At 72.1% G+C, this 57,671-nt stretch carries 48 protein-coding genes, 2 pseudogenes and 1 riboswitch (2 of these 51 cut by a window edge); of the genes and pseudogenes, 35 read left to right on the top strand and 15 right to left on the bottom strand.

The features are described 5' to 3' along the window. Positions 1 to 756: the beginning of an anthranilate synthase family protein gene (locus tag A3IC_RS0125840; protein WP_020552963.1), read on the bottom strand. 1,107 nt of this gene lie to the left of the window's left edge; only the first 756 of its 1,863 coding nucleotides appear in the window; the start codon lies at positions 754 to 756; its stop codon lies off the left edge, out of view. A gap of 294 nt (positions 757 to 1,050) precedes the next feature. Here A3IC_RS0125840 and A3IC_RS0125835 point away from each other — a divergent pair, with 294 nt between their 5' ends. Both A3IC_RS0125835 and A3IC_RS0125830 read left to right on the top strand, forming a co-directional pair. After that, positions 1,051 to 2,385 carry a class II 3-deoxy-7-phosphoheptulonate synthase gene (locus A3IC_RS0125835; protein ID WP_020552962.1) on the top strand — a complete coding sequence of 445 codons (1,335 nt, stop codon included), beginning with the start codon at positions 1,051 to 1,053 and terminating at the stop codon, positions 2,383 to 2,385. Between the two features lie 76 nt (positions 2,386 to 2,461). Next, positions 2,462 to 3,487 (top strand): threonine aldolase family protein, encoded by a 1,026-nt coding sequence (locus A3IC_RS0125830; protein WP_020552961.1) that lies wholly within the window; start codon positions 2,462 to 2,464, stop codon positions 3,485 to 3,487. Positions 3,488 to 3,529: 42 nt separating this feature from the next. Here A3IC_RS0125830 and A3IC_RS56605 read toward each other — a convergent pair whose 3' ends face one another. Continuing rightward, a complete protein-coding gene (locus A3IC_RS56605; protein ID WP_020552960.1) occupies positions 3,530 to 3,844 on the bottom strand; it encodes a (2Fe-2S)-binding protein in 315 nt (104 codons plus the stop codon). Positions 3,845 to 4,015: 171 nt separating this feature from the next. Next, entirely contained in the window at positions 4,016 to 4,498 is a 483-nt protein-coding gene (bfr, locus tag A3IC_RS0125820; RefSeq protein WP_020552959.1) for a bacterioferritin, read from the bottom strand. A 269-nt stretch (positions 4,499 to 4,767) separates the two neighbouring features. On the opposite strand from bfr, the gene A3IC_RS0125815 reads away from it, so the two are divergent. Continuing rightward, the gene (locus A3IC_RS0125815) at positions 4,768 to 5,412 is read left to right on the top strand and encodes a sulfite oxidase-like oxidoreductase (protein WP_020552958.1); all 645 of its coding nucleotides are present in this window, start codon (positions 4,768 to 4,770) and stop codon (positions 5,410 to 5,412) included. Between the two features lie 127 nt (positions 5,413 to 5,539). Here A3IC_RS0125815 and pknB read toward each other — a convergent pair whose 3' ends face one another. The 4 genes from pknB to thiO all read right to left on the bottom strand — a co-directional run bounded on the left by pknB (position 5,540) and on the right by thiO (position 9,836). Further along, positions 5,540 to 7,576: a Stk1 family PASTA domain-containing Ser/Thr kinase gene (pknB, locus tag A3IC_RS56600; protein ID WP_020552957.1), complete on the bottom strand. Its 2,037-nt coding sequence runs from the start codon at positions 7,574 to 7,576 to the stop codon at positions 5,540 to 5,542. A gap of 82 nt (positions 7,577 to 7,658) precedes the next feature. Continuing rightward, on the bottom strand, positions 7,659 to 8,462 hold the full coding sequence (locus A3IC_RS0125805) for a thiazole synthase (RefSeq protein WP_020552956.1): 804 nt from the start codon (positions 8,460 to 8,462) through the stop codon (positions 7,659 to 7,661). 4 nt (positions 8,463 to 8,466) lie between these two features. Further along, entirely contained in the window at positions 8,467 to 8,676 is a 210-nt protein-coding gene (gene thiS, locus A3IC_RS0125800; protein WP_020552955.1) for a sulfur carrier protein ThiS, read from the bottom strand. Next, positions 8,673 to 9,836 carry a glycine oxidase ThiO gene (gene thiO, locus A3IC_RS0125795; RefSeq protein WP_020552954.1) on the bottom strand — a complete coding sequence of 388 codons (1,164 nt, stop codon included), beginning with the start codon at positions 9,834 to 9,836 and terminating at the stop codon, positions 8,673 to 8,675. Before thiO ends, thiS begins: the two co-directional genes overlap by 4 nt. A gap of 10 nt (positions 9,837 to 9,846) precedes the next feature. Next, positions 9,847 to 9,958, bottom strand: a riboswitch (TPP riboswitch). Between the two features lie 113 nt (positions 9,959 to 10,071). Between thiO and A3IC_RS0125790 the strand changes: the two genes are divergently transcribed. The 3 genes from A3IC_RS0125790 (at position 10,072) to thiE (ending at position 12,346) form a co-directional block, all read left to right on the top strand. Next, positions 10,072 to 11,256 carry an NAD(P)/FAD-dependent oxidoreductase gene (locus tag A3IC_RS0125790; RefSeq protein WP_020552953.1) on the top strand — a complete coding sequence of 395 codons (1,185 nt, stop codon included), beginning with the start codon at positions 10,072 to 10,074 and terminating at the stop codon, positions 11,254 to 11,256. Positions 11,257 to 11,325: 69 nt separating this feature from the next. Further along, complete coding sequence (locus A3IC_RS0125785; RefSeq protein ID WP_026218743.1) at positions 11,326 to 11,691, top strand: Rv2175c family DNA-binding protein; 366 nt, start codon at positions 11,326 to 11,328, stop codon at positions 11,689 to 11,691. Positions 11,692 to 11,701: 10 nt separating this feature from the next. After that, positions 11,702 to 12,346 carry a thiamine phosphate synthase gene (gene thiE, locus A3IC_RS0125780; RefSeq protein ID WP_020552951.1) on the top strand — a complete coding sequence of 215 codons (645 nt, stop codon included), beginning with the start codon at positions 11,702 to 11,704 and terminating at the stop codon, positions 12,344 to 12,346. Positions 12,347 to 12,804: 458 nt separating this feature from the next. Here thiE and A3IC_RS0125775 read toward each other — a convergent pair whose 3' ends face one another. Next, on the bottom strand, positions 12,805 to 13,896 hold the full coding sequence (locus A3IC_RS0125775) for a polyprenyl synthetase family protein (RefSeq protein ID WP_020552950.1): 1,092 nt from the start codon (positions 13,894 to 13,896) through the stop codon (positions 12,805 to 12,807). 144 nt (positions 13,897 to 14,040) lie between these two features. On the opposite strand from A3IC_RS0125775, the gene metF reads away from it, so the two are divergent. Continuing rightward, positions 14,041 to 14,982, top strand: a complete 942-nt coding sequence (gene metF, locus A3IC_RS0125770) for a methylenetetrahydrofolate reductase [NAD(P)H] (protein ID WP_020552949.1) — start codon at positions 14,041 to 14,043, stop codon at positions 14,980 to 14,982. A gap of 83 nt (positions 14,983 to 15,065) precedes the next feature. Next, a complete protein-coding gene (locus A3IC_RS0125765) occupies positions 15,066 to 15,359 on the top strand; it encodes a hypothetical protein (RefSeq protein ID WP_020552948.1) in 294 nt (97 codons plus the stop codon). A gap of 19 nt (positions 15,360 to 15,378) precedes the next feature. On the opposite strand, the gene A3IC_RS0125760 is transcribed toward A3IC_RS0125765, so the two are convergent. Both A3IC_RS0125760 and A3IC_RS0125755 read right to left on the bottom strand, forming a co-directional pair. Then, positions 15,379 to 16,866, bottom strand: coding sequence for a phytoene desaturase family protein (locus tag A3IC_RS0125760; RefSeq protein WP_026218741.1), 1,488 nt, complete (start codon positions 16,864 to 16,866; stop codon positions 15,379 to 15,381). A gap of 516 nt (positions 16,867 to 17,382) precedes the next feature. Continuing rightward, positions 17,383 to 18,249: a 1-aminocyclopropane-1-carboxylate deaminase/D-cysteine desulfhydrase gene (locus tag A3IC_RS0125755; RefSeq protein WP_020552946.1), complete on the bottom strand. Its 867-nt coding sequence runs from the start codon at positions 18,247 to 18,249 to the stop codon at positions 17,383 to 17,385. A 327-nt stretch (positions 18,250 to 18,576) separates the two neighbouring features. Between A3IC_RS0125755 and A3IC_RS0125750 the strand changes: the two genes are divergently transcribed. From A3IC_RS0125750 to A3IC_RS0125725, 6 genes and pseudogenes are all read left to right on the top strand, one after another. Next, the gene (locus A3IC_RS0125750) at positions 18,577 to 18,864 is read left to right on the top strand and encodes a DUF6504 family protein (RefSeq protein ID WP_020552945.1); all 288 of its coding nucleotides are present in this window, start codon (positions 18,577 to 18,579) and stop codon (positions 18,862 to 18,864) included. 12 nt (positions 18,865 to 18,876) lie between these two features. Beyond that, positions 18,877 to 19,386 carry an SAV_6107 family HEPN domain-containing protein gene (locus A3IC_RS0125745; protein ID WP_026218740.1) on the top strand — a complete coding sequence of 170 codons (510 nt, stop codon included), beginning with the start codon at positions 18,877 to 18,879 and terminating at the stop codon, positions 19,384 to 19,386. Positions 19,387 to 19,396: 10 nt separating this feature from the next. Next, positions 19,397 to 20,554, top strand: a pseudogene (locus A3IC_RS73655) (PHP domain-containing protein); the annotation flags it as partial. A gap of 215 nt (positions 20,555 to 20,769) precedes the next feature. Then, positions 20,770 to 21,534: a methyltransferase domain-containing protein gene (locus A3IC_RS0125735; protein ID WP_026218738.1), complete on the top strand. Its 765-nt coding sequence runs from the start codon at positions 20,770 to 20,772 to the stop codon at positions 21,532 to 21,534. 39 nt (positions 21,535 to 21,573) lie between these two features. Beyond that, positions 21,574 to 22,782, top strand: coding sequence for a DNA polymerase IV (gene dinB, locus A3IC_RS0125730; RefSeq protein WP_020552942.1), 1,209 nt, complete (start codon positions 21,574 to 21,576; stop codon positions 22,780 to 22,782). Positions 22,783 to 23,062: 280 nt separating this feature from the next. Further along, positions 23,063 to 23,455 (top strand): DUF3040 domain-containing protein, encoded by a 393-nt coding sequence (locus tag A3IC_RS0125725; protein WP_026218737.1) that lies wholly within the window; start codon positions 23,063 to 23,065, stop codon positions 23,453 to 23,455. 209 nt (positions 23,456 to 23,664) lie between these two features. Here the strand turns inward: A3IC_RS0125725 and A3IC_RS0125720 are convergent, their stop codons facing one another. The 4 genes from A3IC_RS0125720 to A3IC_RS56590 all read right to left on the bottom strand — a co-directional run bounded on the left by A3IC_RS0125720 (position 23,665) and on the right by A3IC_RS56590 (position 29,453). Continuing rightward, a complete protein-coding gene (locus tag A3IC_RS0125720; protein ID WP_020552940.1) occupies positions 23,665 to 26,100 on the bottom strand; it encodes a transglutaminase TgpA family protein in 2,436 nt (811 codons plus the stop codon). Then, positions 26,097 to 27,497: a DUF58 domain-containing protein gene (locus tag A3IC_RS56595; protein ID WP_020552939.1), complete on the bottom strand. Its 1,401-nt coding sequence runs from the start codon at positions 27,495 to 27,497 to the stop codon at positions 26,097 to 26,099. Before A3IC_RS56595 ends, A3IC_RS0125720 begins: the two co-directional genes overlap by 4 nt. A gap of 1 nt (position 27,498) precedes the next feature. Further along, positions 27,499 to 28,680, bottom strand: a complete 1,182-nt coding sequence (locus A3IC_RS0125710) for an AAA family ATPase (protein ID WP_020552938.1) — start codon at positions 28,678 to 28,680, stop codon at positions 27,499 to 27,501. 248 nt (positions 28,681 to 28,928) lie between these two features. Beyond that, positions 28,929 to 29,453: a beta-class carbonic anhydrase gene (locus tag A3IC_RS56590; RefSeq protein WP_020552937.1), complete on the bottom strand. Its 525-nt coding sequence runs from the start codon at positions 29,451 to 29,453 to the stop codon at positions 28,929 to 28,931. Between the two features lie 298 nt (positions 29,454 to 29,751). Here A3IC_RS56590 and mraZ point away from each other — a divergent pair, with 298 nt between their 5' ends. From mraZ to A3IC_RS62680, 17 genes are all read left to right on the top strand, one after another. Beyond that, a complete protein-coding gene (gene mraZ / locus A3IC_RS0125700) occupies positions 29,752 to 30,243 on the top strand; it encodes a division/cell wall cluster transcriptional repressor MraZ (protein WP_425387361.1) in 492 nt (163 codons plus the stop codon). A gap of 259 nt (positions 30,244 to 30,502) precedes the next feature. Further along, positions 30,503 to 31,456 (top strand): 16S rRNA (cytosine(1402)-N(4))-methyltransferase RsmH, encoded by a 954-nt coding sequence (gene rsmH, locus A3IC_RS0125695; protein ID WP_020552935.1) that lies wholly within the window; start codon positions 30,503 to 30,505, stop codon positions 31,454 to 31,456. Positions 31,457 to 31,484: 28 nt separating this feature from the next. Then, on the top strand, positions 31,485 to 31,919 hold the full coding sequence (gene ftsL / locus A3IC_RS56585; RefSeq protein ID WP_020552934.1) for a cell division protein FtsL: 435 nt from the start codon (positions 31,485 to 31,487) through the stop codon (positions 31,917 to 31,919). Between the two features lie 1,698 nt (positions 31,920 to 33,617). Further along, positions 33,618 to 35,381, top strand: a complete 1,764-nt coding sequence (locus tag A3IC_RS71355; protein WP_020552933.1) for a peptidoglycan D,D-transpeptidase FtsI family protein — start codon at positions 33,618 to 33,620, stop codon at positions 35,379 to 35,381. A 108-nt stretch (positions 35,382 to 35,489) separates the two neighbouring features. After that, positions 35,490 to 37,163, top strand: coding sequence for a UDP-N-acetylmuramoyl-L-alanyl-D-glutamate--2,6-diaminopimelate ligase (locus tag A3IC_RS0125680; protein ID WP_020552932.1), 1,674 nt, complete (start codon positions 35,490 to 35,492; stop codon positions 37,161 to 37,163). Further along, entirely contained in the window at positions 37,160 to 38,581 is a 1,422-nt protein-coding gene (locus tag A3IC_RS0125675; protein WP_020552931.1) for a UDP-N-acetylmuramoyl-tripeptide--D-alanyl-D-alanine ligase, read from the top strand. Before A3IC_RS0125680 ends, A3IC_RS0125675 begins: the two co-directional genes overlap by 4 nt. Further along, the gene (gene mraY / locus A3IC_RS0125670; RefSeq protein WP_020552930.1) at positions 38,578 to 39,636 is read left to right on the top strand and encodes a phospho-N-acetylmuramoyl-pentapeptide-transferase; all 1,059 of its coding nucleotides are present in this window, start codon (positions 38,578 to 38,580) and stop codon (positions 39,634 to 39,636) included. The genes A3IC_RS0125675 and mraY overlap by 4 nt, the downstream gene beginning before the upstream one ends. 6 nt (positions 39,637 to 39,642) lie before the next feature. Continuing rightward, on the top strand, positions 39,643 to 41,142 hold the full coding sequence (gene murD / locus A3IC_RS0125665) for a UDP-N-acetylmuramoyl-L-alanine--D-glutamate ligase (RefSeq protein ID WP_020552929.1): 1,500 nt from the start codon (positions 39,643 to 39,645) through the stop codon (positions 41,140 to 41,142). A gap of 11 nt (positions 41,143 to 41,153) precedes the next feature. Beyond that, complete coding sequence (ftsW, locus tag A3IC_RS0125660) at positions 41,154 to 42,473, top strand: putative lipid II flippase FtsW (protein ID WP_020552928.1); 1,320 nt, start codon at positions 41,154 to 41,156, stop codon at positions 42,471 to 42,473. A gap of 5 nt (positions 42,474 to 42,478) precedes the next feature. Continuing rightward, positions 42,479 to 43,573: an undecaprenyldiphospho-muramoylpentapeptide beta-N-acetylglucosaminyltransferase gene (gene murG, locus A3IC_RS0125655; protein ID WP_026218735.1), complete on the top strand. Its 1,095-nt coding sequence runs from the start codon at positions 42,479 to 42,481 to the stop codon at positions 43,571 to 43,573. A 21-nt stretch (positions 43,574 to 43,594) separates the two neighbouring features. Further along, positions 43,595 to 44,368 (top strand): cell division protein FtsQ/DivIB, encoded by a 774-nt coding sequence (locus tag A3IC_RS56580; protein WP_079026669.1) that lies wholly within the window; start codon positions 43,595 to 43,597, stop codon positions 44,366 to 44,368. 342 nt (positions 44,369 to 44,710) lie between these two features. Next, complete coding sequence (gene ftsZ, locus A3IC_RS56575; RefSeq protein WP_040877195.1) at positions 44,711 to 45,886, top strand: cell division protein FtsZ; 1,176 nt, start codon at positions 44,711 to 44,713, stop codon at positions 45,884 to 45,886. A gap of 65 nt (positions 45,887 to 45,951) precedes the next feature. Continuing rightward, positions 45,952 to 46,683: a peptidoglycan editing factor PgeF gene (gene pgeF, locus A3IC_RS0125640; protein WP_020552924.1), complete on the top strand. Its 732-nt coding sequence runs from the start codon at positions 45,952 to 45,954 to the stop codon at positions 46,681 to 46,683. Positions 46,684 to 46,726: 43 nt separating this feature from the next. Then, complete coding sequence (locus tag A3IC_RS0125635) at positions 46,727 to 47,452, top strand: YggS family pyridoxal phosphate-dependent enzyme (RefSeq protein WP_020552923.1); 726 nt, start codon at positions 46,727 to 46,729, stop codon at positions 47,450 to 47,452. A 73-nt stretch (positions 47,453 to 47,525) separates the two neighbouring features. Continuing rightward, complete coding sequence (locus A3IC_RS0125630) at positions 47,526 to 48,170, top strand: cell division protein SepF (RefSeq protein WP_026218733.1); 645 nt, start codon at positions 47,526 to 47,528, stop codon at positions 48,168 to 48,170. Between the two features lie 65 nt (positions 48,171 to 48,235). Continuing rightward, positions 48,236 to 48,520: a YggT family protein gene (locus A3IC_RS0125625; RefSeq protein WP_020552920.1), complete on the top strand. Its 285-nt coding sequence runs from the start codon at positions 48,236 to 48,238 to the stop codon at positions 48,518 to 48,520. 45 nt (positions 48,521 to 48,565) lie between these two features. Continuing rightward, a complete protein-coding gene (locus tag A3IC_RS62680; protein WP_052173791.1) occupies positions 48,566 to 49,813 on the top strand; it encodes a DivIVA domain-containing protein in 1,248 nt (415 codons plus the stop codon). 189 nt (positions 49,814 to 50,002) lie between these two features. Here the strand turns inward: A3IC_RS62680 and ileS are convergent, their stop codons facing one another. Next, complete coding sequence (gene ileS / locus A3IC_RS0125610; protein WP_020552917.1) at positions 50,003 to 53,152, bottom strand: isoleucine--tRNA ligase; 3,150 nt, start codon at positions 53,150 to 53,152, stop codon at positions 50,003 to 50,005. A gap of 625 nt (positions 53,153 to 53,777) precedes the next feature. On the opposite strand from ileS, the gene A3IC_RS0125605 reads away from it, so the two are divergent. The 4 genes and pseudogenes from A3IC_RS0125605 to A3IC_RS0125590 all read left to right on the top strand — a co-directional run. After that, complete coding sequence (locus tag A3IC_RS0125605; protein ID WP_245599464.1) at positions 53,778 to 54,245, top strand: TraR/DksA family transcriptional regulator; 468 nt, start codon at positions 53,778 to 53,780, stop codon at positions 54,243 to 54,245. Positions 54,246 to 54,288: 43 nt separating this feature from the next. Next, a pseudogene (gene lspA / locus A3IC_RS56565) lies at positions 54,289 to 54,894 on the top strand (signal peptidase II); the annotation flags it as partial. Between the two features lie 245 nt (positions 54,895 to 55,139). Further along, the gene (locus A3IC_RS0125595) at positions 55,140 to 56,084 is read left to right on the top strand and encodes an RluA family pseudouridine synthase (protein WP_026218732.1); all 945 of its coding nucleotides are present in this window, start codon (positions 55,140 to 55,142) and stop codon (positions 56,082 to 56,084) included. Between the two features lie 84 nt (positions 56,085 to 56,168). Further along, positions 56,169 to 57,671: the 5' portion of a Na+/H+ antiporter gene (locus A3IC_RS0125590; RefSeq protein ID WP_020552913.1), read on the top strand. Its footprint extends 87 nt past the window's final position; 1,503 of the gene's 1,590 nt are visible here — the first part of the coding sequence; the start codon lies at positions 56,169 to 56,171; the stop codon falls past the right edge of the window.

Below are 57,671 nucleotides of genomic sequence, written 5' to 3'. Positions count from 1 at the left end.
GCCGAGGTCGCACACCGCGCTCATCATCTTGAGCTCCTCGTCGACCACCATGAACAGCTCGTCGATCTCCTTGGGATCGCGCAGGAACGCCAGCAATCCCTCGCGCGAGGGCCCCTCGGCCGGATGCCGGTAGGTCCCGCTGATCGGGTTCATCACCACCTCGCCGCCCACCGAGCTGACGTGCCGCTCCGGGCTCGCGCCGACCAGGGTGAGATCGCCGGTGTGGATCAGATACGTCCAGTAGGCGCCGCTCTCCCGGGTCAGCAGCCGGCGCAGCAGGGTGCCGGCCGAGGCCGGCGTGTAGTCCTCGATGTGATCGCGGTAGTCGCGCCGGATGACGAAGTTGGCGCCCTCGCCGGTGCCGATCTCGTCCTGGATCACCCGCTTGACGATGGTGGCGTAGGTCTCGTCGTCCACGTCGAAGCCGCCGCCGCGCAGCGCGACCGGCACCCGCGGCAGCGCCGCCAGCACCTCGTCCAGGGGCAGACGCCGTTGTTCGGTGACCTTCAGGCAGCGCAGCGGGGTGCCGTCCTCGTGGCACTCGAAGCCGCGCTCACGGATCTGCGCGTACGGCACCAGGGCGAGTACTTCGTGCCCGGGGCCGCCCGCGGCCGGCAGCGGCAGGTCGGCCAGATCGCGCACGTCGACGATCTCGCCGGTGAGCAGCTCGACCTCGGGCGAGTGCTCGCGGCGGATCAGCGCGAAGGGCGGCGGGTCGGCGCGGAACAACGGGGACAGGGCGTCGGCGGTGCGCATGGGTGCTCCTCGGTCGGGAAGAGACGCCCTCCCGACCGGGCGATCCGCCGGTTGTCGCTCTCGTTCGGGGAGGAGGTCCGCCCGTCCGGGAAAAACAAAGGGCCGCCCTGCCGGGCGGCCGTCGGATCGTCAAGGTGATCGCGAAGTCAGTGGGCCGCCGCAGGGACGGGCCACCAGGAACTCCGATGGAAGCTGATCGCGATCACGGCCGCAGTCTATCCGGCGGCCGTGATCGGCGTCTCGCTCTCCGGGCGGTGGACCCAATCGGGTTGCCTCTCCGCTTAGTCTTGAACAGTGACCCTGAACGACATCGAATCCTGGCGTACCCTCCCGGCGGCCCAACAGCCCGAGTGGCCGGACAACGAGGCCCTGGGCTCCGCCCTCGCGGACCTCCGTTCCTATCCGCCGCTCGTCTTCGCCGGCGAGTGCGACCAGCTTCGTGGTCGGCTCGCATCGGTGGCGAAGGGCGAGGCGTTCCTGCTCCAGGGCGGCGACTGCGCGGAAACCTTCACCGGCAACACCGCCGACGCGATCAAGAACAAGCTCAAGACCCTTCTTCAGATGGCCGTCGTGCTGACCTACGCGGCCTCCGTGCCGGTGGTCAAGGTCGGTCGGATGGCCGGCCAGTACTCCAAGCCGCGCTCCAGCGGCATGGAGACCCGCGACGGGGTGACCCTGCCGTCCTACCGGGGCGACGCGGTCAACGAGCTGGCCTTCACCGAGGCCGCGCGCACGCCGGACCCCGAGCGGCTCAAGCGCATGTACCACTCGTCCTCCGCGACGCTGAACCTGGTCCGCGCGTTCACCACGGGCGGCTACGCGGACCTGCGCCAGGTGCACGCCTGGAACCAGGACTTCGTCGCACTGTCGCCCTCGGGCGAGCGCTACGAGCGGCTCGCGGCCGAGATCGACGGCGCGATGCGCTTCATGCACGCGTGCGGGACCGACCCCGAGGAATTCCGCACCGTGGAGTTCTACGCCAGCCACGAGGCGCTGATCCTGGACTACGAGGACGCGCTGACCCGGGTGGACTCGCGCACCGGCGACCTGTACGACGTGTCCGGCCACATGGTCTGGATCGGCGAGCGCACCCGGCAGCTGGACGGCGCGCACGTGGAGTTCGCGTCCCGGATCCGCAACCCGATCGGGGTCAAGCTCGGCCCGACCACCTCGCCCGAGGACGCGCTCGCGCTGATCGACAAGCTGGACCCGAACCGCGATCCGGGCCGGTTGACCTTCATCGTGCGGATGGGCGCGGGCAAGGTCCGGGACAACCTCCCGGCTCTGGTGGAGAAGGTGGCCGCGGCCGGTGCGCAGCCGGTATGGGTCTCCGACCCGATGCACGGCAACACGTTCGAGGCGTCCAGCGGGCACAAGACCCGCCGCTTCGACGACGTGCTGGACGAGGTCAAGGGCTTCTTCGAGGTGCACCGCGCGCTCGGCACCCACCCGGGCGGCATCCACGTCGAACTCACCGGCGACGACGTCACCGAGTGCGTGGGCGGCGGCGACGAGATCTTCGTCGACGACCTGCACCAGCGCTACGAGACGGCGTGCGACCCGCGGCTCAACCGCAGCCAGTCGCTCGACCTGGCGTTCCTGGTCGCGGAGATGTACCGAAAGAGCTGACCCGCCGTCACCGCGATCGCCGCAGGGCGGACCCTCCCGGGGGTCCGCCCTGCGGCGCGTCTGAAATGCTGCCGCCATGACCTTCACGGACCTGCGCAGCGACACCGTCACCAAGCCCGGCCCCGCGATGCGCGCGGCGATGGCGAACGCCGAGGTCGGCGACGACGTATACGCCGAGGACCCGACCGTGCGGGCACTGGAGGAGTACGTCGCCGACCTGTTCGGGCACTCCTTCGCGCTGTTCGCGCCGACCGGGGTGATGGCCAATCAGCTCGCCGTGCGGCTGTCCGTGCCGGCGGGTGGGGAACTGGTCCTGGACGCCGACGCGCACATCGTGGCGCACGAGGACGCGGCGGCGGCCTGGCACGGCGGCATCCAGACCCGGACCACGCTCAGTCCGCGCGGCCTGCTGGAGGTCGCCGATCTGGCCCGGTTGATCCGGGTCGGCAACCCGTACACCGTGGGTACGCACATGGTCGCGGTCGAACAGACGCACAACCGGGGCGGCGGCTCGGTCTACCCGCTGGAGCACCTGGCCGCGATTCGCGACCTGGTGCACGGCTACGACCTGCCGCTGCACTGCGACGGCGCGCGGATCTGGAACGCGCACGTGGCGACCGGCACGCCGCTGCGGGCCTACGGGGCGCTGTTCGACACGCTCAGCGTGTGCCTGTCCAAGGGGTTGGGCGCGCCGGCCGGCTCGGTGCTGCTGCTGCCCGCCGAGTACGAGGCCGAGGCGCGCCGGATGCGGCACCGGATGGGCGGCGGTCTGCGCCAGGCGGGCATCCTGGCTGCGGGCGGGCTGTACGCGCTGGAGCACCACGTCGAGCGGCTGGCCGAGGACCACGAGCACGCTCGGGAGTTGGCCGATCTGCTGCGCGACGCGGGCTTCGCGGTGGGCGACCCGGAGACCAACATCGTGCTGGTCGAGCTGGGGGAGGGGCAGCCGGACGCGGCCGCGGTGGCGGAGCGCTGCCGGGCGGAGGGGGTGCTGGTGTCGGCGTTCGGGCCCCGGCTGATCCGACTGGTCACCCACATGGATGTGGACGCGGCCGGCTGCGTGCGCGCCGCGGCGGCGATCGCGCAGGCGGCGAAGGGCTGACGGCAGGGCCGACCGGGCGGCGCCGGCTCGGGGGTGGTGGGCTCAGGCGGCGCTGTGCCGGCGCAGTGGGACCACGTTGTCGGGCAGGGCCGAGGCGGCCGGGACCGTGGGCATCGGCAGGGTGACCGGTTCGGCGGTGGGGGCGCCTGCGCACGCGGTCGCGCAGGTCTCGGTCTCGCCGCACAGCTCGCGACGCCGGCGGCGCGACTCGTCGCGGGGCAACATGGCGGTGATGCTCTTGACGCAGCGCCCGCAGTCGGTACCGGCGCCGCCGCAGGACTGGGCTATCTCACGCATGCTGCGCGCGCCATCGGCTATTCGGTCGTTCACCTGTTTGTCGGTGACACCGAAACACATGCAGACGTACACGGAGATTTCCCCCCAGCGGCGAGGTCACTTAGGTAAGGGTAACCTCAGCGCTCGCCGGGGGGAATACCGGGTGATCGGTGACACAATCCGGCCGGTTGTCCGAGCCGGTGTCACGGTGTCCTGCGGTGCCCCTCCCGTGGGGGTGCCCCGCCTCGCCGGTCAGCTCTCGTTCGGCTGCTTGAGCAGGCCCGCGATGTAGAGCTGCTCGCCGACCTCGGAGAGCAGGGCGAGCTGCGTCTCCAGGTAGTCGACGTGCTCTTCCTCGTCGGCCAGGATGTCCTCGAAGATGTTGGCCGAGGTCACGTCGCCCTTCTCGCGCATCAACGGGATGCCGCGCCGCAGCCGCTCCACGGCCTCCATCTCGACCGCCAGGTCGGCGCGGAACATCTCCTCCAGGTTCTGGCCGATCCGCAGCGCGTTCAGCCGCTGGTAGTTCGGCAGGCCCTCCAGCATCAGGATGCGGTCGGTCAACCGCTCCGCGTGCTTCATCTCGTCGATGGACTCGTGGCGGGTCCAGGCCGCGAGCTTGATGTAGCCGCGGTGCTCCTGCATCTTCGCGTGCAGGAAGTACTGGTTGATCGCGGTGAGTTCCGCTGTGAGCTGTTCGTTCAGGAGCTCGATGATCTGCGGGTCACTGTGCATCGCGACGCACCTTCCGATGTGGGTGGGACACAGGGGAACTCCAAGCACGCAAGGGGCAGGAGTTATCCAACGAATCCTGTCACTTTTGGTAGTGCATCCGCCACGAAGGGCAGCCTTGCCTTGCAATGTCGAACATGTCCCACCTCGCCTCGGTCGTCGTGCCCGGGCTTGGCGCACGCCACGGAGGAGGGCCTCCCGACGCGCGGAAGGACCCCGGGCGGGGCAGGGGCGGTCGTGAGTCGGCCGGGGCGTCTGGGACCATGTGAGGTATGGGGCATACGGAAGCGGCACAAGGTGGGACCGAGGCTCCGGACCGCGATCCGCGACTTCCGCCGGGCCAGCGGCTCCAGCGCGGATGGCCCGTTCTGCACTATGGACCGGTCCCGCGGTTCAAGCCCGAGATATGGGACTTTCGCGTCTTCGGCGCGACCGCCTCGGGGGACAAGCACTGCTGGAACTACGACGAGTTCTCGGCGCTGCCGCACGACACCGTCGTCGCCGACTTCCACTGCGTGACCAAGTTCAGCATGCTCGGCAACGAGTGGAGCGGGCTGACCATAGCCAAACTGCTGGAGATCGCGCCGCCGGCTCCCGAGGTCACCCACGCGATGGTGTGGGCGGAGTACGGCTTCAGCTCGAACCTGCGGATGTTCGACTTCGCGAACGACCAGACCATCCTGGCCACCCACCACAACGGCGAGCCGCTGACCGCCGAGCACGGTTTCCCGGTCCGGCTGATCGTGCCTCACCTGTACGCCTGGAAGGGCCCCAAATGGGTGCGCGGGATCGAGTACATGGTGGCCGACAAGCGCGGCTTCTGGGAGGAGCGGGGCTACCACAACATCGGTGACCCGTGGCAGGAGCAGCGCTACTCGTACCAGGAGGAGAGCGGTGAGGGGCCGGCGCTGACCTGAGCCGCCCCGGAGGCCCCACCCCACACGTGCGAAGGCCCCACCCGAGCGAATCGCGGTGGGGCCTTCGCACGTGCGGCGCCGGAGCGCGAAACCCGCCGGAGCGCAGCGCGCGCCGGCGGGAGCCCGCCTAGAAGTTCGAGATGAACACCTCGGTATTGCGCTTGACCATCGAGCCCGCCGCCGGGTCCTGCTTGCCGACGTTGGCCGGGATCAGCGGGATCATCCGGTTGTTCACCCGCAGTCCGGCGGCCTGTAGCGCCCGACCCGCGTCGTCCGGGTTCATCCCGGTCACCGGCGGGACCTGGACCAGGTCCGGGCCCTTGGACAGCACCACGGTGATCTTGGTACCGAAGGGCACGGTCGCGTTGGTGCCCGGCGTGGACGACATGATCCGGCCGACCGGCACGGTGTCCGAGAACTGCGGGGTCGGATCCGCCTCGACGCTCACCCCGGTCGCGGGCAGGAACCTGGCCTTGGCCTCGTTGATCTCCAGCCCGGTCAGGTCCGGCACCACGGTGTCCGGGCCCCGACTGATCACGAGGGAGACCACGCTGTCCCGCTGGAGCTGCTCGCCGACGGTCGGCTGGGTGCCCACCACGATGCCGGGCGCTTTGGGGCTCGCCACCCGCGTCTCGGTGCCCGGCTTCAACGCCGCGTCGGCCAGTGCCTTCTTGGCGTCCTCCACCGCCAGGTTCACCAGGGCCGGCACCACGTGCCGCTCGGGACCCTTGGACAGTTTGACCTTCACCGTCGAGCCGCTGAGCACGTTCTTGCCGGGAGCCGGGTCGGTGGACATGACCGAGCCCTTGGCGATCGTCTCGCTGAACTCTCCGTCACCGTCGTAGGCGATCTTGAGGTCGGCCGCCTTGAGCCGCTTCTCCGCCTCCGCCTGGGTCATGTTCAGCACGCCCGGCACGTCGGAGTACCGACCCGAGCCGTACCACCACGCGCCGCCACCGATCGCGGCGGCGACCAGCAGCACGACGGCGAGCACGATCATCCCGCGCGAGGGCCCGCGCCGACGCCGCCGGCCCGGCAGGCCGGGCTGCTGCGGATAGCCGCCGCCGGGAGTGCCCGCCGGGGTCGCCTCGGTGGGCGGCGCGTACTCGTGGTGCTCCGCCGCGTAGGGGTCGTGGTACGCCCCGCCGCCGTAGCGCGCCTGTTCGTCCTCGGTCGAGTCCACGCTCAGCCCGAGCGGCGCCAGGTGCGGCGGCAGCAGCACCTCGCCCGCCCGGAAAACGCTCGTGGCGTTGTCGTGGAGCGGCTCGGGCGGCGGCGGCAGTCGCAGCGCCGCGCCGAAGTCCAATTCCGCGTCCGGCATCGCGTGCCGGGTCCGGCGGACCAGGGTGAGCAGCGTCTCGGCGTCGTTCGGCCGGTGCTCGGGGTCGCGCACGGTGGCCGCGCGCACCAGCGTGTCCAGCGTGTGCGACAGACCCGGTACCGCGAGCGAGGGCGGCGGGACATCCGCGTGCACGTGCTTGTAGATCACCTCGACCGCGGTCGCACCGTGGTGCGGTTGCCGGCCGGTGAGCATCTCGTAGAGGACCACGCCCGCCGCGTACACGTCCGAGCGCGGGGTGGACTCGCCGCGCTCGACCTGCTCGGGGGCGAGGTAGGCGACCGTGCCGACCAGGACCTTGCCGGTCGCGGCGGTGGCGGTCGTGGTGGTCGCGCGGGCCAGCCCGAAGTCGCCGAGCTTGATCCCGCCGTCGTCGGAGATCAGCACGTTCTCCGGCTTGACGTCGCGGTGTACGAAGCCCGCCCGGTGTGCGGCGGAGAGTGCGGCCAGCATCGGCTCCAGCACCCCGAACGCCTCGCGCGGGGTCATGTTGCCCAGGTCCTGGAGCAACTCGCGCAGCGTGCGGCCCTCGACGTACTCCATCGCCAGGTAGGCGACGGCACCGTCGGTGCCCTGGTCGAAGACGTTGACCACGTTGGGATGCGACAGCCGCGCCGCGGCCTTCGCCTCCAGGATGAAGCGACGGGTGAACTCGGGGTCCTGGGCGAGCCCGGCATGCATCACCTTGAGGGCGACGGTGCGGTCGAGTCGGGTGTCGAGAGCCCGGTACACCGTGGCCATGCCACCCGCGGCCACTCGGGCATCGACCCGGTATCGACCGTCGAGCAGCCGCCCGACGAGCGGATCGTTCAAGGTCGTGTCCATGTTCAGGAGTGTAGGGTCCACTGCTTTGTGGACGCCGACGGTCTTCCCCACGGTTCCCCCGCCGACCTGCCCGCGTACGGGTTCAGAAGGCGGGGTGCTCGGGGCCGGCCTCCAGCATGCCGGCCATCGGTGACGACGCGTGCGCATGATGCCGCATCGGAATCCGCCCGGCGCGGTACGCCAGCCGGCCGCCGTCCACCGCGTGCCGCATCGCCTCGGCCATCAACCGCGGCGACTGCGCGCGGGTGACCGCCGTCGCCAGCATCACCGCGTCGCAGCCCAACTCCATCGCGAGCGCCGCGTCGGAGGCGGTGCCCAGACCCGCGTCCAGCACCACCGGGACCTCGGCCTGTTCGGTGATCAGCCGGATGTTGTGCGGGTTGCGGATGCCCAGACCCGAACCGATCGGCGAACCGAGCGGCATCACCGCCGCGCAGCCCACCTGTTCGAGCCGGCGCGCGAGCACCGGGTCGTCGTTGGTGTAGGCCAGCACCCGGAAGCCGTCGTCGACCAGCCGTTCGGCGGCGTCCACGAGCTCCACCCCGTCCGGCAGCAATGTGCGTTCGTCGGCCACCACTTCGAGCTTGACCCAGTCGGTCTCCAGCGCCTCGCGGGCCAACCGCGCGGTCAGCACCGCCTCGCCCGAGGTGAAGCACCCGGCGGTGTTCGGCAACACCCGGATGCCCAACCGGCGCAGCACATCCAGCACCGAGCCCGCCGTCCCCGGGTCCACCCGGCGCATCGCCACCGTGGTGATCTCGGTGCCCGAGGCGATCAGCGCCTGCTCCAGGATCTCCAGGCTCGGCGCGCCGCCGGTCCCGGTGATCAACCGCGAGGTGAAGGCCTCGCCGCCGATCACCAGCTTGTCGTCCTTGTCGTCGGCCATGCCGTCATCCTCCCTGGACGGCGGTCAGCACCTCGACGCGGCTGTCCGCGTCGAGCACGGTCCGCGCCCACGCCCCGCGCGGCACCACCGACTCGTCCACCGCGACCGCGACGCCCTTGGCGGCGGTGGTCAGCATGGCCACGAGTTCGGCGACGGTGGTACCGGTCGCGACACGGCGCCGGTCGCCGTTGACGCGGACCTCGATGTCGTTCATGCCATCACCTTCCGGGCGGCGGTCGCGAAGCGGTCGGGCCCGAAGGGCGCGACGAGTTCGGGGGTGGTGCCGTGTGCGAGGACCTCGGCCACGGTGTCGGCGGTGATCGGGGTGAGCAGGATGCCGTGCCGGTAGTGACCGGTCGCCACCACCAGGCCGGGCAGCGCGGAGCGGCCCAGGATCGGCGCGTTGTCCGGGCTGCCGGGGCGCAGCCCGGCGAGCGTCTCGACCAGTGGCAGCTCGGTGATGCCGGGGACGAGTTCGTGTGCGTCGCGCAGGAGTTCGTACACGCCGCCCGCGGTCACCTCGGTGTCGTGGCCGAGTTCGTGCTCGGTCGCGCCGATCACCAGTTCGCCGTCCGCGCGCGGGACCAGGTACATGCTGCCGCCCTTGACCACGCCCCGGACGTTGCGCGACAGCAGCGGCAGCAGCGCCGGCGGCACCTTCAGCCGCAGGATCTCGCCCTTGACCGGCCGCACCGGGGGGATGGCCTCGGGCGGCAGGCCCGGGATCAGCGCCGAGCGGCAGCCCGCCGCGAGCAGCACCTGATCGGCGATCAGGTCGCGTGCGCCGGTCGTCCGCACGCCGTACGCGCGCTCGTCGGCGACCAGGACGCGCTCGACGCTCTCGCGCACGAAGACCACGCCGGCCCGCGCGCAGGCCGCGAGCAGCGCCGCGACCAGCCGGCGGTTGTCGATCTGGTGGTCGTGCTCGACGTGCAGGCCGCCGGTGATCGCCGGGGACAACATCGGTTCGAGCCGACGGCACTCGCGGCTGGTCAGCCAGGACGACTGCAGGCCCAGCCGCTGCTGGTGGGCGTGCAGGTCCTTGAGTACGGCCCGGTCGTCCGCGTCCAGCGCGACCGCGATCGTGCCGCACGTGCGGTAACCCGAGGGCAGGCCCGCGGCCTCGGCCAGTTCGGCCGCGAACTCGGGGTAGCGCCGGGCGGATTCGATGTTCAGCCGGAGCAGGTTCTCCTCGCCGTACTGGAGTTCGGAGACGGGGGTGAGCATGCCCGCCGCGGCATGTGAGGCGCCCCTGCCCGGGGTCGGATCGACGACGGTGACCGTGAGTTTGTAGCGGGTGCGCGCGCGCCATGCGACGGACAGTCCGACGACACCCGCGCCGACCACGACGACGTCGGTGGGGCGCTCGGACATGGTGGGGCTCGACATGGTGAGGGGAACTCCCTTCGCCGGTATGACCCGGATCAGGTTCGGACGGTCGGGGGCTCGCAGCCCCCCTCTCAGCCCGGTCTCACCGGGCTCCCGTGACCTCTCCACACTACGACACCGGTTTCGGATGCCCCGGGGCGCCCGAGAGCGCCGAGATGTCCTTGACTGAGTCAAGACCCTGCTCGTCGGCGGCGCCCCGGCGCGTCATAGGGTGCCCTGCATGGACAACGTGCTCGTCGTGGGTGCCGGCATGGCCGGCCTGCAAACCGTGGTGGCGCTGCGGGACCAGGGGTACACCGGTCGCGTCACCCTGCTCGGGGCCGAGGCGCACGCGCCGTACGACCGCCCGCCGCTGTCGAAGGAGGTGCTCGCCGGCAAGTCCGACGACACGTCGTTCGAGGCGGACTGGGCCGCGCTGGAGACCGAGGTGCTGTTCGGCCGGACCGCGACCGGACTGCGCCCGGGGGCGGTGGACACCGACGCGGGGCCGATCGCCTTCGACCGGCTGGTGATCGCGACCGGTTCGCGGGTGCTCCACCTGCCCGGCGCGGCCGAGGTCCCCGGCGTGCACGTGCTGCGCACCATCGACGACGCCCGCGCGCTGCGCGCCGCACTGGTACCCGGCGCACACGTGGTGATCGTCGGCGCGGGCTGGATCGGCGCCGAGGTGGCCACCGCCGCGGCCGCCGCCGGCTGCCCGACCACCGTGGTCGAGGCCCTGCACACCCCGCTCGCCGGGCCCTTCCCGGACGCCATCGGCGAGCGGTTCGTGCCGTGGTACGCCGAGGCGGGCGTGGAACTGCTGCTGGGCGCGCGGGTGGACCGGCTGGAGCCGGGCGCGGTGCACCTGGCCGACGGCCGCCGGCTGCGCGCCGACGCGATCGTGGTCGGCATCGGGGTGCGCCCGGCCACCGACTGGCTGGCGGACTCCGGCGTGGTCCGCAACGAGCGCGGCTTCGTCGAGGTGGACGAGCACCTGGCCACCTCGGTGCCCGGGGTGTACGCGGTCGGCGACTGCGTGGACTTCCCGTCCGCCCGGTACGACACCCGAATGAACGTCGAGCACTGGGACAACGCGCTCCAGGCCCCGCGCGTGCTGGTCGCCAACCTGCTCGGCGGCGACCAGGCGTACGACCCGGTCCCCTACTTCTGGTCCGACCAGTTCGGCCGGATGGTCCAGTACGTCGGCCGGCACGGCGCGAGCGACGAACTGGTCTTCCGGGGCGCGGACGAGGACGGCAAGTGGACCGCGGGCTGGTTCGCCGGCGACCGGCTGACGGCGCTGCTCGCCGTCGCCCGGCCGCGCGACCTGGCCCAGGGCCGCAAGCTCGTGCAACTGGGCACCCCGGTGGACCGGGAGCGGTTCGCCGACCCGGAGAACCCGCTCAAGTCGGTCGCGCGCTGAGGGTCCGTCGCCCGCCCCACCGCCGGGCGCCGGCGGTCGGGACCGGGTGCGGAACCTAAACTTGGTCGGGTGAGCGAGATCGACGCCAAAACAGAAGCCCTCGTCCCCGCCTGGGTGACACTCCCCGACATCGCCGAGATCCTCGGCGTGGACATCCTGAAGGTCCGCCAGCAGCTCAAGGAGCGCAAGTTCCTGGCCGTGCGCCGCGGCGAGCACCGGGCCCTCCAGGTGCCCGCCGACTTCTTCCAGGGCGGCAACATCGTCAAGGGCCTGGTCGGCACGCTGACCCTGCTCGCGGACTCGGGCTTCACCGACGAGGAAGCGCTGGAGTGGCTGTTCACTCCGGACGACACGCTCCCGGGCACGCCGGTGCAGGCGCTGCAGGAGAACCGGATGACCGAGGTGCGTCGCCGCGCCCAGGCGCTGGCGATCTGAGGCCGCGCGGATGACGAGCCGTCAGGAACGGTTGGCCGCCGCCCGTCTGTACCTGTGCACCGACGCCCGGGAGCGCCAGGGCGACCTGCCCGCGTTCCTGGACGCGGTGCTGGGCGCGGGCGTGGACATCGTGCAGTTGCGGCAGAAGGGCCTGGAGGCCCGCCTCGAACTCGCATACCTGGAGGTGTTCGCGGACGCCTGCCGCCGGCACGGCGCGCTGCTCGCGGTCAACGACCGCGCGGACGTCGCGCACACGATCGGCCCCGACGTGCTGCACCTGGGCCAGGACGACCTGCCGGTCCCGGCGGCGCGCGCGATCGTCGGTGGCGACCTGCTGATCGGTCGATCCACGCACGCCGAGGCCGAGGTGGACGCGGCGATCGTCGAGCCCGGGGTGGACTACTTCTGCACCGGACCGGTCTGGCCGACCCCGACCAAGCCGGGCCGCCCCGCGCCGGGCCTGGACCTGGTCCGCTACACCGCCGCGCTGCGCCCGACCCGGCCGTGGTTCGCGATCGGCGGCATCGACTCGGGCAACCTGGACCGGGTGCTGGACGCGGGCGCCGACCGCGTGGTGGTCGTGCGCGCGATCACCGAGGCCGCGGACCCGGCCGAGGCGACGGCGCGATTCGCCCGGCGACTCGCCGCACGCTGACCAGACGTCTGCGCCGATCGGGTGGTTGGCTCGGCGGATGGGGCATTTCGGCCGAAGCGGGCGGGGCGGGCGGCCAGACTGCCGGGATGGACACACCCGACGTTCGCCTCCGTCCGGGGTCCGCAGAGGATGCCCGCGACCACGACCTGCCGCACCCCGCGACGGAGTCGCTGATTCCGGGTCCCCGGCTCGCCGCCGCCGAACACCGCGCGCCACGGCCCGGGCGCGCGGGCCCGGCACCGGACGGCGGCGGTGCGCTGCTGTTCCCGCTGCTCGTGCTCGCCGCGATGATCGGCGGGATCTACCTGGTCGGCCGCAACCCGCCACAGGCGCTGCTCCACGCCGACCACCCGCACGGCCCCCATCCCGACCGGGGCCGGCCGGCCGAGTCGGAGCAGCCCCGGTCCGCGCCGGCCGGCACGCCGTTCGCCGTCGCCGACCCGCTCTCGGACGCCCGACTAGACGCTGCGCACGGTTGCGGCGTCGGCCAACTCGCGCAGCACTTCGCGCGCGTCCTCGGCGATCGGCGCGACGGCCAGGGCCGCGAGGGCCCGCTCGGTCAGCTCGGTGATCATCGTCTCGACGTCGGCGAGCGCGCCGGTGTCCTCGATCACCACCCGCAGTTCCTTGACGCCGATGTCGCTCAGTCCCGGATCCCCGAGCAGCGTGTCCAGCACCTCGGCCTGGGCGCGGGAGGCCCGCTCGCCGGCGAGCGCGAGCAGTACGGTCCGCTTGCCCTCCCGCAGGTCGTCCCCGGCGGGCTTGCCGGTGCGTTCGGGGTCGCCGAAGACGCCGAGTACGTCGTCACGCAGTTGGAACGCCTCACCGAGCGGCAGCCCGTACGCGGAGTAGGCGGCCAGCGCGGCCTCGTCGGCGCCGGCCAGCGCGGCACCCACGTGCAGGGGGCGCTCGATCGTGTACTTGGCGGACTTGAACCGCATCACGCGCCGTGAGCGCTCGACCGAGCCGCCGCCCATCGCCTGCTCCAGCACGTCGAGGTACTGACCCGCCATCACCTCGGTGCGCATTACATCGAACAACGGCTTGGCCGCCCGCAGCGCCCGGTCGTCCACCCCGCTCGCGCCGAACATCTCGTCACACCAGGACAGACACAGGTCGCCGAGCAGGATCGCCGCGGCGGAGCCGAACGACTCGCCCGAGCCGACCCAGCCGCTCGCCCCGTGCAGTCCCTCGAACCGTCGGTGCACGGCGGGCTTGCCGCGCCGGGTGTCGCTGCTGTCCATCAGGTCGTCGTGGATCAGTGCGCTGGCCTGGAGCAACTCCAGCGCGGTGGCCGCGCGCACGATCGCCTCGTCCGGCGCCGCCGGCCCCGCTATGCCACGCCATCCCCAATAGCAGAAGCCGGGCCGCAGCCGCTTGCCGCCGTCGAGCACGAAATCGGTCAGCGCCCCGGTGACCGGGACCATGCCCTCGCCCACCTCGGCGAGCACCTCGGCCTGGCGGGCCATGAACTCACCGAGCGCGGCATTGACGCGCTGCCGCAGCCCGTCCCGGTCCAGGGGGTGTACGGGAAAGGAATCGGCAGCCATGGAGTCTTCCGTCGAGGGCGATGAAACGATGAGGAAATACGAGGAAGCCTAACTTGCGGTCCACTCGGCCATCCGGAGCAGCCCGGTCGTCTCGCCTTGTGGGAAGGCGTTCTCGCGGGCACGAGCGCCCGATAGCCTGCGTGCATGTCTCTCGGTGCCGCATCCACTCGCATCAGTCGAACCCCGGCCATTCGCGATCTGCTCGCGAACGGCACCCGGTCCTTCTCGTTCGAGTTCATGCCACCCAGGACGGAGAAGGGCACCCGCACCCTGTGGGACGCCATCCGTCGGGTCGAGGCGCTCGCGCCGACCTTCGTCTCGGTCACCTATGGCGCCGGCGGCTCCAGCCGGGGCCTGACCGTGAACACCACCGAGCGGATCGCCACCGAGACCACGCTCACCCCGGTGGGGCACCTCACCGCGGTCGGGCACTCGCGCGCCGAGCTGCGCAACATCATCGGGCAGTACGCCGACGCGGGCGTGCGCAACGTGCTCGCGCTGCGCGGCGACCCGCCCGGCGATGTGAAGGGCGAGTGGATCGCCCACCCGGACGGCTTCACGTACGCGATCGAGCTGGTCGAACTGCTGCGCGCGTCCGGCGACTTCTGCGTGGGCGTGGCCGCGTTCCCGGAGATGCACCCGCGCTCGGCGAGTTGGGACGAGGACATCCGGCACTTCGTGGCCAAGTGCCGCGCGGGCGCCGACTACGCGATCACCCAGATGTTCTTCCGGGTCGAGGACTACCTGCGGCTGCGCGACCGGGTCGCGGCGGCCGGGTGCGACATCCCGATCATTCCCGAGGTGATGCCGGTCACCAGCCCGACCACGTTGGTGCGGGCGGACGAGCTGAGCGGCTGCTCGGTGCCGGCCGACCTGGCGGCGGCGGTCGAGGCGGCCGGGGACGACCGGGCGGCGGTGCGCGCGGTCGGGGTGGAGTTCGCGACCCGGATGTCCGAGCGGCTGCTCGCCGAGGGCGCGCCGGGGCTGCACTTCATCACCCTCAATCGATCCACGGCGACCGCCGAGATCTACCAGAACCTCGGACTGCACGAACGATCGGGCGAAGGATTGGGCCAAGCCGGCTGATCCGGTTCGCTCCCGACGACGGTTCACCCTCCGGTGCCGCGGCGCTAATGTGAGGCGACGCGCCGGTAACGAAGGGATCGACCGTGCAGATCGGCCTGGTTGTGCTCTACATCCTGTTCGTGCCGATCGGACTGTGGTTGCTGACCGAGGTGCTGTGGCAGCACGGCGCACCGTTTCGCTACCGCGTGCTCGCCTTCGTCGGCTTCATCGGCGTGGCCGTGGGTGTGGGCATCAAGAACCCGGTGCTGGTGGGCATCGGCGTGTTCTGCTTCGCGGTCGGCCAGTTCCTGACCACGCGCTACGTGCGCAAGGCGTACCACCACGGCTGGACGGTCAGCGGCCGTCGCCCGAAGGGCCGCCGGGCCAAGGCCCGCTGAGAACACTCCCGGACGGGCCCTAGGCGCGCCCGATCAGCTCCGCCACCAGTGCCGCGGACATGCCGACCCGGGTCAGGCCGCCGCCCGGGTGGGCGCTCGCGCCGACCGAGAACAGGCCCGGTACGGCCGACCGGTTCGGCACCCGGCGCGGCGCGTTGCGCGGACCGTCGGCACCCGCGCCCGGCACCTCGCCGCCCGGGGCGCCGGTGTGTCCGGCCAGGTCGGCGGGGGTGCGCGGGATCGACCACAACACCCGGTCGCGCACGTCCAGGCCGCGGCGGGCGAGCAGGTCGAGCACGGTCGCCGAGCACTCGTCCCGGACGGCGGCCGTATCCCAGTCCACCGGGCCGTGTCGGGGCACGCGCAGCTGTACCGTCCACGCGCTGTGTCCCTCGGGGGCCAGCGTCTCGTCGTCGGGAGCCAGTACGCACAGCGTGGGATCAGTCGGCGGCGTCGCCCGGTCGGCGAACAGCGCGTCCGGCTCGCGCCCGGGGTCGTCCGCGAACAGGTACGTGCGGTGCGGTGTCCCGGGGGTGCGACCGCGCAGCGCGAGATGCAGTTCGAGCATCGCCGAGGAGGCCGGCACCCGGCCCGCCGCGGAAGCCTTCGGGCCCGGCAGCAGCCCGGCGGCCCGGGGGTCGACGGGCAGGTCGGTGATCACGATGTCCGCGTCGAGCCGGCCGCCGTCGGCGAGCAGCACGCCGGACACCCGCCCGCCCGCGCGCTCGATCGCGCTCACTTCGGTGTCGGTGCGCACCTTCACCTTCCGCTGCACACAGCGCGCGTGCAGCGCCTCGGTCATCCGATGCAGGCCACCGCGCACCCACCACACCCCGAAGGTCTCCTCCAGATACGGCAGCGTGGCCAGCGTCGCGGGCGCCTTGCCGGGATGGCAGCCCGCCTCGACGGCGAAGCGTTCGAGGTGGGCGCGCAGCCGCGGGTCGCTCAGGTGGGTCCGGCCGAGCGAGCGCAGCGAGCGCCAGGGCGCGGTGGTGCGCAGGTCGGATCGTCCGCCCGCGCTGCGCAGCCGCTCGGCCCGCCCGGCCGGATCGGCCAGGAGCGGCGCCTCGAAGAAGGTCTTGCGGGTGATGCCCCACATCTCGCCGGCCCGGTGCAGCAACCGCTGCCAGTCGTCGCCCGCACCGGCCCCGAAACCCGACTCGAACGCGTCGTGCGTGCCGGACCGGGACGCGTTGGGGATGTCGACGACGGTGCGCGGTCCGCTCGCGGCGGCGAAGGACTCCCGGGTGGGGGTGGCGATCGGGACCAGGTCCACGACGTCCTCGATCGCGGCACCGGTCTTGAGGAACAGGTCGCGGTAGACGGCCGGCAGCGTGAGCAGCCCCGGGCCGGTGGTGAAGGTGAAGCCGTCCCGGACGATCGACCCGGACGCCCCACCGGTGGCGGAGGACCGTTCGCAGATCGTCACCTCGTGCCGAAGCGTGGCCAGCCGAGCGGCCACCGCCAATCCACCCATACCTGCGCCGACAACCACGATGCGAGCCACGGTGACACAGCGTATATGCAGGTGAGGGGGATCAGGCCCGCCCCCCGGGCCTGATCCCCCCTCACCTTCCCGCGACCGCTCCCCACGGTCCACGGGCCCACCCCCCAGCGGGTCACGATTGATAAGACTCGCGACTCGGGCACAGGGTTGTACGCGTGAGGAAAATTTCTTTCGATCGAATGCGACCAGGGCCGGAAATCGTGATCAAGACGGATATGGGCGGCGATACTCGGGCCCGCTTCTGAGTACCTGTACGGATGTCCGCCCCGTGGGCCGACCGGCAGAGTGGTCGGCACGGGGAAGCGCCCACGGGAGCCTCGGGGGAGCGCCGTTCGGGGGAACGGCGGGGCGCGACGCCATCGGGATCGGCGCGGGGGGCGCCGGTGTCGACGGGACGACCGGCCGGCCGGGGGGCGGCGGGTCGTCGGGGCCGGCTCCGCCGATGGGGACGGCGGGGCCGGCGCCTTCGTGTCGGGGCCGATACCGGCCGACGAGGCGCCGGGTTCGGGGCCGGGATCAGCCGGTGACCACCGCGACCAGCCGGGTGCCCGGGGCGAACGTGCCACGCTCGGCGAGGGCGAACAGACCGAACAACATCTTGCCGACGTAGATCGGTTCGGGCGCGAAGTCGTGCCGGGCCGCGAAGTCGGCGAGGAACGTGTCCAGCTCCGGGCCGCGGCGGGCGTAGCCGCCGTGGTGGAAGTCGTGCTCCACGTGCCAGTTGTCGGTCGGCGCGCCGTACGCGCGGCGCTGGAGGTCGGCCACCTCGTCGGCGAGGAAGCCGCCCTTCAGCGCCGCGAAGCCGATCGCGCGCCGCCCGGGCGGCAGGGCCGCCGCGATGCCGGCCAGCGTGCCGCCGGTGCCCACCGCGACGCAGACCGCGTCGAAGTCGTCGCCGAGCTCGGCGGGTAGTTCCGCGCAGCCACGCACGGCGGCCTCGTTGCTGCCGCCTTCCGGGAGCACGTACGCGGGCCCGTGCGCGGCGAGCAGCCGATCGAGCACCTGCGGCGTGTGTTTGGCGCGGTAGGTCGCGCGGTCCACGAACACCAACCGCATGCCGTGTTCGACGGCGAAGGCGAGCGACGGGTTGAGCGGGCGGTCGGCGAGCTCCTCGCCGCGCACCACGCCCACCGTGGCCAGCCCGAGTGCGTGGCCGGCCGCGGCGGTGGCCCGCAGGTGGTTGGAGTACGCGCCGCCGAAGGTCAACAGCGTGCGCTGCCCCTGCTCGCGAGCCGCGGTCAGGTTGTGCTTCAGCTTGCGCCACTTGTTGCCCGATACCTCGGGGTGGATCAGGTCGTCCCGCTTGAGCGCGAGGCGCAGGCCGAGGGCGGTCAGTCGGGGATCGCACAGCTCGTGCAGCGGGGAGGGCAGGCGTGGGCGCACCCGGACAAGGGTGGCACGTCCGGTTGGTCCCGAGTGGTGTCGGTGTCGCCTGTCACGGTGGAACGCGTGGGGAGCAACCGCTCCCGACGACCGACCCGGTCGACTCGAACATGCTCGAACATCGCTCGAACGCGACGGTTCGCCCGGGACTGCGGCAATGACGTTGACGTGGGTGGAGGAGAGAGCTTTACTGGCAAACGAGTTCGAACTTTTGTTCGAGGAAAATGTTCGATCTCGTTCGGCACGGGGCAAGCGGATGGGCAGCCTGGGGCCGCGGTGCGTGGGGAAGCGCATCGCGGCTCCCGGCCTCGGCAGAGGAGGAGCTGTATGACGCGCCTGCACACCGACCCGGTGGAGGTGCTGCGCAGTGGCGGGGACCCCGCGCGGTTCCTGTGGCACGACCGGCTCTACGTGGTCCGGGAGGTGCTCGGTCACTGGGTGGAGACCGGCGAGTGGTGGCAGCACGCGCGCTCGCGGACCGCCGTCGTGACGACGGGGGAGCGCGAGGTGTGGCGCGTGGAGGCCGGGGCCGGCCGCAGCGCGCCGTTGGGTGTGTACGACCTCAGCCTGGACGCCGGCGCCGGAACCTGGACGCTGGCGCGGACCGCCGATTGAGGAGGTGACCGCGTGAGCGCGAGTGTGAGTGCGAGCGCGAGTTGGAACCAGTCCGCCCACATACCCGAGCCACCGCCGATCCGACGGGCGCCCGTGCGCTGGTCGTCCGCCCCGCGCGGCGCGCTCGACCTGCTGACCCAGGCCCGGCGCGGGCTCACCGAGGCCGCCGTCAACCACGATGCCGCGGAGCGCTACGCCACCGCCCACCTGGCCGCGCTGCGGGTGGCCGCGGCCGTGTTGGCCGCCCGGGCACAGGCCGACGACGAGCGCCCGGGCCGTCGTCGGCGGGCCCCGCGCAGCGCGTGGGAACTGCTGCCCAAGGTGGCGCCCGAGCTGACCGAGTGGGCGGCCTTCTTCGCGTCCGGCGCCCGCAAGCGTGCCGCCGCCGAGGCCGGGCTGCCCGGTGCGGTCACCGGCCGTGAGGCGGACGACCTGATCCGCGACGTGGAGAGCTTCTTCCGCCTGGTGGTGCGACTGCTCGCGCTGCCCCCGATCCCGGCCCCACCCCCTCCTATCGATTGAACGCACCACCATGAACCGACCGAGTCGATCGAACCGCCCGTTCGCCCACCTGCACGTCGCGTCCGGGCATTCGATGCGCTACGGCGTCGCGCACCCGCGCACGCTGATCGAGCGCGCGGTCGAACACGGTCCGGACACGCTCGCGCTGACCGATCGGGACGGGGTCTACGGCGCCGTCGCGTTCGCGCGCGGATGTGTCGGGGCGGGCATCCGGCCGATCCTGGGCGCCGAGCTCGCGGTGCTGCCCGCCGAACCGGCCGCCGCCGAGGCGGGCCGGCGGCGACGGACCCCGGCGCGTGGCGGCGCGTTCACCGACCCCGGCCATCCCCGGGTCACCGTGCTCGCCCGGGGCAAGGCCGGTTGGGGTGCGCTGTGCCGGCTGATCAGCGACGCGCACCGGCGCGACCGGGCCAACCCGGTGACCACGTGGGACGCGCTCGCCGCGACCGACGGCGCCGTGGTGCCGGCCGGACCCGACTCGGAGATCGGGCGGACGGTCGCCGCCGACGAGCCCGCGCACGCCGAGTGGCTGCTCATTCGCGCCCGAGCCGCGCCGGCCCGGGACGCCTTCCTCGTCGAACCGGTAAGCCATCAGGCGCCGCTCGGCCGGGCCCGCTCGGCCGCCCACGCGGCCCGGATGTCGCTCCTGGCCGATGCCCACCGGGTGCCCGCCGTGCTCACCAACGCGGTGCGCTACGCCGACCGCGAGGACGCCGCGGTCGCCGACGTGCTCGACGCGGCCCGCCGACTGGTCCCGCTCGGCCGGCACCACCTCACCCGTACCGGCTCCGAGGAATACCTCAAGCCCACCCTCGACATGGTCGCCGTCGCCGCCGAGATCACCTGCCCGGCCGGCCGCGGTACCGCCGCGCTGCTCGACGCCACCCGCGCCCTCGCCGACGGTCTGGTCCCGGACCCGGCCGAGGACCTCGGCATCGGCGGCGTGTTCCACCCCGAGCCGGAGGTGCTCGGTGTCCCGGCGAGCCGAGCCGCCGCCGAACTGCGCGCCCGCTGCGAGGCGGGCCTGGGCCTGCGCGCGATCGCCCCCACCGCCGAGGCACGCACCCGCCTGGACGACGAACTCGCGCTGATCGGCCGGCTCGGCCTGCCGTCCTACTTCCTGACCGTGGCCGGCGTGGTCGACCTGATCCGGGGGATGGGCGTGCGCTGCGCGGCCCGCGGCTCCGGAGCGGGCAGCCTGGTCAACCACCTGCTCGGCGTCTCCGAAGCTCTGGCACGCCGGCCCCGGGAGCGCGGGATGATCCGTCCACCCGCCCCAGGGTCCGCCTCCCCGACCCCGCCGGGGCCGCGCCGGCCTGATCCGACGGGATCGGGGAGGCGAGCCCTAAGGTGGAACCCGACCAGTTCCGGAGGAGGGTGTCCGTGTCCGACCAGACGCGCAGGCGCAGCTCGATGCGTACGGCCGTCGTGTGGCAGGTGCTGCGCGAGGCGTTGGACCGACGGGTCGAGGCGACCGGGCGGAGCGTCCTCGACGTGCTCGACGCCGGCGGCGGCACCGGCAACCTCGCCGTGCCCATCGCTCGACTCGGCCACCGGGTCACCGTCGTCGATCCCAGCCCGGACGCGCTCGCCGCGTTCGAGCGCCGGGCCGCCGAGGCCGGGGTCACCGACCTGGTCCGGGCCTACCAGGGCGACACGCACGGCCTGTTCGAGGTGGTCGAACCGGACGCCGCCGACGTGGTGCTGTGCCACGGCGTGCTGGAGGTGGTCGACGACCCCTCGGCCGACCTCGCACACATCGTCCGCGCCCTGCGCGCCGGCGGCACGCTCAGCCTGCTCGCGGCCAACCGCACCGGCGCGGTCCTGGCCCGTGCCCTGGCGGGGCACTTCGACCAGGCCCGCGACCTGCTCGCCGACCCCGAGGGCCGATACGGCCCGGCCGACCCGCTGCCGCGCCGGTTCACCGTCGCCGACCTCACCGCGCTGGTCGCCAAGGCCGGCCTGGAGGCCGGGCCGGTGCACGCGATCCGGGTCTTCGCCGACCTGGTCCCGGGCGTCCTGGTCGACGATCCGAACTCCTTCGACGCGCTCCTGGACCTGGAGCGCGCCGCGGCCGAACAGCCCGAGTACCGCGCCCTGGCCACCCAGTTGCACCTGCTCGCGAGCAAGCCGGCGGACAGGGTCTAGGACCCGCTCCGGTCGCCCGATCCGGACGGGCGGTGCCCGATGAGTACCACCCGATCCGGCGCGCCGGCGATCATGCACGTGGACATGGACGCCTTCTACGCGTCCGTCGAGATCCGCCGCAATCCCGAGCTGCGGAACACCCCCCTGGTGGTGGCCGGCCAGGGCCCGCGCGGGGTGGTGCTCTCCGCCACCTACGACGTGCGCGCGCTGGGCGTACACGCCGGCCAGGCCACCTCCCGGGCCCGCCGGCTCGCCCCGCACGCGGTGTTCCTGTCGCCGGACCACGACGACTACGGGCTGGTCTCCGGCGGCGTCATGGAGGTGCTTCGCTCGATCACTCCGCGGGTGGAGCCGCTGTCGCTGGACGAGGCGTTCCTGGACCTGACGGGTGTCACCCGCCGACTCGGCCCGCCGGAGGCGGTCGGTGAGAACGTCCGCGCCCGGATCCTCGACGAGCAGGGCATCACCTGCTCGGTCGGGATCGCCGACAACAAGTTCACCGCCAAGCTGGCCGGCGCACTGGCCAAGCCGGACGGCCTGAGCGTGGTCCGCCCCGAGGAGGTGGTGGACTTCCTGCACCCGCTCCCGGTGGACCGACTGTGGGGTGTCGGCGAACGCACCGGCGCGCTGCTGACCGATCTGGGCCTGACCACCATCGGTGATGTCGCCCACACCTCGGTCGAGACACTGAGCCGCGCGCTCGGCCCGGCCGCGGGTCGCGGACTGCACGAACTCGCGTGGGGTCGGGACCCGCGTCCGGTGATCCCGTGGGAACCCGAACGCAGTATCGGTGCCGAGGAGACTTTCCCCACCGACGTGGACGACCCGGACGTGATCCGCCGCACCCTGCTCGACCTCGCGCACCGCACCGCGACCCGACTGCGTCGGGCGAAGGCGGCCGGGCGGACCGTCACGATCAAGATCCGATTCGCCGACTTCAGCACCCTCACCCGGTCCAAGACCCTGCGCGAGGCCACCGATGTGGGCCACGAGATCTACGGCGTGGCCTGCGTCCTGCACGGCGCGCTGGGCCTGGAACGGGCCCGGCTGCGGCTGGTGGGCATCCGGGCGGAGGGCCTGGTCGGTGGCGCCTATCCGCGCCAACTGGCGCTCGGGGAACGGGTTCTGGGCCGGCGTGAGGCGGAGCGCGCGGCCGACGCGGTGCGCGGCCGGTTCGGCGACGCGGCACTGACCTCGGCCACGCTGCTCACCCCCGGGCCCCGGTCGCGCGGGCGCGGCGGGCGCTGAGGCCGAGCCCGTGGACCGCGATCGGTCCACGACTGTGACCCACGCGGCCCCGCCTCTCAGCGCGAACCGGCTCCGGCCGCATATCATCGAAGCCCTGACCGGGGGACATGAGCGTGCGCCGGACAGGGCAGGAGTGTCGACAGGGGCGGGAATCGACGTGGTGACCCATCATCTTGGAGCAGGCTTCGAGCCCGTGCCGAGGGTGGCTTTCACGACAGCGATTACCTGCCTATCCTGAAAGGGCCGCAAGGTCGCGTCGCGGCCGACGAAGGAGGACGCCGTGCCGCTCTCAGAGCACGAGCAGCGCATGCTTGAGCAGATGGAGCGAGCGCTCTACGCCGAAGATCCCAAATTCGCGACAGCGCTCGAAGCCGCCGGCATGCGCCGGCACACCCGGCGACGCACCGTTCAGGCAATCCTCGGATTCCTGCTCGGCATCGTCCTGTTGATGACCGGCATGATGGTCCAGCAGATCTGGGTGAGCGTCATCGGCTTCCTGGCGATGCTCGGTGGGGCGCTCCTCGCGGTCACCGGCTGGCGCCGGGGACCCGCGACGGCCAACGCGGGCGAAGGCGGCGGCGCTCCCGGGCGCGCACCGCGTCGACGCAAGGCCAAGGTGATGAACCGCATCGAGGACCGCTGGCGCCGTCGGCGCGAGGAAAACGGCGGCTGACCCCTCGGGGCGATCCGGACGACGCGGCGGGGGTGACCCGGCCGCCCCGCCCGGCCGCCGGGCGGACCCGGGTTCGACCCGCATCGACCCCTTCGGGTGCCCATCGGGTGAGCCGATTCGGGTGTGGTGACGAACGCCGGTGGCGGTGACTTCCGAGAATCTCGGGAGTCACCGCCACCGGCGTTTTCACGGGTTCGGCGCCACCGGGTTCAGCCGATGTCGGCCGGCTTCGCGGTGGGCCCGGGGCCCCCACCCCGGCGCCGGCGCGGACGGATCCGCTCGACGAACGTGTACCTGCGCTCGGCCAGGCTCGGTCGGCCCCAGCGGCGCAGCGACGGCGGGAGCAGTGTCGCGCGCAGTCGACGGCCGCGCCCGGCCCGGGCGAGCAGGCCCTTGCGGACCGCCTTGACGTCCTCGCCCAGGCCCGGTTCCCGGGTGGGCGGGACCTGCGCGTACAACAACCGCTCGGTGGCCAGTGCGATGCGCGGCAGCGCCTCGCGGGCGGCGAGTACCGCGGCGGACTCGGGGTTCGCGGCGTCGCCGTCCGCCGCCTCCGGCTGGTCGGAGAGCACGCGCGACAACCGCTCGGCCGCCTGCCGCGGGGTCTCCGCGCCCGGCGCCGGATGGCCCAGGTCGCGGGCGGTGTCCAGCACCTCGGCCCAGCCGCCGAGCACCGGCCCGGCACGATCACCGGGTTCGGTGCCCGCCCCGTCCGCCGCCACGTTGCGGGTCAGCGCGGCGAGTCGGCGACCCCTGATCCGGCCCCGGGTCAACATCGGCGCCGCCGCGAGCAGCACGATCAGCGCGATCCCGGACCCGATCAGCAGTGCCCGACCGGAGAGCCGGGGCCCGTCCGAGGAGCCGCCGGCGGTGACCGGCGCGGTGCTCGCGGACGCCGAGGGCGCCGCGCTCGGCGCGGTCTGCGGCTGCTTGGTGGGCAATTCGCCCGCGCTGCCCGGCGACGTGGAGGGCGCGACCGGCGCGACGTCCTGCTGGGCGTAGGAGGGCGAGTTGCCCCGCGAGGGGGTCGGTTCGAACCGGATCCAGCCCGCTCCGGAGAAGTACAGCTCCGGCCACGCGTGTGCGTCGTGGCTGCTGACCTTGTAGGTCAGGTCGGTTTGCAGCGTGCCGGGGATGAAGCCGACCGCGACCCGGGCCGGGATGCCCAACGTGCGGGCCATCACCGCCATCGCCGACGAGAACTGCTCGCAGTAGCCGACCTTCTGCTCCAGGAAGTTCTCCAGGGCGGAGGCACCGTTGCCCTGCGGGACCTTGGTGTCGTAGCGGAACTGGTTGGACCGGGCGAACCACTCCTCCAGGTTGCGGGCCCGGTCGTAGGGGGTGCCGTTCCCGCCGATCCTGAGCGCCTGTTGGCGGATCCGGTTCACCATGTCGCCCGGCAGCGGCAGCGACACGTACGGCGCGAGCGAGGGCGGCGGCGGCGGGGCGGCCTTGAGCTGGGCGGGGGTCGGCTCGACGTCGAGGCTGGTCACCGTCCAGCCCAGGCCTCGGGTGTCCTGCTTGTTGTCGCCGAGCAGCAGCCGCCCCTCGGGCTCGAACCGCCAGTTGCCCTTCACCTGGACCTGCGACGCCGGGTAGGGCATCGGCAGCGAACCCTGCCGGTAGCCGTCGTTGGCCTCGATCCGGGTGGTCACCTCGGTGGTGCGCACCCCCGAGTCCAGCCCTGCGGGCTTGGGGAAATCGCGCGGCACATCGTTCAGTTGCCGCTCCGAGGGCTGCCAACTGCGCCCGTCGAACCGGTCCAGTGAGGAGATCCGCAGGTATATCGAGCCCGGCGTGGCCGCATTGGTGCGGTAGCGCATCAGCTCGACGTTCTCCGCCCGGTTCAGCTCGTCGGAGAGCTTGACCACGGGGTTGATCGTGGTCAGCCGGTGCGACCGCGGTCCGTTGTCGTTCTTGTCGATCAGCCGATTGGCACTGAGCGGGATCAGCGCCGGGACCGCCACGGCCACCGCGAGTGCGGTCAGGCCGATCCGGCCGCCGCCACGGGCGGGTGGGCGGTACTGGCGCAGCGGCGGATAGCCGGGCGGCACCGGCGGGATCAGCGGGCGACCCCAGCGCAGCAGCCGCTCACGGCCCTCCGCGAGCAGCAGCAGCACATAGGCCAGCGCCGCGATCAGGAAGATCGCCCAGCCCAGTCCGGACCGGGACAGCGCCGCGGGCACGCTGTAGAGCGCGAGCAGCGGCAGGCCCGCGGGGGCGGCCTGGGCGTAGGTGACCGCGATCATGTCCACGAGTACGGCCATGCCGCCCATCACCAACAGCAGGATGGCGACGATCCCGGGCGAGGCCGGCGCGGGGGTGGTGAACTCGCGGATGTCCTGCCCGCCCACCCGCAGCAGGTCCACGAACGCGTCGATGCTGCTCGGGGTGGGGACCGGACCGCTGGCGTCCGGAACGCAGACCAGCAGCAGGTAGGGCACCAGCGCGGCGAGTTGGGTCAGTCCCACGATCGGGCGGGGTACCCGGATGCGTCGGGCGCCCTCGCCGACCAGGGCGACCAGCAGGATCGCGCCCAGTCCTTGGGCGATCCAGCCGCCCGCGTCGACCAGCGGGAGCAGCGAGGACGACGTCAGCGCGGTCGCGAGTCCCGCGACCAGGGCCAGGCGCAGCCGACCGGTCATGACCTTCCCCCTCCATCGACGGTGCCGCCCCCGACCGTGGGCGCCGTGCTCGGGCGCGGCGGGGTCGAGGAGTTGGTGTTCGCCGCGGGCGCGGCGGGAGCACTCGTGCGCGAGGCGCCGGCGAAGGACACCGGGCCGGCGGCGGCGGGGTCGCCCACCCGACCGGCCGAGCGCCACAGTTCGGACAACCGCGAGCCGGCCCGGGCGGACAACACCCGCCAGCCGGCCTGGCGCAGCAGGGCCACCGCGATGTCGTGCGACAGCGCGCCGGGCACCCGGCCCCACGTACTCACGTCCAGGATCACCGCGACCCCGCGGCCGGAGCGGTGCCGGGCCCGGCCGAGCCGCTTGACGTCGTCCTCGGTCAGCGCGCCGAGCACGGCGACGGTCAGCCCGCCGCCGCCCGGGTCGCGCAGCGCGGGCTCGGCCTGGTCGAGGGCGAGCACCGGCACCGTCTCCACCACGGCCAGCGCGTCCAGCAGGAAGCCCTCCAGGTCACCGGGCGCGGCCCGGATCCCCTCCAGGTCGCCGGCCAGTGCGTCACCCTCGGCGTCGAGCAGCCGGGTGGTGTAGCCGCGGCGGCACAGGTGCACGCCCACCGAGGCGGCGGCCGAGACGACCCACTCGAAGGACGAGGCCGGACCGTCGCCCACGTGCGCGCCCGCGCGGGTGTCGATCAGTACGGTGGCCCGGTTCTGCCATGCCTGTTCCTCGCGGCGCACCATGAGCTCGCCGCGGCGGGCGGTGGAGCGCCAGTGCACACGGCGCACGTCGTCGCCGTGTCGGTACTCGCGCGGGACCACGTCCTCCTCGCCGGACGCGGACACGTTGCGGGCGTGGCTGTCGCCGTACCCGGTCCACTCGCCACCCAGATCCACCGCGGGCAGCGGTTGTACGGCCGGGGTGACCACCAGGGTGTCCCGCGCGGCGAAGGACCGGGTCAGCTCGCACATCCCGAACGGGTCGGCCATCCGCAGCCGCAGCGGCCCGACCGGGAAGCGCCCGCGCAGGTCCGAGCGGACCCGGTAGGACACGTGCCGGCTGCCGTGCGGCTCGATCCGGTCGAGCACGAACCGGGGCCGCGAGCCGAGCACGTACGGAACGTGGTCCTCCAGCATCAGCAGGCCGGTGGGGATACGCGAGACGTTGTCCACGCGCAGCCGCACCTGTGACTCGTGACCGGCCGCCACCCGGGGCGGCTCCAGCGCCCGGGCGCTGGTGACCAGGTGCCGGGTGCGAGCGACGATCAGCACCGACACCAGGGGCAGCGCGGTGAGCAGGAAACCGACCCGCAACAGGTCGCGTTGGCCCAGGATCACCGCGCAGATGCTCGCGGCGACCCCCGCCGCGAGGAAGGACCGCCCCCGCGTCGTCAGGCCGGACAGGGCGGTACGCACGTCAGCGCGCCGCCCCGGAGCCCGTGCCGCCGAGGCGGCCGTCGGACGGCACCGGCGCGTAGCCCTGGTGCGCGGTGGGTGCCTGGGTCGGGTACGGCCGGCCGCCGTTGTGCTGCGGGACGCCGCCGGGATAGGGCATGTGGGCCGGCGGCGCGGGCGGGGCCTGGACGGTCTGCGGTGCGCCGACCCGAGCCTGGACCGGCGGAACCTGTCCGCTCGGCGAGCCGGGGACCGGGACCTGGCGGACGATGTCGGTGACGATCTGTTCCGGGGTGCGTCGGGCCATCTGCGCGTCGGCGGTCGGCAGCAGCCGGTGTGCGAGCACCGCGACGGCCAGCGTCTGCAGGTCGTCCGGGAGGACGTAGTCGCGGTTGTCCAGGGCCGCCGCCGCGCGGGAGGCGCGGACCAGGTGCAGGGTGGCGCGCGGGGAGGCGCCCAGGCGCAGTTCGGGGGAGCGGCGGGTGGCGTCGACCAGGTCGACCGCGTAGCGCGCGACGGCCGGGGACACGTGTACCCGGCGTACGGCGTCCGCGAGTCGGACCAGGTCCTCGGCGTCGGCGACCGGGGTCAGGTCGGTCAGCGGCGAGCCCGCGCTGTGGCCGCCGATCATCCGCAGTTCGGCGTCCGCGGCGGGGTAGCCCATCGAGACCCGGGCCATGAATCGGTCCCGCTGCGCCTCGGGGAGAGGATACGTTCCCTCCATCTCCACCGGGTTCTGCGTCGCGATCACCATGAACGGCGCCTGCAGTTCGTAGGTGGTGCCGTCCACGGTGACCTGACGCTCGGCCATGCACTCCAAAAGCGCGGACTGGGTCTTGGGCGAGGCGCGGTTGATCTCGTCGCCGACCACGATGTTCGCGAAGATCGCGCCGGGCTTGAACTCGAACTCGCGCTTCTCCTGGTCGAAGACGCTGACTCCGGTGATGTCCGACGGGAGCAGGTCCGGGGTGAACTGCACCCGGCGCATCCGGCAATCGACCGAGCGCGCGAGCGCCTTCGCCAGCATCGTCTTGCCGACTCCCGGAACGTCCTCGACGAGCAGGTGGCCCTCGGCCAGCAACACGGTCAAGGCGAGGCGGACGACCTCGGGCTTGCCCTCGATCACGGTCTCCATGGCCCCGCGGATCCGATCGGTGGTGACCGTCAGATCCCCCAGACCGGCCTGATCGTTGAACGTCGACACCCGTGCCCCTCCCTGGAACCGCGTTGTGCACGCCCTGGGTCAGGGCCACAGGCCGATTCTCCCGGTAGCGTGCGCTGCCGTCACCCCGTTGGACGGCCCGGACGACGCATGATGCGACTCCGGAGGGTAGTCGACGCGCCGCGGGGACGATCCGGTCGGCAGAAAATGGCTCGGCCGAGACGGGTCGGTCTCCTCGATAGTGCCGTGTCGAGCCGGAATCCGGGTCGGCAAGGTCGGGGCGACGGACCCTAGGACTGCTCGGGGGCGTCTTCCGGTTGCACGTCCGGGAGGGGGAAAACCTCGCGCAACAGGCCCGTGGTGACGTCGTATACGAATCCGCGCACCGTGTCGTTGTGCAGCAGGAAGGGTGACCTGCGCACCCGGTTCATCGACTGGCGTACGTCGCCGTCGAGATCGACGAACGCCTCGACCGCCCACTGCGGGCGCAGGCCGGTGTCGGCCTCGAGTTCGCGGCGGAAGTCCTCGGTCACCGTGAGCATGCCGCACTGGGTGTGGTGGATCAGCACGACCTGCGTGGTGCCCAGGTGTCGCTGACTGATCGTCAGCGAACGCACCACGTCGTCGGTGACCACGCCGCCCGCGTTGCGGATCACGTGCGTGTCACCGAGCTCGAGCCCGAGCATCGCGTGCACGTCCAAACGGGCGTCCATGCAGGTGACGACTGCTGTGTGGCGGACCGGCATCGCGGACATGCCGGGATCGCGGTAATTCTTCGCGTAGTGCCGGTTGGCGGCGACAAGACGATCGACCATGGTCAGGACGTTAGCGACCCGGGCCGCGTTCCGCCTCGTGGGGGGAGTCACACTCCCGAAGTCCGGATGGCTGATCACCGTTTCGGGTCCACGGATGCCAATCCCGGAATGGGAGATTCGCACCGGGAGCCCAGTGGTGCGGAGGTGGAAACCCGCGCTCGAAGCGAGGGAGTGGCGTGCAGGGGGCGCGCAATCGGGTGGTTCTCTCGATGCACCCCCTCTGACCTGGGGTTTTGGCGTAGCTGGGAACAGAGTGACGCGCCCGAAAAGGGTTGACCGTGGGGTTTGGTGGAGTAGAGTGGCGGGAAATGGAGCCGACAGGTTCCACGGGGCGGTCCGGAGGTGCTCGGTGTTCCTGGGCACATACGAGCCCCGGTTGGACGAAAAAGGTCGGCTGATCCTGCCGGCCCGGTTTCGGGACGAGCTGGCGGAGGGCCTTGTGATCACAAAGGGGCAGGAACGCTGCCTCTATGTGTGGCCCATCGCGGAGTTCACCCGGATCGCCGAACAACTGGGCAGGGCACCGGTGACCTCGAAGGCCGCCCGGGACTACATGCGCGTCTTCTACGCGGGCGCCTCGGACGCGGTCCCCGACAAGCAGGGGCGAGTGCTGGTGCCGCAACCGCTGCGGGACTACGCCGGGCTCGACCGGGACAGCCGCGACTGCGTCGTGATCGGGGCCAACACCCGGGTCGAGTTGTGGGCGGCGAAGACCTGGCACGACTACCTCGCCGAGCAGGAGCAGTTCTTCGCCGAGCTGTCCGAGGAGGTGCTGCCGGGCCTGCTGTGACCGAGGCGGCGACGCCCGGTGCCGCGATACTCTCCTGCACCTCTCCCGAACGCGATCCGAACCTCGGCGCACCTGCGGCGAGGTCTCCACCCGCTCCGAGCTTTCTGGCACTCCTTCCCCGGTGCCAGAGGTCACTTCCCCAGACGAGCGGGCGGGGACCTGGCGGCATGTTCTCCGAGCGGCGCGCGCGCAAGCCTCTAGACTGCGGGTTTCCGCACGACGAAGGGCCCGGAGTGAACGCGACGATGGTGGAGGGGCCGTGACGGCGCCCGCCCACATTCCGGTCCTGCTGGAGCGGTGCGTCGAACTGCTCGCTCCGGCGCTGCGCGCGCCCGGAGCGGTCGTGGTGGACGCGACGCTCGGGATGGGCGGGCACAGCGAAGCCCTGTTGACGGCCTTCCCCGAGGTACGGCTGATCGGCCTGGACCGCGACCCCGAGGCACTGGAGCGCTCCGGCGCCCGACTGGCGGCCTTCGGCGCGCGCGCCACGCTGGTGCACGCGGTGTACGACGAACTACCGCAGGTGCTCGACCGGCTCGGCATCGAGCGGATCGACGGCATCCTGTTCGACCTCGGCGTCTCCTCGCTGCAACTGGACCGGGCCGATCGCGGTTTCGCCTACGCGCAGGACGCGCCGCTGGACATGCGGATGGACCCGACGGTGGGCATCACCGCGGCCGACATCCTCAACAGCTACACCGCCGGCGACCTGGCCCGGATCCTGCGCGACTTCGGTGAGGAGCGGTTCGCCCGCCGGGTCGCCGACGCGATCGTGCGCGAGCGGGAGAAGGAGCCGTTCACCAACAGCGCGCGCCTGGTCGACATCGTGCGTACCGCGATCCCGGCCGCCACGCGGCGCACCGGCGGCAATCCGTCCAAGCGCACCTTCCAGGCGCTGCGCATCGAGGTCAACGGCGAACTCGCGGTTCTGGAGCGTGCGTTGCCCGCGGCGGTGCGGGCGCTGGCGCTGCATGGGCGGATCGTGGTGATGTCCTACCACTCGCTGGAGGACCGGATGACCAAGCGGGTGCTCGCGGCCGGCGCCGAGAGCAAGGCGCCGCCGGACCTGCCGGTGGTCCCGGAGGCCCTGCAGCCCCGGCTCGAGCTGCTCACCCGCGGCTCGGAGAAGGCGAGCGAGCAGGAGAACGAGGCCAACCCGCGCGCGGCCTCGGTGCGGCTGCGAGCGGCGGAACGGGTGCGGGAAGACCTGTGAATCGACGCGGCGGACGGGGGAGCCGGGGATGAGCGGCGCGGCGAGGACGATGACCCGGATCCGGCTGGCCGCGCATCAGGCCAAGGGCGCGACGCGGACCCCGTTCGTGCTGCTCGTGGTCGGCCTGCTCGGTGGTGGCCTGCTGTCCCTGCTGCTGCTCAACACCGCGCTCAACCAGGGCTCGTTCGAATTGGGCCGGCTGCAAAAGCGCCAGGACCAGCTCACCGACGATCGGGAGGCGCTCCAGCGCGAACTGGACGCCAAGGCCGCGCCGGGCGAACTCGCGCGACGAGCCCAGGAGCTGGGCCTGGTCCCGGGCGGCAGCCCGGTGTTCATCGACCCGGCGACCGGGCGCGTGCTCGGCGTCCCGAAGCCGGCCACGTCCAAGCCACCGCCCGAGGTACCCGCGACCGCGGCCGGCCCCGGCGCTTCCGGCGCCACGCCGCCGGAAGCGACCCGTTGACGGTGTTCGCCGCCGATCGGTTCGCCCACCCCGGCGGCCGATCCACCCCCGGCGGCCGATCCACCCGGCTCGGCGGGTCGGCCGGCCTCGGGGTCCGGCTGCCCGTTCCCGACCACTCGGGCCGCATCACCCGCCGTCGCGGCTCGGCGGGCGAGGGGGGTGGCCGCGCGGTGTGGTCCTGCGGGCGGGTTCGGGCGCCGTCGGTATCGCCGGTTGTTCGGGCTCGGGTGATGTCGCCCGTCGGGTCGGACCGGATGTCGCCGCCGATCGGGCGGTTCCACGGTTCGGAGCGAGGCGGGGGCGGTCGGGTCGACGCCGCTCGTTCGTTCGCTCGTGGTACGTATGCGTCGCCGGCAGCGGCGTGCCGCCGAATTCGGGCGCTGCCCAGTCCAAGTGAAGGGACCTCGCGTGACCGACGGACGCCGTGACCCCCGCGATCCGCGTGATCCCGATGAACCGCGTTCGGCCGGTCGGGCCCGCCGGGACCGTGGCGCCGACCCGGCCGCGTCCTCGGACCGCCGGCCCCGCCCACCCGCCCGACCGCGCCCGGCCGACGGCTCGGGTGCGGCGGACGGGCGACGCCCACGCGCCGGTGCGCGGGACGACCTGCCCGCGCCGCGTGACGCGCGTCCGCGCGCGGGCACGGGGGAGCGGGCCGAGCCGGGTGAGCGCACCCCGCGTCCCGGCCGCCCGCGTCGACCCGGCGGCGAGGAGGCACCCCCGGCGCGCCGCAGCGCCCGGTCCACGGATCCGGACGCGCCCCGGACCCCCCGCCCACGTCCGGGCAACGCCACGTCCGGCGAGCGTCCGGCCGGGTCGCGCGGCGGCGACGCGGCTGCCGGCGGACGTCCGGCTCGACCTCGGGCGGGCGACGTCGCGTCGGGGGGCGAGGGCTCGGATCGGTCGCGTTCCGGCCCGGGCGGCTCCGCTGGGCGATGGGGGCGCCCGCGTGCGGGTGACGCGTCGTCCGGCGAGCGTCCGGGCCGGCCGCGTACCGGTGATTCGGCGTCCGGTGAGCGTTCGGCGCGTCCCGGCGCGGGCGATTCGGCTTCCGGCGGGCGGTCCGGTCGGCCGCGTTCCGGTGCGGGCGCCTCGGGTGGGCTCTGGTCCCGGCTGCGGGCGGGTGCCGCCGCCTCGGGTGAGCGCCCGACCGGCGCCGGCGACTCGGCGTCGGGTGGGCGTCCGGCGCGTGCCGGTGGCGCGGCTTCCGGTGGGCGCCCGGTGCGTCCACGTGGCGATGCCGCGGTGTCCGGTGGGCGATCGGTTCGGTCGGGTGCGGGGGAGATCGCGGCCGATGCGGGCGCGGCCGGGGACGGGCGGCGGGCGGGAGAGGACGGGCGGTCTCGGGAGGAGCGTGCGGCGGCGCGTCGGCCGCGGCCGCGGCCGCGGCCGCGGCCGACGGAGGCACCGGCCGAGGACGGTGCGGATGCGCCGCGTCCCGGTCCACGTCCGCGCCCGCGGCCGGGTGTGCGGGGTGTCGATGTGCCCGGCCGTCCGGAACGGGCCGGGCGTCTGCGCCCGGCCGCCGGTGACGGCTCCGCGCGCGGCGCGCGGGACGCCGCTCGGGCCGACCATGCCGGCGCTCGCCCGGTCCGCCCGGCCCGACCGCGTCCGGGGGCGGCCCGGCCCGGTCGTACCCACGACGCGCACCCGGCCGGGCGGCCTCGACCCGCACGCCGGCCGCGGGCCGCCGCGCGGATGGGCGACCCGCGCAAGCGGCTGCGGATCGGGCTGATCGCGCTCGGCGTGGTGCTGACCCTGTTCGCCGGCCGACTGCTCCAGTTGCAGGCCCTGGACGCGCCCGCGTACGCCGCGCAGGCCGCCGCCAAGCGCACCCAGACCGTCAACGTCCCGGCCGAACGCGGCGCGCTCACCGACGCCTTCGGGGTGAGCCTGGCCAAGTCGGTGGACGCGTACGACGTCACCGCCGACCCCACCCAGGTGCAGAAGTACGACCCGCACGCCACCGCGCTGGCGCTGGCCCCGCTCGTGAACGGCGACCCGGTGGCCATCGAGGAGAAACTGCGCACGCCCAAGTCGCGCTACGTGGTGCTCGCCCAACAGGTCGATCCCGCGGTGTGGGAGCACATCCACCAGGTGCAGAAGGACCTGGGCAAGGTGCGCCGCAACGACCTGGTCGGCATCTACTCGACCAAGCACAGCAAGCGGGTCTACCCGGCCGGACCGGTCGGCGCGAACCTGGTCGGCTTCGTCAACGCCACCGGCCACGGCGGCGGCGGCCTGGAGATGACCCTGGACGGCCAACTGGCGGGCAAGGACGGCCGGACCACCCAGGAGATGGTCTACGGCCGCCGGGTGCCCACCTCCGACCTCACCGGGCGCGAGGCGGTGCCCGGGGCCGACGTGCAGCTGACCGTCTCGCGCGACCTGCAGTGGTACGCCGAGCAGTTGATCGCCGCGAAGGTCACCGAGACCAAATCCGAGTCGGGCACCGTGGTGGTCCAGGACGTGCGCACCGGCCAGATCCTGGCGATGGCCACCGCGCCCGGCTACGACCCCAACCACATCGGCCCCGGCGACGTGCACAACCTCGGCAACCGGGCCGTCGAGGAGGCATACGAGCCGGGCAGCACCGGCAAGGTGATGACCATGGCCGCGGTCATCCAGGAGGGCCGGGCCGGCCCGGGCACGCGCGTGACCGTGCCGAACCGGCTCGCCCGGGCCGACCAGCTGTTCAAGGACGAGCACGACCACGCCACCCAGCAGCTCACCCTGGCCGGCGTGCTGGCCAAGTCCAGCAACATCGGCACGATCCTGGCCTCGGAACAGCTCTCGCCCGATCGCGCCGAGGCCAACGCCAAGCTGCACGACTACCTGACCCGGTTCGGCGTCGGACAGCCCTCCGGGCTGAAGTTCCCGGGCGAGACGCCCGGCATCCTGGCCCAGCCGCAGAAGTGGAACGGCTCCCAGCAGTACACGATCCCGTTCGGCCAGGGCCTGTCGGTCAACTCGGTCCAGGCCACCTCGGTGTTCCAGACCATCGCCAACGGCGGCGTGCGGATCGAACCGAGCCTGGTCAAGGGCAGCACCGGCCCGGACGGGAAGTTCAAGCCCGCCGCGGCGCCCAAGTCGAACGTCGTGGTCAGCCCGGAGACCGCCCGCCAGGTGCGCGACATGCTGGAGACGGTGGTCGCCGACGAGGGGGGCACCGGCAAGAACGGCCGGATCCCCGGCTACCGGGTCGCGGGCAAGACCGGCACCGCGAACCGCGTCGACCCCAAGACCGGCCGCTACAACGGCTACACGACCTCGTTCATCGGCTTCGCCCCGGCGGACGATCCACAGGTCGTGGTATCCGTCACGCTCCAGGCGCCGGGCATCGACGGCGGTGGCGGCAGCCTGTGCGCGCCGGTGTTCCAGCAGGTGATGACATTCGCGTTGCAAAGCCGCCGGATCGCCCCCAGCGGAACCGCGCCCCTGGACCTGCCGATCGAGTGGTGACGGTGCCGCGACCGAGTGCGACGGGCCGGCCCGATCGGCCCGTCGGCACCGGTCGCGGCACCGGCCCGAGGACGAGCCGACGGCCCAAAGCGCGGTAGCCTGCCCGCCGTGCCCAACCGTGATCTGCGCCGCCCAGCCGAGGTGTGCCCCCAACCGCTGACCGGCCTGGCCGGGTTCGTCCGCGTCCCCCTCACCGGGGCCCCGAGCGACCCGGGGGCGATGCTGACGGGCGTCACCCACGACTCGCGGGCCGTACGCCCGGGGGATCTGTACGCCGGGCTGCCCGGTGAGAACTTCCACGGTGCCGCCTTCGCCGGACAGGCCGCCGCAGCGGGCGCGGTGGCCCTGCTGACCGACCCGGCGGGCGCCGAACTGGCCGCCGACAGCGGCCTTCCGACCCTGGTGGTGGCCGATCCGCGCGGCCGACTGGGTGAGATCGCCGCCTGGGTCTACGGGTCGCCCGCACAGGACCTGGTGATGTTCGGCGTCACCGGCACCAACGGCAAGACCACCACCGCCTACCTGCTGGACGGCGGGCTGCGCGCCGGCGGCGGCACGACCGGGGTGATCGGCACGGTCGAGACCCGGATCGGCGAGGAGGTGGTGCCCAGTGTGCGCACCACCCCCGAGGCCACCGACGTACAGGCGCTGCTCGCGTCGATGCGGGAGAACGGCGTCACCGCCGCGGTGATGGAGGTCTCCAGTCACGCGCTCGCGCTGGGCCGGGTCGACGGCACCGTGTACGACGTCGCGCTGTTCACCAACCTGTCCCAGGACCACCTGGACTTCCACGCGTCCATGGAGGAGTACTTCGAGACCAAGGCCGAACTGTTCACCCCGCGGCGCTCGCGGATCGGCGTGATCGACGTGGACGACGCCTACGGGCGTCGGCTCGCGAAGATGGCGAGCGTACCGGTGCTGACCGTGTCGGCGGCGGGCGCCGCGGATGCCGACTGGCGGGCCGAGAACGTCGACCTCGGCCCGGACGGCAGCCGCTTCACCGTGGTGGGCCCGGACGGGCACAAGGCCGACGCGAGCGTGCGGCTGGCCGGCCCGTTCAACGTGTCCAACGCGCTGCTGGCGATCGTCGCGCTGACCGCGGGCGGCGTGTCGCTCGCGGACGCGGTCGAGGGCGTGGGCCGCACCCCGGGCGTGCCCGGGCGGATGGAACGGGTGGACGAGGGCCAGTCGTTCCTGGCGCTGGTCGACTTCGCCCACACCCCGGACGCGGTGCAGACGCTGCTCGAGGCGCTGCGCCCGGTGACCGCCGGCACGCTGACCATCGTGCTCGGCGCGGGTGGCGACCGGGACCGGGCCAAGCGCCCGCTGATGGCCGCCGCCGCTGCCCGGCTCGCCGACCGCGTCGTGCTCACCAGCGACAACCCGCGCTCGGAGGACCCGCCGGCGATCTTGGACGAGATGCTCGCCGGCATCCCTGGGCTCGCCGACCCGCACGCCGACGTGCGGGTCGAGCCGGACCGGGCCGAGGCGATCGAGCTCGCGGTGGAGCAGGCCGGCCCCGGCGACACGGTCGTGGTCGCGGGCAAGGGACACGAGCAGGGCCAGGAGTTCGCGAACGGGGTCAAACACCCCTTCGACGACCGGGTCGAGCTGCGTCGCGCGATCGCCAGAACCATGCGCGGCGGCCCCGCGTCCCCGAAGCAGTCCGACGGTGCGAGGATCGTGACTCCCGCACCATCAACGCACACCCCGACGTCCGAGACCCCGACCCCAGGCGTCCCGGCGACCGGCACCTCTCGTGCCGAGGAGACGAACCAGTGATTTCCACCACTCTTGCCGAGATCGCGGAAGCTCTCGGAGGGCGGCTCGCGGGCGACGCGGACCCGAACGCGCGCATCACCGCGGAGGTGGTCGTGGACTCCCGCAAGGTCGGCCCCGGCTCGCTGTTCGCGGCCGTGCGCGGCGAAAACGTCGACGGGCACGACTACGCGCGCGCCGCGATCGAGGCCGGCGCGGTCGCGGTCCTGGCCGAACACGACACCGGCACCCCGGCGATCGTCGTGGACGACGTGGTCCGGGGGCTGGGCCGGCTCGCCCGCCTGATCACCGACCGGCTGACCGACACCACGGTGATCGCGCTGACCGGGTCCTCCGGCAAGACGAGCACCAAGGACCTGATCGGCCAGGTGCTCGCGCACGCGGGCCCGACGATCGCCCCGAGCGGCAACTTCAACACCGAGATCGGCCTGCCGCTGACCGTTCTCGGCGTGACCGAGGAAACCCGATACCTGGTCGCGGAGATGGGCGCGCGCCACGTCGGCGACATCGCCTACCTGTGCGAGATCACCCCGCCGCGGATCGGCCTGGTGCTCAACGTCGGCTCCGCGCACATGGGCGAGTTCGGCGGTCGCGAGGGCATCGCCCGGGCCAAGGGCGAACTCGTCGAGGCGCTGCCGGCCGACGGCGTGGCCGTGCTCAACCAGGACGACCCGCTCGTGCGGGCGATGGCCGAACGCACCAAGGCTCGCGTGGTCACCTTCGGCGAGAGTGCCAAGGCGGACGTACGGGCCGAGAACGTGACACTCGACGAGCAGGGCCGCGCCTCCTTCACGCTGTGCGTGCCGGGGGGCAGTGCGCCGGTGATCTTGCGCCTGTACGGTGAGCACCACGTGGCGAACGCTCTCGCGTGTGCCGCCGTGGCACGCGAAGTGGGCATGACCGTCGAGGACATCGCGGCGGCCCTCGGCGCTGCCGGTACGATCTCCCGCTGGCGGATGGAAGTGACCCGCAGGGACGACGGGGTGACCGTCGTGAACGACGCGTACAACGCCAACCCCGAGTCGATGCGAGCCGCGCTCAAGGCCCTCGTCGCGATGGCGGGCGGCAATCGTACGTTCGCTGTGCTGGGCGAGATGCGGGAGTTGGGCGAGGAGTCGCTGACCGAGCACGACGCGATCGGGCGACTCGCGGTACGCCTGAACATCCACCGGCTGGTGGCCGTGGGCGGCAGGGAGGCCGCCTGGATCGACATGGGCGCGAAGAACGAGGGTTCGTGGGGTGAGGAGTCGGTGCTGGTGCCCGACGTAGAGGCGGCCGTCGAACTACTCCGGGGCGAGCTGGCCCCGGGCGACGTCGTACTGGTGAAGGCGTCCCGAGGGGTGGCCCTGGAACGGCTCGCGGCCGCGCTGTTGGCGGACGCCGCCGGGGACGACGTGAGCAACGCGGAGGTGCACGGGTGAGGGCCATCCTCATCGCCGGCGGCATCGCCCTGGTGTTGTCGCTGATCGGTACGCCGCTCGCGATCCGGATCCTGGTCAAGCGTGGCTACGGCCAGCTGATCCGGGACGACGGTCCGGCCGGACACCACAGCAAGCGCGGTACGCCCACCATGGGCGGCGCGGTGATCATCCTGGCGGCGCTGGCGGGCTACGGCGGTGCCAAGGCGATCACGTTGGAGGCACCGAGCGCGTCCGCGCTGCTGGTGCTGTATCTGATGGCGGGCCTGGGCCTGGTCGGCTTCGTCGACGACTTCATCAAGATCGTCAAGCAGCGCAGTCTGGGTCTGCGGGCCAAGGCCAAGCTGGCCGGACAGTCCTTCGTGGGCATCTCGTTCGCGCTCCTGGCGATCCAGTTCAAGGACGCGCGCGGGTTCACCCCGGCGTCCACCCACCTGTCCTTCGTGCAGGACACCGCGCTGGACCTGACGCCGGTGTTCTTCGTGATCTGGGCCTACATCCTGATCGCCGGGCACTCCAACGGCGTCAACCTCACCGACGGTCTGGACGGTCTGGCGACCGGCGCCTCGGTGATCGTGTTCGGCGCGTACACCTTCATCGGGGTCTGGCAGTACGGCCAGTCCTGCCTGAACGCGCCCGGCGTGGGCTGCTACGACGTGCGCGATCCGCTGGACCTGGCGATCGTGTCCGCGGCGATGATGGGTTCGTGTTTCGGCTTCCTGTGGTGGAACACGTCGCCGGCGAAGATCTTCATGGGCGACACCGGTTCGCTCGCGCTCGGCGGCGCGCTCGCCGGGCTGGCCATCCTGACCCGCACCGAGTTGTTGTCCGCGCTCATCGGCGGCCTGTTCCTGATCATCTCGCTGTCGGTGATCATCCAGGTGGGCTACTTCAAGATGACCGGCAAACGGGTGTTCAAAATGGCGCCGCTCCAGCACCATTTCGAACTCAAGGGGTGGACCGAAGTACTCATCGTGGTTCGGTTCTGGATCATCGCCGGCCTGTGCGCCATTCTCGGGATCGGCATCTTCTACGCGGGCTGGGTTACGGGAACGTAAAGAGACGTGAGTAGCAAAGACCTGAGCACCTTCACCCATCACGGTGCGCCGTGGGCCGAGCTGTCGTTCTGTGTCGCGGGCACCGGGGTCACCGGCGCGTCCGCGGCCCGGGCGCTGCACGGCCTGGGCGCACGCGTCGTGGCGATCGACGGCTTCGACGACGACAACGCCCGGCGGCGCGCCGAGGAGTTGCGCGCGCTGGGCATCGAGGTGCGCCTGGGCGACGACGAGAACCTGCCGGAACGGGTGGACGTGCTGATCGCCTCGCCCGGACTGCAGCCCACCAAGCCGCTGTTCGCCGCCGCGCGCGCGGCCGGCGTGCCGGTGTGGGGCGACGTGGAACTGGCGTGGCGGCTGCGTCCGCGGGAGAACCCCGCGCCGTGGCTGGCGATCACCGGCACCAACGGCAAGACCACGACCGTGCGCATGCTCGCCTCGATCCTGGAGGCGTCCGGCAAGCGGGTCGCGGCGGCGGGCAATGTGGGCACGCCGGTGGTGGACGCGGTGCTCGCCCGCGACGGTGACGGCGAACCCGCCTACGACGTGCTCGCGTTGGAGTTGTCCAGCTTCCAACTGCACTGGCTGCCGACCTGGGAGGAAAGTCCCAAGGACGACGCCGGCGCGCCGCGGATGCTGGCCGCCGCGGTGCTCAACATCGCGCCGGACCACCTGGACTGGCACGGCTCGCCGGAGGCGTACGCGGCGGACAAGGGCCGGATCTACGGCGGTTGCCAGATCGCCTGCGTGTACAACCTCGCCGACCCACAGACCGAGCAGCTCGTGCACGAGGCCGAGGTCGAGGAGGGCTGCCGCGCGGTCGGCTTCGGGCTCGGCCCGCCGGGGCTGTCGAATTTCGGTGTGGTCGACGACCTGCTCGCCGACCGGGCGTTCGTGCCCGACCGGCACAGCACGGCGGCCGAACTGGCCACCGTGGGTGATGTGAACCCGCCCGCGCCGCACAACGTGGCCAACGCGCTGGCCGCCGCCGCCCTGGCCCGCGCCTACGGCGTGCCGCCGGTGGCGGTGCGCGACGGGCTGCGCGCGTTCCGGCCGGACGCGCACCGGATCGCGCACGTGGCCACCGTGGCCGGCGTCGACTACGTGGACGACTCCAAGGCCACCAACGGGCACGCCGCGGCGGCCTCGCTGGCCGCCTACCGGGACATCGTGTGGATCGCGGGCGGCCTGGCCAAGGGCGCCTCGTTCGACGACCTGGTCTCTGGCGCGAAGAACCGGTTGCGCGCGGTGGTGCTGATGGGCGCCGACCGCGCGGTGATCAAGGACGCGCTCGCGCGACACGCCCCCGATGTCCCGGTGGTCGAGGTCGCCGCGACCGACACTGGGGCCATGGAACTGGTCGTGGGCGAGGCGGCGGCGCTGGCGCGGCCCGGGGATACCGTGCTGCTCGCGCCCGCGTGCGCGTCGATGGACATGTACGCCAACTACGGAAAGCGCGGCGACGCCTTCGCCGACGCGGTCCGCGGACTCGACCCAGCGGCCGGCTGACCGGGCGAGCGATGGCCGCCGGTCCGCAGACTCGCGAGGCACGCCCCACGCCCACCGCCGACAAGCGGCGGACGCGGGGCGGTTCGCGGTTGCCCACGCCGCGCTCCGGATCGGCGCGCCCGGCCGGATCGGCGCGCCGCGAACTGCGTCGGGCCCTGGACAGCCCGCTCACCGCCTACTACCTGCTGCTCGGCTCGGGCCTGCTGCTGACCGTGCTGGGTCTGGTGATGGTGTTGTCCGCGTCGCAGATCACCTCCCGGACGATCTACGGCTCCTTCGACGAGATCTTCACCAAGCAGTTGATCGCGGTCGCCTTGGGCTTCCCGCTGATGTGGATCGCGTCACGTCTGCCGCTGCGCTGGTACCGCCGACTGGCGTATCCGTTCCTGATCGGCTGCGTCGGTGCGCTGTGTCTGGTCCTGGTGCCCGGCCTGGGCATCGAGGTGAACGGGAACCGGAACTGGATCGGCTTCGGCTCGTTCCAGATCCAGCCCTCCGAGTTCGCCAAGCTGGGCCTGGTGTTGTGGGGGGCCGACGTGCTCACCCGCAAGCGCCGGTTGCTCGACCGGTGGCGGCACATGTTCGTCCCGCTGCTGCCCGGCGCGCTGGTGATCCTGTTCCTGGTGCTGCTCGGCGGCGACATGGGCACCGCGATGATCATCACCGTGCTGGTGCTCGCGCTGTTGTGGATCGCCGGTGCGCCGGGCCGGTTGTTCGCCATGGCGATCGCCGTGGTGTCCGTGCTGGCCACCGTGCTGATCGTGCTCAAGCCGCACCGGGCCGCCCGGTTCGCGGGATTCCTGGACCCCTTCTCCGATCCCAACGGCAGCACGCTGCAGGCCGCCCAGGGCATCTACTCGCTCGCCACGGGCGGCTGGTTCGGCAGTGGAATCGGTACGAGTTATGGCAAATGGGGCACTTTGCCCGAGGCGCATACAGACTTCATCTTCGCCGTCATCGGCGAGGAATTGGGTCTGGTGGGGACGCTGTCCGTACTCACCCTCTTCGCGGCCCTAGGCTATGCAGGTATCCGCGTCGCGAGTCGCACGAAAGACCAGTTCGTACGGCTCGCCGCGGGTGGCGCGACCGCGTGGATCATGGCCCAGGTCATGATCAACGTCGGGGCGGTGCTCGGCCTGCTGCCGATCGCCGGAGTGCCGTTGCCATTGGTGTCCTACGGAGGTTCCGCCCTGCTTCCGACCATGTTCGCCGTGGGCATGCTGTTGTCCTTCGCCCGAGGTGAGCCAAAGGCCGAGGCGGCGCTCGCCGCACGCGGGCCCGGGGCGGTTCGTCGAGCGTTCGCGCGGATCCTGCCGCGCAGGGATGGGTGAATCAGGTGCATGTCGTCCTTGCCGGCGGAGGAACCGCCGGGCACATCGAGCCCGCTCTGGCATTGGCGGACGCGCTGCGCCGCCAGAACCCCAGCGTGGGTATCACGGCGCTGGGCACGGCCAAGGGCCTGGAGACCAAGCTCGTTCCCGCTCGCGGCTACGAACTCGCGTTGATCCCGGCCGTGCCGCTGCCCCGCAAGCCCACGCCCGAGCTGATGACCGTCCCCGGTCGACTGCGCGGCACGATCCGCGAGGCGGCGGCGGTCCTGGAGCGGACCAACGCGTCCTGCCTGGTCGGCTTCGGCGGCTATGTCGCGCTGCCGGGCTACCTCGCGGCCAAGCGCCAGGGTGTGCCCACGGTGGTGCACGAGGCCAACGCCCGGCCGGGCCTGGCCAACAAGATCGGTGCCCGCTACACCCGATTCGTCGCGGTCAGCACGCCGGACAGTAAGCTGCGCGGGGCCCGCTACATCGGTATCCCGCTGCGCCGGGCGATCGCCACCCTGGACCGCAACGCGCTGCGCGACGAGGCCCGCGCGATGTTCGGCCTGGACCCGATGCGGCCCACGCTGCTCGTGTTCGGCGGCTCGCAGGGCGCCCGGCGGCTGAACGAGACGCTGGCCGCCACCGCCCAGCAACTGCTCGCCGAGGGGGTCCAGGTGCTGCACGCGGCCGGGCCCAACAACGAACTCAAGATCAGCTCGCCGCCCGGGGGCCCGGCCTACGTCGTGGTGCCCTACCTCGACCGGATGGACCTGGCCTACGCGGCGGCCGACATGGTGCTGTGCCGCGCGGGCGCGATGACCTGTGCCGAACTGGCCGCGGTCGGCCTGCCCGCGGCCTACGTACCGCTGCCGATCGGCAACGGCGAGCAGCGGCTGAACGCGCAGCCCGTGGTCAAGGCGGGTGGCGGCCTGCTGGTCGACGACGCCGACCTGACCCCGGACTGGATCCGCTCGTCCGTGCTCCCAGTGCTCACCGACGCGCGCAAGCTGCACGACATGGGCAAGGCCGCGGCCGAGTTCGGTCGGCGCGATGCCGACGAGGAACTGGTCCGGATGGTCCACGAGGCGATCGCCGCCGCGCGGTTGCCCCAATAGGCTTAGGCCCAGGGAGCGTTCTTGCCCCAGACGAAGGAGCGCGCGCCGGTGCGTCCGGCAAGGGCCGGGCGCGGTCCGCGGCAGCGCTGGACCAACCTGCGCCCGCTTCTCGTTTTGGTGCTGCTCGTGCTGCTCGCGGCGACCGGATGGGGGATCGTCTACCATTCGCCGCTTCTGGACACCCGTACGGTGGCCATCGGCGGACTGGGCGTGCTGCCCCGGGATCAGGTCGCCAAGGTCGCGGCCGTGCCCGTCGGCGAGCCGCTGGCCGGGATCGACCTCGACGCGATCCGGGCCCGGGTGGCCGCGATCCCGCGCGTGGCCTCGGTCCGGGTCGAGCGGGATTGGCCGCACACCGTGCGGATCTCGGTGCGCGAACGGGTGACCGCGTTGGTCGTGCCGGACGCGGGCCGCTACGCGGAGATCGACAAGGACGGCGTACGGTTCGGTACGGTGGACGCCGCACCGGTGGGGGTGCCGGTCGTCAAGGCCGACGCCGACACGGTGAGTGGGGAAACGCTACGGGGGGTGGTCCAGGTGGTCGCGGCGCTGCCACCGCCGGTCGCCCAACGTGTGCGGGACATCACGGCACGGACGCGCGACGACATCGTGCTCGTGCTCGACAAGGGCGAGACCGTGTTGTGGGGCGGGGCCGAAGCGTCCGACCGCAAGGCTCTCGTACTGGCGGCACTGTTGCCGCGACCGGCGGGGTTCTACGACGTCAGCGCGCCCGACGCGCCGGTGACCCGGACCCAGCCGTTTCCCTCCGTCGCGCCGCCGGCGCCCGCCCGGTAGTTGCCTTCGGTCGCACCCGCCGCGGCGGTTTCGACCCCGACCACGCCGTGACAGGGAGCGGAAGCACCCCGCCACTGCGATAAAACAATAGGGACAGGTTCGGCGTGTTCGTTGAACCGTGTCCGATGGGGACCTAGTGTCGGCCTAGCCCCCAGGTTGACAAAGCAGTAATCCGCACCGCTCGCATCGGCGGCGTTCGATGCGAATGGGTGTAACTCTATACCTGAGGGTGAGGGTTTTGGTGGCTCGCGGAAATCGCGTCCCGACCTCCCCAAGTCGGCAAATGTCGGCATGCCGGAACCACGGCACGCCGACCGGAACTCGAGGCGAGAGGCCTTCGACGTGGCAGCACCCCAGAACTACCTCGCAGTCATCAAGGTGGTCGGTATCGGCGGTGGCGGTGTCAACGCCATCAACCGGATGATCGAGGTCGGTCTCAAGGGCGTCGAGTTCATCGCGATCAACACCGACGCCCAAGCCCTCCTCATGAGCGATGCCGACGTCAAGCTCGACGTCGGCCGGGAATTGACCCGCGGCCTCGGCGCCGGCGCGAACCCCGACGTCGGTCGCAAGGCCGCCGAAGACCACCGCGAGGAGATCGAGGAGGTCCTCAAGGGGGCCGACATGGTCTTCGTCACGGCGGGCGAGGGCGGTGGCACCGGCACCGGTGGCGCCCCCGTGGTGGCCAATATCGCCCGCTCGCTCGGCGCGCTCACCATCGGCGTGGTCACGCGCCCGTTCACCTTCGAGGGACGGCGCCGCGCGAACCAGGCCGAGGACGGCATCGCGCAGCTGCGCGACGAGGTCGACACCCTGATCGTCATCCCCAACGACCGACTGCTCTCCATCTCCGACCGGCAGGTCAGCGTCCTGGACGCGTTCCGCTCGGCCGACCAGGTGCTGCTGTCCGGTGTGCAGGGCATCACCGATCTGATCACCACGCCGGGCCTGATCAACCTGGACTTCGCCGACGTCAAGTCGGTGATGTCCGAGGCGGGTTCGGCGCTGATGGGGATCGGTTCGGCGCGCGGCGACGATCGTGCGGTGGCGGCGGCCGAGATGGCCATCTCCAGCCCGCTCCTGGAGGCGTCCATCGACGGCGCCCGCGGCGTGCTGCTCTCCATCTCCGGCGGCTCCGACCTCGGCCTGTTCGAGATCAACGAGGCCGCGCAGCTGGTCAGCGAGGCCGCGCACCCCGAGGCCAACATCATCTTCGGCGCGGTCATCGACGACGCCCTCGGCGACGAGGTGCGGGTCACCGTGATCGCGGCCGGCTTCGACGGCGGGCAGCCGCCGTCCAAGAGCGAGCTGGGCAAGCCCGCGACCACGACGCAGGCATCGCGGCCGGAGCCGGTGGGGCGGCCGTCCCAGCACCAGGGGCCGGGCGTGCTGCACGAGCCGACCCCGGCGCCGACCACCTACCCGGCGCCGACCACCCCGAGCCCGCGCGCGCCGTTGGTGCCGGAGCCGATCAAGGACGACCTGGATCTCGACATCCCGCCGTTCATGAAGTCCTAGTATTCCGCGGCAGTATCCGCGAACAAGGCGATATCGAAGAAAATCGACACAAGGAGTGGTCCGACGTGTTCACGCGAAGGGCCGCTTCCGGCGGCGCCCGTTTCGCCTTCACCGACCGGTGGGGCGGCACGGGCGCCGCGCCGTATGACGAGTTGAACCTCGGCGACCACGTGGGCGACGACCCGCGCGTGGTCGCGGCGAACCGCGCGCGCACCGCCGAGGCGCTGGGCCTGCCACCCGAACGGGTGGTGTGGATGAACCAGATACACGGCAATACGGTCACCATCGTCGACGCCGCGTCCACCGAGCCGTTGCCCGCCACCGATGCCCTGGTCACCGCGACTCGGGGGTTGGCGCTCGCGGTCCTGGTCGCCGACTGCACCCCGGTGTTGCTCGCCGATCCGCAGGCCGGCGTCGTGGCCGCCGCGCACGCCGGCCGGCCGGGCCTGGCCGCGGGCGTCGTGCCGGCCGCCGTCGAGGCGATGTGCAGGCTCGGTGCCGATCCGGCGCGGATCGTCGCCCGGACCGGGCCGGCCGTCTGTGGTGCCTGCTACGAGGTCCCCGAGGCGATGTGCGAGGAAGTGTCCGCAGTTGTCCCGGCGGCCCGCGCACGCACCCGTGAGGGCACTCCCGGGCTCGATATCCCGGCCGGTGTGTGGGCGCAACTCGCCGCGCAGGGGGTTGTGTCGGGTGAGAAATCGCACATCTGCACGCGTGAGTCGAGCGACCATTTCTCCTATCGCCGGGACCGGACCACGGGTCGGATCGCCGGCTACGTGTGGCTCGCCGAGGGCTGACCCCGCCCGGGCGTGTCCGGTTCTCGTCGGCGACGATGGGCGAATGGAAACGCACGCTCAACCGACCGCAGAGGGCGCCCGTCGAGGTGTCGAACTCGCCGCCAACCTGGCCGCCGTCCAGGACCGGATCGCCGCCGCGTGCGCGAGCGCCGGCCGCCCGCGCACGGACGTCACCCTCGTGGTGGTGACCAAGACGTACCCGGCGAGTGACGTGCGACTGCTCGCCGGACTCGGTGTCCGCGACGTGGGCGAGAACCGCGACCAGGAGGCCGCGCCCAAGGCGAAGGCCACCGAGGATCTGGACCTCACCTGGCACTATGTCGGCCAACTGCAGACCAACAAGGCCAAATCGGTGGCCGGTTACGCCGATGTGGTGCACTCGCTCGACCGGGTCAGGCTCGCCCGCTCGTTGTCCGCCGCGGCCGAGCGGCAACAGCGCACGATCACCGCGCTGTTGCAGGTCAGCCTGGACGAAGACCCCGCCCGCGGTGGGGTTTCCCCGGCCGATCTGGCCGAGCTCGCCGACGTGGTGGCCGGTGCGCCGAACCTGATCCTGGGCGGGGTGATGGCCGTGGCCCCGCTCGGTGTCGAACCCGCCCGCGCGTTCGCCGGATTGCGAGAAATCGCAACCCGCCTACGCGAAGCCCATCCGACTGCAAACATGGTTTCCGCGGGGATGAGCAACGACCTCGAAGCGGCCATCGAGGCCGGGGCGACACATGTACGCATCGGTACTGCGGTGCTCGGAGTCCGGCCTTCCCTCCGGTAGCGTCGCCGTGAAGTGGATCGCACGACCCACGGTGACCTCAGCCGATCCACCGTGAGACCGGAGGAAGCGGAACATGGCCGGCGCAATGCGCAAGATGGCGGTCTACCTCGGCCTCGTGGAGGACGATGTCTACGAGTATGACGATTACGATGAGGACGACATCGGCCAGGACGGCCGCGACCGGGTCGAGCGCACCGATCGTCGCGAGGAGCGGCGGGACGAGCGTCGTGAGGAGCCACGTGAAGTACGCGAACCGCGTGGGGAATCGCGGGAACGTCGCGAGGATCTCGTTCGTGGAGCTACTGCCCTTCGCGAAGCGGGGGCCCTTCGCGACGAAGGCCGCCTTGAAGAACACCGCGCAACAGTGTCCGCCATGCCCGAACGCCGTCCCGAGAGCAGCACACCGGTGACCGTACACAAAGTCGTCAGCGAACGTGAGCCCTACCGCATCACGACGCTGCACCCGCGTACCTACAACGAAGCCCGCACGATCGGCGAGCACTTTCGCGAGAGCACGCCCGTCATCATGAACCTGACGGAAATGGAGGACACCGACGCCAAGCGCCTGGTGGACTTCGCCGCGGGTCTCGTGTTCGGCCTGCACGGCAGCATCGAGCGGGTCACCCAAAAAGTCTTCCTCCTGTCGCCTGCTAACGTCGATGTGACAGCCGAGGACAAGGCCCGCATCGCCGAGGGCGGGTTCTTCAATCAGAGCTGAGGTGTGCGAAAACTGAGGCTAGGTGCGGTCCTGACCAGAGGGACGGCACGCGAGGGGGCAGGTAAATGAGCATCGCGCTGGAGATCATCCGCATCGTGCTCTACTGCTTTTTGATCGTGTTGTTCTTCCGCTTGGTGATGGACTATGTGTTCCAGTTCGCGCGGTCGTACGAGCCGCGCGGGGCCATGGTGGTATTGCTGGAGGCCACGTACTCCATCACCGATCCACCGTTGAAGTTGCTGCGCAGGTTCATTCCTCCGCTGCGCCTCGGGGGTGTAGCACTCGACCTGTCCTTCTTCGTACTGATGATCATCGTCTACATCCTGATCTCCGTCGTGGGCAGGCTGTAAGCGGTACCGTCTGTCCGATGCCGACGATCACGCTGAGGTGAAGAGATGCCGTTGACCCCCGAAGACGTGCGTAACAAGCAGTTCACGACCGTCCGTCTCCGTGAGGGCTATGACGAGGACGAGGTCGATGCGTTCCTCGATGAGGTCGAGGGCGAACTGACCCGACTTCTCCGGGAAAATGAGGACCTGCGAGCGAAACTCGCGGCGGCGACCCGTGCCGCCGCGCAGAGTCAGCAGCAGGCTCAGCAGCGCAAGGAGCGCGAGCGCCCCGACGCACCCGTCCCGGCAGCCATATCCGGGCCGACCCCGGTCCCTCCGCCGCCCCAGATGGGTGGGCCCCAGGGAATGCAGGGCGGCCAGCATCAGATGCAGGGCGGCCCGCAGCAGCTCGGTCCCGGTGGACCGCAGCAGCATCCCATGGGGGGACCGCAGCAGCTTGGTCCCGGCATGAGCGGTCAGCACCAGCTCCAGGGCCCGCCGCAGCACCAGCTGCAGGGTGGCCCCGGCATGAGCGGTCAGCACCAGCTGCCCGGTCAGCAGCAGCACCAGCTGCAGAGCGGTCAGCACCAGATGCAGGGCGGCCCCCAGATGAGTGGGCAGCACCAGCTCCAGGGTCCGCCGCAGCACCAACAACAGCTTCAGCAGCACCAGTTGCAGGGCGGCCCGCCGCAGCTCGGTCCGGGTGGACCGCAGCAGCAGATGGGCAACCCCGGTGGCGACAGCGCCGCTCGGGTGCTCGCGCTGGCGCAGCAGACGGCGGACCAGGCGATCGCCGAGGCCCGCTCCGAGGCGAACAAGATAGTGGGCGAGGCGCGCACCCGCGCCGAGGGCATGGAGCGCGACGCGCGTTCCAAGGCGGACGCCCTCGAGCGGGACGCGCAGGAGAAGCACCGCGTCGCGATGGGCTCTCTCGAGAGCGCCCGCGCCACGCTCGAGCGCAAGGTCGACGACCTGCGTGCGTTCGAGCGTGAGTACCGCACGCGCCTGAAGTCGTACCTGGAGAGCCAGCTGCGTCAGCTGGAGTCGCAGGCCGACGACTCGCTCGCGCCGCCGCGTACGCCGGCCACGGCCTCGTTGCCGCCGGCCATGTCGTCCGCGCCGGTACCGATGTCGCAGTCGATGTCGCAGCCGTCCTCGATGTCGCCGGCGATGACGCCGTCGATCGGGCAGCAGATGAGCCCGGCGATGACGCAGCAGATGTCGCCGGTGCGTCCGCAGGCTCCGCAGCCGCAGCAGATGCAGCAGCCCTCGCCGATGCGCGGGTTCCTGATCGACGAGGACCCCGACAACTGACCGGCCACTGAGCGTCGGTCGGCACATCCGAGAAGCGCCCGCCCCCTCCGGGGGGACGGGCGCTTCTCGGGTTTCCGGGCCGTTTCCGGCAATTCTCGATAATTTCCGGCAATTCAGGGCGATTCGTCGTGATTCACGACGACTCGGGATGCCTGGGGCGGGACGGCAGGGGCCGTCCCGCCCGCCGGTTCACACCTTGCGCAGCCAGAACCGCAGACCGAGCGCCGGGTCGCCGTGCTCGAACAGCTCCTCGTCCTCCGGGGAGCCCTGGGTGAACCGGGTCGCCAGCACCTCGTCGGCGACCTGGACGCCGTGCGCGAGCAGCGCCGACGTGGTCTCCTCCGACTCGTCGGCGGCCCACCACACCAGGATCCGGTCGGACACCTCCAGGCCGCTGTTCTTGCGCGCCTCCTGGATCAGCCGGACCACGTCGCGGGCCAGGCCCGCGAGCCGCAGCTCGGGCGTGATGGTCAGGTCGAGCGCGACGGTGGCGCCGTCCTGGCCGGCCACCGTCCAACCCTCGCGCGGGGTCTCGGTGACGATGACCTCCTCGGCCGCCACCTCGACCTGCTCGCCCTCGACCACGACCACCGCGCTGCCGAACTCGCGCAGCGCCGCGGACAACGCCGCCGCGTCCGTCGCCGCGATCGCCGCGGCCACGATCGGGGTGCGCTTGGCGAACCGCTTGCCCAGCGCCCGGAAGTTGCCCTTCGCGCTGTACTCGACCAGATCGCCGCCCGCCTCGGACAGCGCCGCGACGGAGACCACGTTGAGCTCCTCGGCGATCTGCTCGCGCAGTTCCCCGGACAACTCGTCCCAGCCCGCCGCGCCGATCAGCGCGCGGCCCAGCGGCTGCCGGGTCTTGACCCCGGAGTCCGCGCGGGTGGCCCGGCCCAGTTCGACCAGTCGCCGCACCAGCGTCATCTGCCGGCCCAACTCCGGGTGCACCAGCGCCGGGTCCGCCGTCGGCCAGGCGGCCATGTGCACCGACTCGGGCGCGTCGGCGGTGACCGGGCGGACCACGTCCTGCCAGACCCGCTCGGTGATGAACGGCACCAGCGGTGCCATCAACCGGGTGACCGTCTCCAGCGCCTCGTGCAGCGTGGCCAGGGCGGCCGGCTCCGCGTTCCAGAAGCGCCGCCGGGACCGGCGCACGTACCAGTTCGACAGGTCGTCCACGAACGCGGTGAGCGCCTTGCCCGCGCGCTGCGTGTCGTAGGCCTCCAGGGCCGCGTCCACGTCGCCCACGAGGGTGTTCAGCTCGGACAACAACCAGCGGTCGAGCAGCGGCCGCTCGGCGGGCGCCGGGTCGCTCGCGCTCGGCGTCCAGCCGCCGGTGCGCGCGTACAGGGCCTGGAAGCTGACCGTGTTCCAGTAGGTGAGCAGGGTCTTGCGGACCACCTCCTGGATGGTGCCGTGCCCGACCCGGCGGGCCGACCAGGGCGAGCCGCCCGCGGCCATGAACCAGCGCACCGCGTCCGCGCCGTGTCGGTCCATCAGCGGGATGGGCTCCAGGGTGTTGCCCAGGTGCTTGGACATCTTGCGGCCGTCCTCGGCCAGGATGTGCCCCAGGCACACCACGTTCTCGTAGGACGACTTGTCGAAGACCAGCGTGCCGACCGCCATCAGCGTGTAGAACCAGCCGCGGGTCTGGTCGATCGCCTCCGAGATGAACTGCGCCGGGTAGGACTGCTCGAACAACTCGCGGTTGCGATAGGGGTAGCCGAACTGGGCGAACGGCATCGAACCCGAGTCGTACCAGGCGTCGATCACCTCGGGCACCCGGGTCGCCCGGCCGCCGCACACCGCGCCGTCGCCGGCCTTGGCCGGGCAGTCGAAGACCACCTCGTCGATGAACGGTCGGTGCGGGTCCAGCCCGGACAGGTCCCGTCCGGTCAGTTCGGACAATTCGGCCAGCGAGCCGACGCACGTGAGGTGATTCTCGTCGCAATGCCAGATCGGCAGCGGCGTACCCCAGTAGCGGTTGCGGGACAGCGCCCAGTCGATGTTGTTGTTCAGCCAGTCGCCGTAGCGGCCCCACTTGACCGTGTCCGGGTGCCAGTTGGTCCGCTCGTTCTCGCGCAGCAGCGCGTCCTTCACCGCGGTGGTGCGGATGTACCAGGACGGCTGCGCGTAGTAGAGCAGCGCGGTGTGGCAGCGCCAGCAGTGCGGATAGCTGTGCTCGTACTCCAGATGCCGGAACAGCAGCCCGCGCTCGCGCAGGTCGGCGACCAGCGCCTCGTCGGCCTTCTTGAAGAACTGTCCGCCCACCAGCGGCAGGTCCGGCTCGAAGGTGCCGTCCGGGCGGACCGGGTTGACCACCGGCAGGCCGTACGCCCGGCAGGTCTTGAGGTCGTCCTCGCCGAAGGCGGGCGCCTGGTGTACGACACCCGAGCCGTCCTCGGTGGTGACGTACTCCGCGAGCACGACGAAGTTCGCGTCCTCCAGCGGCAGCAGGTCGAACGGGCGCCGGTAGGCCCAGCGTTCCATCTCCCGGCCGGTGAACCGCTCGCCGGTGGCCACCCAGCCCTCACCGAGCGCCTTGGCCACCAGCGGCTCGGCGACCACCAGGCGCTCCTCGCCGTCGGTGGCCACCACGTAGGTCACGTCCGGGTGCACCGCGGCCGCGGTGTTGGAGACCAGCGTCCACGGCGTGGTGGTCCACACCAGCAGCGCGGCCTGCCCGGCCAGCGGCCCGGAGATGAGCGGGAAGCGCACGTAGACCGAGGGGTCGACGACCGTCTCGTAGCCCTGCGCGAGTTCGTGGTCGGACAGCCCGGTGCCGCAGCGCGGACACCACGGCGCGACCCGGTAGTCCTGGGTCAGCAGACCCTTGTCGAAGATCTGCTTGAGCGACCACCACACCGACTCGACGTACTCGGGGTCCATCGTCCGGTACGCCTTGGACAGGTCGACCCAGTAGCCCATCCGGGTGGTCAGGTCCTCGAACGCGCCCACGTGGGTCATCACCGACTCGCGGCACTTCGCGTTGAACTCGGCGATCCCGTACCGCTCGATGTCCGGCTTGCCGGCGAAGCCGAGCTGCTTCTCCACGGCCAGCTCGACCGGCAGGCCGTGGCAGTCCCACCCGGCCTTGCGCGGCACGTTGTATCCGCGCATGGTGCGGTAGCGCGGGAACACGTCCTTGAACACGCGGGCTTCGATGTGGTGCGCGCCCGGCATGCCGTTGGCGGTCGGGGGACCCTCGTAGAAGACCCAGCGCGGGCCGTCGGCGTTCTGTTCGAGGGAGCGCTCGAAGATGTCGTTGTCCCGCCAGAACGCGAGGACCTCGTGCTCCATGGCGGGCAGGTCGACCTGCGCCGGTACCGGGCGGTACATGTGGCTTCCTTCCGCGGGCTGTGATGCGTGCCTACCGAAGGGACGAGACCGCCGTGCGCCGGTCCCGCGGTACCACCCTTCTTGGCCGCGCGCCGCCCGGTACGGCAACCGTGCCGGGGCGGGCACAACCCACTCGTCTGCGCGAGGGCCGGTTCTACGGGCCGATCCGGGATCGGATCGACCTTTCCTCCGGCGGCTCCGGGGTGATCTTCACGTCGCGCACACCTCCGGGCTCACACCGTCCCCGGATCGCTGATGGCTGCCTGCGGCGCTACTCGTCCCCATCGACACCGTCTCGCTCTGCGGATTGTACGGCCCGAAGGGGTCGGCGCGCCGCCGAGTTCGCCCACCCCCGGGTGCATAACGATCCGCTCGGGAACCGGTAACGAACGGGACACGTAGAAGAGGGATAAGCGTGGTTGCGTCTGGGCACAACCGATTTACGTCGCCGCCCCGGCGCAATCAGTGACGGGACGGCGCGTCCGGTTGTCCGGGGCGACCCATCCCTAAGCGAAACAAGGGGGCCGTGACCATGACGGATACAGAGAAGGCGAGCGGGCGGACGCGTCGTGCGACCGCGACGACGACGCCGCGAGCCTCGGTACGGGGAGGAACGGGACGCACCGTGAAGGCACCTGCACACGTGACTGCCGCCACCACGACGACGTTGGCCACGCCGCCCGACGGGTTCCATGCGCCGGCGGTCTACATCGTCCGAGCCGGCGAGGATCCGTGGGACGACGCGGAGCTGCGCGAGGTGCGGGAGGGGCTGATCGAGACCGCGCACGAATTGCGGGCCGAGATCGCCGTCTCCGAGAACGGCATCGCCGATCTGCTGCGCGACTCGGGCGAGGGCGCGGGCGACGATCAGGCGGACACCGGGACCAAGAACTTCGAGCGCGAGCACGAGATGTCCCTGACCAACAACGCGCGTGGCATGCTGCTCCAGTCGGAGAAGGCGCTGCGTCGTCTCGCCGACGGCACGTACGGGGCCTGCGAGTCGTGTGGTTCGGCCATCGGCAAGGCGCGCCTGCAGGCGTTCCCGCGTGCGACCCTGTGTGTGACCTGCAAACAGCGCGAGGAACGCCGGTAACCGTCGAGGCGGCCGGCGGCGCGTCGAAGGACTGGAGCGAGCCATCGGCACCGGAGCGGAACGACGGGATGACGCGGAGTCGCAGGCCCCCGCTGGGGAGCCGGACCCCGAGGCGACCGAGAGCGGGGCGGACGGCGAAGAGCCGACCGCGCCCGCCGGTTCGCACACCCGCCGATACATCGCCGTCCTGCTCGGCGTCGCGGCCTTCGCGTACGCCCTCGACCTGATCAGCAAGCTGATCGTGGTGGCCAAGCTCGAATACCACGCGCCGATCGACATCATCGGCGACTGGCTCCAGTTCCGGGCCACCCGCAACGCGGGCGCGGCGTTCGGCATGGGTCAGGGACTGACCATCGTGCTGACCGTGATCGCCACCGCCGTGGTCGTGGTGATCCTGCGGCTCGCACGCAAGCTGAACAGCCTGCCCTGGGCGATCGCGCTGGGCCTGTTGCTCGGCGGCGCGTTCGGCAACCTCACCGACCGGATCTTCCGAGCGCCCAGTGTGTTCCAGGGCCACGTCGTGGACTTCATCGCGCCCAAGCACTTCGCGATCTTCAACCTGGCCGACTCGGCCATCGTGGTCGGCGGCTGTCTGATCGTGCTGCTGTCCTTCCTGGGCCTGCAGCCCGACGGCACCCGCGAGGGCGACGACGACGGCGACGAGGCGGCCGAGGACGAGCCGGCGGCCGAGGCGCACCCGGCCGGCGCGACCGCGGCCGGGGAGAGCCCGGCCGGCACCGGGACGGCGGTCGAGCGGGACGGCGGGCCCGTGTCGGCCGGCGCCACCAAGGCCGTCGTCGAGCCGGCCCGGACCGAGCCGGCGCGGCCCGCGAAGCGGGCCGGCGACGACCACGCCGTCGAGTCCGGCCCCGATGCCGGGCATACTCGTATCTCGTGACTGTCAATCCCGGCTCGCCCGAAATCCGTACTCTTCCCGTTCCCGATGGCCTCGAAGGCGAGCGGGTCGATGCCGCGCTCTCGCGGATGTTCGGCTTCTCGCGCACCAAGGCGGCCGAGCTGGCCGCCGCCGGGAAGGTGCAGCTCGACGGCCGGGCGGCGGGGAAGTCCGACCGCGTGAACGGCGGCGCCTGGATCGAGGTCGAGATGCCGGGGGCGCCCAGGCCCGTGCAACTGGTCGCCGAGCCCGTGCCCGGCATGCGGATCGTGCACGACGACGACCACATCGTGGTGATCGACAAGCCGGTCGGCGTCGCCGCGCACCCCAGCCCCGGCTGGACCGGCACCACCGTGGTCGGCGGCCTCGCGGCGGCCGGCTACCGCATCTCCACCTCCGGCGCGGCCGAGCGCCAGGGCGTCGTGCATCGCCTGGACGTGGGCACCTCCGGGCTGATGGTGGTGGCCAAGTCCGAGCGCGCCTACACGCTGCTCAAGCAGCAGTTCCGCGACCGCACCGTGGACAAGCGCTACCACGCGCTGGTCCAGGGCCACCCGGACCCGCACACCGGCACCATCGACGCGCCGATCGACCGGCACCCCACCCACGACTACAAGTGGGCCGTGGTGATGGGCGGCAAGCCCAGCATCACGCACTACGACACGATCGAGGCGTTTCGCGCCGCGAGCCTGCTGTCGATCAAGCTGGAGACCGGCCGCACCCACCAGATCCGGGTGCACATGGCGGCCCTGCGCCACCCGTGCGTGGGCGACCTGACCTACGGCGCGGACCCGACGCTGTCCAAGCGGCTGGGGCTGGAGCGGCAGTGGCTGCACGCGGTGAGCCTGGCCTTCGAGCACCCCGGTGACGGCACGTGGGTGCAGTACGAGAGCGGCTATCCGGCCGACCTGACCGCGACCCTGGAGCGGGTCACCGACAGGTGACATCGATGCCCGCGGATCGGTGATTCGGCGGCGATTCGGGGAAAGCTCCAAGATCGAATCGCGGTCGATCGGTCTGGGGGTGGAGTGGGCCAGCTCACGCTGCTGTTCCTGTTGATGTTCGGCACGGTCGTGGTCGTGCCGCTCGCGGGGCGCCTGCGGCTGCCCTTCCCGGTACTGCTGACCCTGTACGGCGTGCTGCTCGGCTGGCTGCCGTTCGTACCGACCCTGCGGATCGATCCGGACCTGTTGCTGCCCCTGTTGTTGCCCCCGCTGCTGTACGCGGCGGCGCAGCGCTCGAGTTGGCGCGAGTTCGCCGCCAACGCCCGGCCGATCCTGTTGCTCGCGGTCGCGCTCGTGCTGGTCAGCACGGCCGCGGTGGCGGCGGTGGCGAACGCGATGGTGCCGGGACTGCCGCTCGCGGCCGCGGTCGCGCTGGGCGCGCTGGTCGCGCCGCCGGACCCGGTGGCGGCCACGGCGGTGGCCGGGAGTCTGCGGCTGCCCCGGCGATTGGTGTCGATTCTGCAGGGCGAGGGGCTCTTCAACGACGTCACCTCACTCGTGCTCTACCAGATCGCGGTCGCGGCCGCGGTCAGCGGGACGTTCTCGCCGGCCCGGGCGGTGGGGATGTTCGCGCTGTCCGCCGTGGTCGGCGTGGGGATCGGCTTCGCGGTCGGCCTGGCCGGTCGGCTGCTGCTCGGCCGGTTGGACGAGCCCACCCTGCAGACCCTGCTCACCCTGCTGGTGCCGTTCCTGGCCTACGTGGTCGCCGACGAACTGCACGGCTCGGGCGTGCTCGCGGTGCTGACCACGGCCTTCTACCTGGGCTCGGTCGCCGAGGACGCGGACAATGTGGTCGGCCGGCTCACCGGGCGCTCGTTCTGGGAGGTCGTGGACCTGGTGGTCACCGGCGTCGCGTTCGGGGTGATCGGCCTGGAGATGTGGGAGATCTTCCACGACCTGCACGGCGACCGGGTTCGGCTGTTCTGGGAGGCCGGCGCGGTGGTCCTGGTGCTGATCGTGGTCCGCGGCCTGTGGCTGTTCCCCGTCGCGGCGCTGGCCCGACGGTTGCACAACCGGCTGCCGACCGCCGGCGAGACGCAGACTCCGGACCCGCGCGAGACCGTCGTGGTCTGGTGGGCCGGGATGCGCGGCGTGGTGACCATCGCGCTCGCACTGGCGCTGCCGCTGACCACCGACGCCGACGAGGCGTTCCCCGAGCGGCAGCGGCTGATCGCGATCGCGTTCTGCGTGATCGTGGTGACCCTGCTGCTCCAGGGGGTCAGCCTGCCCTGGCTGGTGCGTCGGCTCGGGGTCTCCGAGGCGGACGACGTGGACAGCGGCGAGGAGCGCCGGATCGTGGCCACCGCGACCAAGGCGGCGCTGCACCGGCTGCGCGAGTTGGACGAGGAGCGAGACCTCCCGGACGAAATGGTGCAGCGGCTGCGCGCCCGGCAGAAGGCACTGCTCGCCGAACTCAAGCCGGAGGGCACGACCGAGGAGTTGGCCGACACGGTCGTCGAGCGCTCCCGGCGGATCAAGCTGCTGCACGAGATCGAGGCGGAGATGACCGCCGCCGCGCGGCGCGAG

The organism is Embleya scabrispora DSM 41855, assembly GCF_000372745.1.
GTDB lineage: Bacteria > Actinomycetota > Actinomycetes > Streptomycetales > Streptomycetaceae > Embleya > Embleya scabrispora.
Note: the sequence above shows the minus strand (reverse complement) of the source record. Positions and strands in the feature narration are given on the sequence as shown.

What these genes read in the sequence shown, in the direction of transcription:
- A3IC_RS0125830 (WP_020552961.1), top strand. Translation starts at nt 2,462, where the DNA reads ATGACCTTCACGGACCTGCGCAGCGACACCGTCACCAAGCCCGGCCCC.
- A3IC_RS56605 (WP_020552960.1), bottom strand. Translation starts at nt 3,844, where the DNA reads ATGTGTTTCGGTGTCACCGACAAACAGGTGAACGACCGAATAGCCGAT.
- bfr (WP_020552959.1), bottom strand. Translation starts at nt 4,498, where the DNA reads ATGCACAGTGACCCGCAGATCATCGAGCTCCTGAACGAACAGCTCACA.
- A3IC_RS0125815 (WP_020552958.1), top strand. Translation starts at nt 4,768, where the DNA reads ATGGGGCATACGGAAGCGGCACAAGGTGGGACCGAGGCTCCGGACCGC.
- pknB (WP_020552957.1), bottom strand. Translation starts at nt 7,576, where the DNA reads ATGGACACGACCTTGAACGATCCGCTCGTCGGGCGGCTGCTCGACGGT.
- A3IC_RS0125805 (WP_020552956.1), bottom strand. Translation starts at nt 8,462, where the DNA reads ATGGCCGACGACAAGGACGACAAGCTGGTGATCGGCGGCGAGGCCTTC.
- thiS (WP_020552955.1), bottom strand. Translation starts at nt 8,676, where the DNA reads ATGAACGACATCGAGGTCCGCGTCAACGGCGACCGGCGCCGTGTCGCG.
- thiO (WP_020552954.1), bottom strand. Translation starts at nt 9,836, where the DNA reads ATGTCCGAGCGCCCCACCGACGTCGTCGTGGTCGGCGCGGGTGTCGTC.
- A3IC_RS0125790 (WP_020552953.1), top strand. Translation starts at nt 10,072, where the DNA reads ATGGACAACGTGCTCGTCGTGGGTGCCGGCATGGCCGGCCTGCAAACC.
- thiE (WP_020552951.1), top strand. Translation starts at nt 11,702, where the DNA reads ATGACGAGCCGTCAGGAACGGTTGGCCGCCGCCCGTCTGTACCTGTGC.
- A3IC_RS0125775 (WP_020552950.1), bottom strand. Translation starts at nt 13,896, where the DNA reads ATGGCTGCCGATTCCTTTCCCGTACACCCCCTGGACCGGGACGGGCTG.
- metF (WP_020552949.1), top strand. Translation starts at nt 14,041, where the DNA reads ATGTCTCTCGGTGCCGCATCCACTCGCATCAGTCGAACCCCGGCCATT.
- A3IC_RS0125750 (WP_020552945.1), top strand. Translation starts at nt 18,577, where the DNA reads ATGACGCGCCTGCACACCGACCCGGTGGAGGTGCTGCGCAGTGGCGGG.
- dinB (WP_020552942.1), top strand. Translation starts at nt 21,574, where the DNA reads ATGAGTACCACCCGATCCGGCGCGCCGGCGATCATGCACGTGGACATG.
- A3IC_RS0125720 (WP_020552940.1), bottom strand. Translation starts at nt 26,100, where the DNA reads ATGACCGGTCGGCTGCGCCTGGCCCTGGTCGCGGGACTCGCGACCGCG.
- A3IC_RS56590 (WP_020552937.1), bottom strand. Translation starts at nt 29,453, where the DNA reads ATGGTCGATCGTCTTGTCGCCGCCAACCGGCACTACGCGAAGAATTAC.
- ftsL (WP_020552934.1), top strand. Translation starts at nt 31,485, where the DNA reads ATGAGCGGCGCGGCGAGGACGATGACCCGGATCCGGCTGGCCGCGCAT.
- A3IC_RS71355 (WP_020552933.1), top strand. Translation starts at nt 33,618, where the DNA reads ATGGGCGACCCGCGCAAGCGGCTGCGGATCGGGCTGATCGCGCTCGGC.
- ftsW (WP_020552928.1), top strand. Translation starts at nt 41,154, where the DNA reads ATGGCCGCCGGTCCGCAGACTCGCGAGGCACGCCCCACGCCCACCGCC.
- A3IC_RS0125635 (WP_020552923.1), top strand. Translation starts at nt 46,727, where the DNA reads ATGGAAACGCACGCTCAACCGACCGCAGAGGGCGCCCGTCGAGGTGTC.
- A3IC_RS0125630 (WP_026218733.1), top strand. Translation starts at nt 47,526, where the DNA reads ATGGCCGGCGCAATGCGCAAGATGGCGGTCTACCTCGGCCTCGTGGAG.
- A3IC_RS0125625 (WP_020552920.1), top strand. Translation starts at nt 48,236, where the DNA reads ATGAGCATCGCGCTGGAGATCATCCGCATCGTGCTCTACTGCTTTTTG.
- A3IC_RS62680 (WP_052173791.1), top strand. Translation starts at nt 48,566, where the DNA reads ATGCCGTTGACCCCCGAAGACGTGCGTAACAAGCAGTTCACGACCGTC.
- ileS (WP_020552917.1), bottom strand. Translation starts at nt 53,152, where the DNA reads ATGTACCGCCCGGTACCGGCGCAGGTCGACCTGCCCGCCATGGAGCAC.